Here is a 51,532-nt window from a genome sequence, read left to right as displayed (position 1 = left end):
GCCCATCAGGCGGCCGCTCGACGAGCTCACCTCAAAACTAAAATGCAACTGTAATGCTAGACAGCATCGGCGTTTGCCGGACGGCAAGACGAAAAAGAGGCGCATCGCGGGACGCACCTCTTTTTCCGATCAGATTGGCGGTTGCCGTATCAGCCGACGAATGCGCGCTCGATGACGAATTCAGCCGGCTTGTTGTTGGCGCCTTCGGTGAGACCGGCAGCCTCGAGGATTTCCTTAGTGTCCTTCAGCATGGCGGTGGAGCCGCAGATCATGCCGCGATCGATCGCCGGATCGAGCGGCGGCAGGCCGAGGTCGGCGAAGAACTTGCCGTTCGTCATCAGGTCGGTGATCCGGCCCTTGAACCCATAATCCTCGCGCGTCACGGTCGCGTAGTGGCGCAGCTTGTCGCCGACGATTTCATTGAGGAACTCGTGATTGCGGATTTCCTCGACGAGATCGAAGCCGTATTTCAACTCGGCCACGTCGCGGCAGGTATGCGTGACGATGACCTCCTCGAACTTCTCGTAAGTCTCCGGATCGCGCATCAGGCTCGCAAAGGGCGCGATGCCCGTGCCGGTCGAGAACATGTAGAGCCTGCGGCCGGGCACAAGCGCGTCAAGCACCAGCGTGCCCGTCGGCTTCTTGCGCATCAGCACCTGATCGCCCGGCCTGATCGCCTGCAGATGCGAGGTCAGCGGACCGTCAGGTACCTTGATCGAGAAGAACTCCAGTTCCTCGTCCCAGGCGGGGCTTGCGATCGAATAGGCGCGATAGACGGGCTTTTCGCCGACCATCAGGCCGATCATCGCGAACTCGCCGGAGCGGAAGCGAAACTCCTGCGGGCGCGTCATGCGGAAGCGGAAGAGCCGGTCCGTGTAATGTTCGACGCTCGTGACCGTTTCGACGAAGACACCCGCCGGTGCCTGTACCGCGAAATCTTCCTTTTTTGCCGGCGCATTCATCGTTGCTTCAGTCCTGTAATGGTGAGGCTTTTTATCAAGTACAAGCGGATATTCCAAGCCTTGGCAAATTGAAAGGAATTCCCTTCCAAATATAGTCGCTTTCGAGCATTTCGGCTTGCTTCACTCTGTCGCGGGCCGCGTTTTTTTCAGGAAACGCGGCGCCAACTGTAGGATTTGGCGTCGGTCGACGGTTTTGCCGTCGGCTGGTAGTGGTTGGCGATGCCCGGCAGGCGCCCTTCCGAGAGCCTTTTGATCGCCGTGGCATTGGTCACCGCAAAACTGTCGACCCCACAACGCAGCATCAACGGGATCTGGTCGATCAACACGTCGCCAACGGCACGTACCTCGCCTTCGAAGCCGAGGCGGCTGCGCAGCAGCGAAGCATGGCTGAAGGCGCGCCCGTCGTTGAAGGCCGGGAAGCCCAAGGCTACCAGAGCAATGCGGTCGAGATGCGGCGCCAGGCGCGTCACGTCGTCCGCAGGGGCGATCAGGACACCAAGGCCGGAAGCGCCGCCTGCTGCCTGCTCCAGGAAGGCGTCAAGGCCGAGGATTGCCTTCTCGTTCGAGCCGGCCTTAACCTCCTCGGTCTCGACGACCCACGGGTCATCATTCACGAAGCCGCTTTCTTTCCAGATTTTCGTCATCTTCCAAATCCTTATAGCGCTTCGTTCAGGCAGCTTCCTGGGCGCCACCGCCATAAAGGGCGTCCTTGAACGGCTGCGGTCCGACGCGTCGGTAGGCCTCGAGAAAGGTCTCCGACTTGTCGCGGCGGAGGCCAAGATAGGTGTCGACGATCGTCTCCACCGCATCCGTCACCTTCTCCGGCTCGAAGCCGCGGCCGATGATCTCGCCGATCGAGGTGTTCTCGTCACCGGAGCCGCCGAGGGTGATCTGATAGAGTTCCGCGCCCTTCTTCTCCACGCCGAGCAGGCCGATATGGCCGACATGGTGGTGACCGCAGGCGTTGATGCAGCCGGAAATCTTGATCTTGAGCTCGCCGATGTCGGCTTGGCGCTCAGGTGCGCCGAAACGGTTCGAAAGCTCTTGGGCGACGGGAATGGAGCGCGCATTGGCGAGTGCGCAATAGTCCAGCCCGGGACAGGCGATGATGTCGGTGATCAGCCCCGCATTGGCCGTTGCCAGGCCAGCGGCTACCAACGCACGATAGACCGGCTCCAGGTCGGCCAGCGCCACATGCGGCAGGATCAGATTCTGCTCATGGCTGACGCGGATCTCGTCGAAGGCGTATTCCTCGGCAATATCGGCCACGACATCCATCTGGGCGTCGCTCGCGTCGCCCGGAATCCCGCCGATCGGCTTCAGCGAGATCGTCACCATGCCGTAGTCGGGATGCTTGTGCGGCTGGACGTTCTGGTGGACCCACTGAGCGAAAGCCTCATCGGCCTTCTTCCAGCGGGCAAGGTTGCCCCAGCCTTCCGGACGGTTCGGCAGCGCCGGCGGCGCGAAGTAACTCGCGATCGCCTGGATGTCGGCGTCGGGAAGCTTCAGTTCCGTATCCTTCAGGCTGGCGAATTCGACCTCGACCTGACGCGCCAGTTCCTCCGCACCGGTCTCGTGGACGAGGATCTTGATGCGCGCCTTGTACTTGTTGTCGCGTCGGCCATGGAGATTGTAAACGCGCATGATCGCCGTCGTATAGGAAAGCAAGTCCTCTTCCGGCAGGAAATCGCGGATCTTCTTGGCGATCATCGGCGTGCGGCCCTGTCCACCGCCGACATAAACAGCAAAACCAATCTTGCCGTTGTCGCCCTTTTTCAGATGCAGGCCGATGTCGTGCACCTGGATGGCGGCGCGGTCGCGCTCGGCGCCGGTGACCGCGATCTTGAACTTGCGCGGCAGGAACGAGAATTCCGGATGGACGCTCGACCATTGCCTCAGGATCTCGGCATAAGGGCGCGGATCGGCGACCTCGTCGGCCGCCGCGCCGGCGAAATGGTCCGCCGTGACGTTGCGAATGCAATTGCCGGAGGTCTGCAGCGCGTGCATCTCGACACTCGCCAGGTCCTTCAGGATGTCCGGCGTGTCGGAAAGGCGCGGCCAATTGTACTGGATGTTCTGACGCGTGGTGAAATGGCCGTAGCCGCGGTCATATTTGCGGGCGATATCACCGAGCATGCGCATCTGGCGGCTCGACAGCGTGCCATAGGGAATGGCGACGCGGAGCATGTAGGCATGAAGCTGCAGGTAGACGCCGTTCATCAGGCGCAGCGGCTTGAAGGCATCCTCGGCCAGTTCCCCGGACAGCCGCCGCTGGACCTGATCGCGGAACTGCTCGACGCGTGCGGAAACAAAGGCGTGGTCGAATTCGTCGTAACGGTACATGGAAGCTCAGGTCCTCAGGCAGCAAAATTCTTGGGGCCGGCAAGGCCGTGATAACCGGGGGCATAGGCGATTGACGGACCTTCCGCCCGGATCCGTTCGCGCATGCGAAGCGGCCGGAGTATGCCGTCGACCTCTTCCACGTCAACGACGTTGACATCGACGACCTTGTTGTCGGCGAAGGCGGTCTTGCCGGTCGCCTCGAACGCGGCGACGGCCTCGGCATGGCGGGCAATCAAAGCGTCCTGCAGCGACTCCACCCAAGTGCCGGAGGCGTCGAGCCAGACGGAAATGCCGTCCGCCAACCGATTTGCCGTCAAAACCTTGCTCACCATCACGTCTTCCTCAATTCAAAATCTGTTCTGCGCGTTTCGCGTCAGAAGCATCGCTCGCGTCCGCATTGTGACGCCGGTCGGCAGCGAGTGGTTCCGACCGGGCGAAATTCGCGCCGGCGACCGCATCGCCGATGATCACCATGACCGGCCCGTCGAGCTCCGTCCGGTTCTCGAGATCCGGCAGTTCACGAAGGATCCCGTGCAGCAGACGCCGCTCGGCGCGGCTGGCATTCTCGATGACGGCAACTGTGGTCTCCGCCGGCAGCCCCGCCTGCATCAGCCGGCCTGCGACCGAAGCGGCCACCGTACGGCCCATATAGACGGCGATCGTCGCGCCGGAGACGGCCAGCCGCGCCCAATCGGGAAGGACATCGCCGGCAAGATCGTGGCCGGTCGTGAAGACCAGCGACGACGCGACACCGCGAAGCGTCAGCGGCAGCTCGAAATCCGCCGCTGCGGCAAAGGCCGAGGTGATGCCGGGGACGATCTCGTAGCTGATCCCGGCTTCGCGCATCGCGGCCATCTCTTCGCCGGCACGGCCGAAGACCAGTGGATCACCGGATTTCAGCCGCACGACGCGCTTGCCTTCCTTGGCGAGCTTCACCAGCAGCTGATTGATCTCGGCTTGCGACTTGGTGTGGCATCCCTTGCGCTTGCCGACCGAAAGCCGTTCGGCATCGCGGCGCCCCATGTCGACGATTGCCTGTGGCACCAGCGCGTCATAGACGATCGCATCCGCCTCCATCATCACCCGCTGCGCCCTGAGCGTCAGCAGGTCCTCAGCACCCGGACCCGCTCCAACCAGCCAGACGTGCCCGGAAATGCGGTCGGCCGCGTCCAGCAGCCTGGATGCTTCGCGGCGGGCGGAAGCAAGATCGCCGAGAGCGACATGATCCGCTACGCGCCCCGAGAAAAAGCGCCGCCAGAAGACGCGGCGCGCAACGCCGCGTGGGATAAGACGATCGACCGCCTCGCGGTAGCTCGCCGCCAAAGTCGCGACGATGCCGAGCGAGGGGGACAGAAGTTGATCGATCTGCGCGCGGATCATCTGCGCCAGAACCGGCCCCGACCCTTCCGTGCCGATCGCCACCGCGACAGGGGCGCGGTTGACGAGCGCCGGCGTCAGAAAATCGCAATAGTCCGGCTGGTCGACGGCGTTCGCGGGGATCTTGCGCTCGCGCGCCGCGCTCACGATCACCCTATCGGCAGCCGCATCGCCGGTCGCCGCAAAGACCAACACGGCGCCTTCGACCTGATGATCGGCAAAGGGCTCACGCACCGCCTCGATGCCTTTGTCCTTCAGGAAGGCCTCGAAGGCCGGTTCCGGCTGATCCGCATAGGCGAGGATGCGCGCCTCGGTGTTCAGCAGCAGACGTACCTTGGCGAAGGCTTCGTCCCCATTGCCGAACACCGCCACGCTCTTCTGCGCGACGCGAAAGAATGCCGGAAAAACGGACAGTTGCTGCGACATATCGAGGGGACGGCTCCTTCTACAGGCTGCGGCGAATATCCCTCATAGCCGCTGACAATTGAAGAAACAGAAATTTCTATGGCTTTCCGGCCACGTATTGTTTTGCTCGACAGCCAATCTTTTTGAGCAAATATCTCCGGAGGATGATCCTGAATCGCATCGACACCGCCATTGCGCCAACCGCCAAAGCTCCGTTAAATGCCGGCAAGCACGTGCGGGAGACTGCAGGATGAAGAAATCCGAATTGGCCGAGCGTCTGCTGACGGTCATCGAGAACGACATACTTTCCTTGACCGAGAAGGGCGTTGCGGCAGGAAACAAGGTGTTCGGTGCGGCGATCCTGCGCAAGACCGATCTCTCTCTCGTGCTGGCCGAGACCAACAACGAGTCCGAAAACCCGCTGTGGCACGGTGAGGTGCACACGCTCAAGCGCTTCTACGAGATGGCCGAGAAGCCCGACACGCGCGACTTGATCTTCCTGTCGACGCACGAGCCCTGCTCCATGTGTCTCTCCGCGATCACCTGGGCCGGTTTCGACAATTTCTACTTCCTCTTCAGCCACGCGGATTCGCGCGACAGCTTCTCGATCCCGCACGACCTGAGGATCCTCAAGGAAGTCTTCCGGCTTGAACCCGGCGGCTATGCCCCGGAAAATGCGTTCTGGAAGTCGGCCTCGATTGCTGCGCTAGCACAGGATGCCGATCCGGAGATGGCGAAGCGGCTTGCAGCACAGGATGCCCGTATCCGTAAGCGCTACGAACGCCTGTCGGAAGCCTATCAGGCAGGCAAGAACAACAACGCCATACCGCTGAATTGAACCGATGGAAACTTCTCGCGATATTCAACGCCTCATCGATATCATGGCAGCCCTTCGCGACCCGAAGACCGGCTGTCCCTGGGACATCGTCCAGACCTTCGAGACGATCAAGCCCTACACGATCGAGGAAGCCTACGAGGTCGCCGACGCCATCGAGCGCCATGACATGGACGATCTCTGCGACGAGCTCGGCGACCTGCTGCTTCAGGTCGTCTATCACGCGCAAATGGCGGAGGAAGCGGACGAATTCTCCTTCGGCGACGTCGTCGAAGCCGTCACCCGCAAGATGATCCGCCGCCACCCGCATGTCTTTGCCCGCTCCAATGCCGACACGCCCGAGGCGGTCAAACTGCAATGGGACGAGATCAAGCAGGCCGAGAAGGCCGACAGGCGAGCCCGCCGCATGCGACGCGGCCTGCCGCAGGAGGAGCATTCCGGCCATCTCGGTTCAGTGCAGCGTAGTTTTCCGGCGCTGGTCGAAGCGCTGAAGCTTCAGGAGCGCGCCGCCAAGGTGGGCTTCGACTGGTCGGAACCCGAACCGATCCTCGACAAGGTCGAGGAGGAAGTCGGCGAATTGCGGCAGGCGCTGAGAGATGGAGACCGGCGGAAGGTCGCCGACGAGCTCGGCGACCTGATCTTCGCGCTCGTCAATATCGGACGCCATATCGGCACCGACCCCGAAATGGCGTTGCGCGGCACCAATACGAAATTCCGGCGCCGGTTCAGCCATATCGAACAGGAACTCCATGCGGGCGGCGAGACGTTGGATGCCGCATCGCTGGAGCGCATGGAAGAGCTTTGGCAGGCGGCAAAGGCGATCGAAAGGCAATTGACGTAGCGGCATGCCGTTACGCAAGGCGCCTACCAATCCTCTGCCGCGGGTTTGGGCCCATTGCCCAACCGTCTTTCGAGCTCGGCCGCCTCGGCCTCGGTCAAGCGCAGGTCGAGGCTGATCCTTCCGTCGTCAAGATCATCGCGGCCGTCGACGATCGCGTGCTCATAGATCCAGGGCAGGAATTGCAGCTGGTCCACGGCCAACACGACGGTGCTCTCGGTCATCACGCCCGAAAGCCGCTGACCAATCTCGGCAAGCAGATCGTCAACGCCTTCGCCGGTGATCGCGGAAACGGCGACGGTGTTGTCGGCGCTCGCCGCCTTCTTCACCAGCGCCTCGCGCACCTCCGGCTCGAGCCTGTCGATCTTGTTCCACACCTCGACGATGCGTTCGGCGCCTTCCTTCTCGTCGATGCCGAGATCGGCAAGGATACGTAGCACATCACTCGCTTGTACCTGATTGTCCGGATCGGAGAGATCGCGCACATGCAATATCAGATCGGCTTCGAGCACCTCCTCCAGCGTGGCCCGGAAGGCCGCGACGAGGTGCGTCGGCAAATCGGAGATGAAACCGACCGTGTCCGACAGTATGACCATTCGGCCATGCGGCAGCTTCAGCCGCCGGAGCGTTGGATCGAGCGTCGCGAAGAGCATGTCCTCGGCCAAAACGCCCGCACCGGTCATCCGGTTGAAGAGCGTCGATTTGCCGGCGTTGGTGTAGCCGACCAGCGCGACGATCGGATGCGGCACCTTCTTGCGCTTCGAGCGATGCAGCTGGCGCGTACGCCGCACCTGCTCCAGTTCGCGCTCCAGCCGAACGATCCTCTCCTGCAGAAGGCGGCGGTCGGCTTCGATCTGCGTTTCGCCCGGGCCGCCCATGAAGCCGGCGCCGCCGCGCTGGCGCTCCAGGTGGGTCCAGCTTCGTACCAGGCGGCCCTTCTGATAGTTCAGGTGGGCGAGATCGACCTGAAGCGTGCCCTCCTTGGTGGAGGCGCGTCGGCCGAAAATCTCGAGAATAAGACCCGTCCGGTCGATGACCTTGGCGTTCCATTCCTTCTCGAGATTGCGCTGCTGCACCGGCGTCAGCGGATGATCGACGATGACCAGGCCCGCATCCTTCTCGTCCAGGATATGGCCGATCTCCTCGATCTTTCCGCTGCCGAGCAGCGTGCCTGGTTTCGGCTGCGCGACGGCAACGACCGTGCCGTGCACGACGTCGAGATCAATGGCAAGCGCAAGCCCGGTCGCCTCTTCAAGCCGGCTTTCATCGGAACGGGTGGTGGCCGTCGCCACCTCCGCCACTGGCTTGCCCGTCTTCTTCAAGACCGGCACGACAACGACCGCGCGCATGTCATCGCGGCGCTTCTCAAGCTCCGGAATGATCGACGACGGCGATTTCGAATTGCGTTTGGTAATGGTCCTCAGGTCCCGTCAGGATGCCGCTTCCTCATTCTCGAACATCTGCAGAGGCTGGCCCGGCATGATGGTCGAGATGGCATGCTTATAGACGAGCTGAGAATGGCCGTCACGGCGCAACAGGACACAGAAATTGTCAAACGATGTCACAACACCCGTCAGTTTCACGCCATTGATAAGGAAAATGGTCAATGATATTTTTTGCTTGCGAACCGTATTAAGGAAAAGATCCTGCAAGTTTTGAGAACGTTCCGCCATCGCGCCGCTTCTTTCTTATTTGCCGGCTTTGGCGCCGGTGCATTTTGTCATATTGCGATCCGAGGTATCACAGAAGCCTTCCCCCGACACCTCTTCAGGTTTGGTATCAAATCGCCGTCTTTTCCGCAACGTCGAAAAAGGCTTCACGAATATTCTGTGCTATGCTTCCGGGATGACCGTTGCCGATCGTCTTTCCATCGATGGAAACCACCGGAAAGCAGATGCTCGTTGCAGCGGTGACGAACACTTCCCGGGCGGCAAGCATTTCCTCTACAGAAAAGGCCTTTTCCTCGACCTTCAAGCGTAGTGGCTTCGCTACGTCCATCAGTGTCGTGCGCGTGATGCCCCGCAGGATGCCGTGCTCGGCCGGACGGGTGCGCAGCGTTCCCTCGCCATCGACGATCCAGACATTCGTCGCCGCCCCCTCTTTGACCAGGCCGTCGGCATCGACGAAGATCGCCTCTTGAGCGCCGAGTTCTTTCGCCTGCTGGCGGGCGAGAACGTTCGGCAAAAGACCGACGGTTTTGATATCGACCCGATCCCAGCGGTTCTCCAGCACCGTTATCGCCGAGATGCCTTCGGCATTCTTGCGGGCGATTGCGGCGGCATCGGTGCGCTTGGCTGTTACGACGACAGAGGGCGGCGTGTTCTTCGCCGGGAAAACGTGGTCTCGTCGCGCGACACCGCGCGTCACCTGAAGATAGAAAAGCCCGTTGCGGACGCGGTTCCGCCGCAGCACCTCGCGAATGACGTGGATCAGCGCGGCGCGGCTCATCGGCCAGTCCATCTTGAGTTCACCCAGCGACCAGTCAAGACGATCGAGATGGCGGCGGAGATCGACGATGAAGCCGTGCCGCACCTCGCAAACTTCGTAAACCCCATCGGCGAACTGATAGCCGCGATCCTCCACATGGACCGCGGCTTGCGAATGGCGCACATAGGCGCCGTTGACATAGGCAATTCTAGGCATCTGATCTTGCGGCCTTACTGGATCCTTTGCTGCGGCCGAAAGCCTTCGCATGCGTGCGGATCAGACACCCAGCGACTTCAGCTTGCGATGCAGCGCGGAACGCTCCATGCCGACGAATTCCGCAGTGCGCGAGATGTTTCCGCCGAAGCGATTGATCTGGGCGATCAGATAATCCCGTTCGAACATTTCGCGAGCCTCGCGCAGCGGCAGCGTCATGATGTGCTGGTCGCCCTTGGCGGAAATCTTCGGCAGCGTGTCGCCCACCTCGTTCGGCAGCATGTCGGCGCTGATCGGCGTATCCGGCCCGTCGGTGCGGGCGAGGATCATCAGGCGCTCGATGTTGTTGCGCAATTGCCGGATATTGCCCGGCCAGTCATGCGCCTGGAGCACCGCAAGCGCATCCTCGCCGATCTTGCGCGGGCGGATGCCGGCATGTTCGCTCACCTGGCGCATGAACATGTCGACCAGGAACGGGATATCTTCCCGCCGCTCCGCCAGCGCCGGAACCCGCACCGGGATGACGGCCAGGCGGTGATACAGATCCTCCCGGAAAAGGCCATCCGCGATCATGCTTTCGAGATTGTAGGCGGTCGAGGATATGATGCGGACATCCACCTTGACGCGCTTCGAGCCGCCGACCCGCTCGAACTGCTGGTCGACGAGCACCCGCAGGATCTTGTTCTGCGTCTCGCGCGGCATTTCGCCGACCTCGTCGAGATAGAGGATGCCGCCATGGGCTTCCTCCAGCGCACCAGTGCGGCGCGGCTGGCCGGCGGTGCCCTCGGTGCCGAAGAGAGCAATCTCCATGCGGTCCGGCGTGATGGCGGCCGCGTTCAAGGCCACGAAGGGACCGGTCGCACGGGTCGACTTGCGATGGATCATGCGCGCCACCAGCTCCTTGCCGGAGCCGGAGGGACCCTGGATCATGATCCGGCTGTTGGTCGGGGCCACCTTTTCAATCGTCTGGCGCAGTTGCGAGACCGCCACCGATGTGCCGATGAGCTCCACCGGGTCGCCGGACCTCTTCTTCAGCTCGAAGACCTCGCGCTTGAGCTTGGAGTTCTCCAGCGCCCGCTCGGCGATCAGGATCAGCCGATCGGCCTTGAACGGCTTCTCGATGAAGTCGTAAGCACCGCGCTTGATCGCCGAAACGGCCGTCTCGATGTTACCGTGGCCGGAGATCATCACCACCGGCAGATCGGGGTGACGGCCCTTAATCTCGTCAAGCAGCGCCAGCCCGTCCAGTCGGCTGCCCTGCATCCAGATATCGAGGAAGACAAGCCTGGGCACGCGATCGTTGATCGCCGCCAGCGCGCTGTCGCTGTCGAAAGCCGTTCGTGTCTCGTGACCTTCGTCCGAGAGGATACCCGAGACGATCTCACGGATATCTTCCTCATCGTCCACAACCAGAATGTCAGCCGCCATTGGTATTACCCTTATCCTTCACAGTCTCATCGCCCTCGGTTTCGCCGGCGGGCGGCAGGATCACGCGGATCATCGCTCCGACGCCGCCGTCGAAATCCGCCGGTGCGTCGTGCAATTCCAATTGTCCGCCATGGTCCTCGATGATCTTCTTGACGATAGCGAGACCCAGCCCCGTGCCTTTCTCGCGCATCGTCATGTACGGCTCCAGAATCCGGTGCCGGTTTTCGGTGGGCAGCCCCTTGCCATTGTCGATCACATCGACGACGAAGCGGCCGGTCACATCGTCGCGACGGGAGCGCACCAGAATCCTGGGTGCGCCGCGAACCGCCTCGGCCGGGACCGCCTCGATCGCCTCCACCGCATTCTTGACGATATTTCCAAAGGCCTGGCCGAGCATACGGCCGTCGAACTGCCCCTCGAGCGCTTCGTCGCCGAAATCGCGAACAAAGGTGATATGGCTGTTGCCCATCTCGCGCAGGAAGACCGCATCCTTCAGGATCGAGCGTAGGTCGGACTTTTCCTTCGTCGGCTTCGGCATGCGCGCAAAGGCCGAGAACTCGTCGACCATCCGGCCGATGTCTTCCACCTGGCGCACGATCGTATCCGTGCACTGGTCGAACACGGCCTTGTCTTCCTGGTCGATCTGCCTGCCATAGCGCCGCTTCAGGCGCTCGGCCGAAAGCTGGATCGGCGTCAGCGGGTTCTTGATCTCGTGCGCGATGCGCCGGGCCACGTCCGCCCACGCGGTCGAGCGCTGGGCGATGACCAGATCGGTGATGTCGTCGATGGTTATGACGTAGGAGCCCTGCGAACCTTCGCCCTCCTCCCGGGTCACCTGAACATTCAGGGTGCGCTCGGTTCCGCCACGCATGATGTTGATCTGTTTGCGGTAGTCGTTGCGGTAGCGACTTTCCGCCTCGACCAGAACCTGCTCGATCTCCGGCGCGACTTCGCGCAGGCTCGCACCGAGCAGTCCGGGAGCCGATTTTCGCAGGAATTCCTCCGACGAGGGGTTTGCGATCGTAATGCGGCGGTCACGGCCGACGCCGATCACCGCCGCCGTGACGCCGGAAAGCACCGCTTCGATGAAGCGGCGGCGCTGATCGACCTCGTCCTTCGCGACAAGAATCTGATCCTGCTGCGTCCTGATCTCGCTGACCATCTTGTTGAAGGTGCGTGACAGGTTGCCGACGTCGCCGTCGACGGCGCGCACCGGCACGACGACATCGAGATTGCCCGAGGCGACGCTGTCGGCCGCCCCGATCAGCTGCCGGATCGGACGGACGATGCGGTCGGCAACCGCTATGGCGGTCCAGATCGCCGCCAGTAGCACGATCAGCGCGAAGCCGATGTAAAGGACGCCAAAGGCGACCTGCAATGACGTGCGCCCCGCCTCGAGCGCCTTGTATTCGGCGGTGTTCTCCTCCATCAACCGCATGGAACGCATGACTTCGGGATCGACGTTGCGAAGCGTGTAGAGGTAGATCCCCGGGAAATTCTCGAGCGGTACGACCGCTCCGACGAGGTTGGTCACGCCCGGGGGAATGAGCGTCGGCTGGCCGGCAACCGTGCTTTTCAACGCGTCCTGCGGAATGGCCGGCAAGGGTCGCTCGGTCGAGATATTGGCCTGCAGGATGGCGCTGCCGTCGGCGCGAACGAGGAATGCACCAAGCATGCCGCGTCCCCTCGCCTGCCGCGTCATCAGTTCGGTGAAGCCGGTGCGGTCGAGGGCGTACAGCTGTCGGTTGCGTTCGAGGTCGTTGGCCATCGAAACCGTCTGCCCCTGGAGATAGCTCGCATTCTCCAGCACATAGGCCTGGGCGACGTTCAGCGAGGAGCGCACGATCGCCTGGGTGCGCAGCGAGAACCAGCGGTCGAGGCCTACGTCGAGGGTGATGCTGGCAAAAATGGCAACGAGGATGGCCGGCGTTATCGCGACGATCGAGAACAGGGCGACGATGCGCACATGCAGCCGCGCAGCCGCCCTTCCCTTGCTGCGGGCGCGAAGCAGCCTGATGATCTCGCGAGCGATGAGATAGATCAGTCCGACGACGAAGACGCCATTGATGCCGGCGCAGGCAATGACGATGTTTCGCTCCGGCCGAATGGGGGTGAGGCCAAGAAGGACGAGCAGCGACAGGGTGGCGCAGACCAGCGCACCGGTGGCCAGCATCAGGCCCGGGAGCGCGAAGGAGGCTCGCCGATCCTGGGCAGCCGCACCTCCCTCCTCCGTGCCCAATGGCAAGGCCATTCCATCCACCATGAAAAAAGCTTCCCCCAAAACCGGCGTCCCGAAGACACCGGCACCCGCCTGCAAGTCCGGACCAAGATATTGAACGTGCCTCGGCTCGGACGGCGCTGGCATGCGCCGCTTCACGAGCCGCCGTCGCCCAGGTGCAGAGCGAATCGACGCCCTACAAGCCCTTCAAGCAACGTATTGTGGCGAAAATGCAACGGTGTTGCAAAGCAGTCAAGCGGTGCGTGAGCTCCGATAGACCGAGACGCCCAGTTCCCGGATCTTCTTGCGGAGCGTATTGCGGTTCAGACCGAGCAGATCGGCAGCCTTGATCTGGTTGCCGCGCGTCGCCGTCAAGGCTGCCAGAATCAACGGATACTCCATTTCCGCAAGCACGCGCTCGTAAAGGCCGGTGGGCGGCAGGGCTTCGCCGAAACTCGCGAAATACTGCCGCATGTTCTCTTCAACCGCCTGCGAGATCGACATCGAGCCCGGACGCGCCGCCGCCTTGTCGATCGGGCTGTCCGGCACCTCCGAGCGCAGCTCGTTTTCGATGATCTCCCGGGTGATCACGTCCTGTGGATAAAGTGCGGTCAGGCGGCGCACGAGGTTCTCAAGCTCGCGAACGTTGCCGGGCCAGGGATGCGCCTTCATCAGTTCCAGCGCCTCCTGGTCGAAGCGCTTGACGTCGAGCCCCTCCTTTTCGGCCTGCTGGACGAAATGCCGAACCAGATCGGGAATATCCTCGGCGCGGTCCCTGAGCGGCGGCAGGCGCAGCGGCACGACGTTCAAGCGATAGTAGAGGTCCTCACGGAAAAGTCCCTGATTGATCGACTGTTTCAGGTCCTTGTTCGTCGCCGCGACGATGCGCACGTCGGAGCGGATCGGCGTGCGCCCGCCGACGGTCGTATACTCGCCCTGCTGGAGGACGCGCAGGAGCCGCGTCTGCGCATCCATCGGCATGTCGCCGATTTCGTCGAGGAACAGCGTTCCGCCCTCGGCCTGTTCGAAGCGGCCGGTGGAGCGCGTCTGGGCGCCCGTGAACGCCCCCTTCTCATGACCGAACAATTCCGACTCGATGAGGTCGCGCGGGATCGCCGCCATGTTGATCGCGACAAACGGACCATTTCTCCGTTTGCCGTAGTCGTGCAAAGCGCGTGCGACCAGTTCCTTGCCGGTCCCCGATTCGCCGGTGATCATGAGCGTCAGGTCAGTCTGCATCAGTCGGGCGAGCACCCGGTAGATTTCCTGCATGGCGGCGGAGCGGCCGACAAGCGGCATGCCGTCCTGCGAATCGTCGTCCAGCTTCGAAGGTCGCCGTTTCGGCTCGGCGAGCGCCCGCCCGATGATGCCGATCAGTTCGGTCAGGTCGAAGGGTTTCGGGAGATAATCATAGGCGCCCTTCTCCGACGCCTTGATGGCGGTCATGAAGGTGTTCTGGGCGCTCATCACCAGCACCGGCAGGTCGGGTCGCGCTTTCTTGATCCGCGGCAGGAGATCGAACGCGTTCTCATCCGGCATCACCACATCGGTGACGACCAGGTCGCCATCGCCGGCGGCGATCCAGCGCCACAGAGTCGCTGCATTGGATGTGATGCGCACATCGTATCCGGCACGACTGAGAGCCTGGTTGAGCACGGTGCGAATGGCTGCGTCGTCATCCGCGACGAGGATCGTAGCGCCCGTCATGCAATGGTTCCTTCTGTCATCGGTGTTACGTCATCTGCCGCCCGTCCCTTCGAGGCTGGCATCAGAACGCGAAAAGTCGTGCGGCTGTGCTGGCTGTCGCATTCGACGATGCCGCCGTGGCCGCCAATGATCTTGGCCACCAGCGCCAGCCCGAGACCGGAGCCGTTCGTCTTCGTGGTGATGAACGGATCGAAGAGATGCGGCAGCAGGTCGGACGGCACGCCCGGTCCGTTGTCGTGGACGCAGAACTCCAGCGGCAGCGAAATCTTTTCGCGGGTTCCCGCCACCGAGAGCCGGATGCCCGGACGGTAGGCCGTCGTCAGCATGATCTCGCCTTCGGGCCGATCGCCAATCGCCTCGGCGGCGTTCTTGACCAGGTTGAGGAATACCTGGACGAGCTGGTCGCGGTTGGCATAGACCGGCGGCAGCGAAGGGTCGTAGTTTTCGGAAATCTTGATGCCGCGGGCAAAGCCCGCCTTGGCGATTGCCTTCACATGGTCGAGAACCGAATGGATATTCAGCGGCACCCGATCGACCGGCCGCTCGTCGGAAAACACTTCCATGCGATCGACGAGAGAGACGATGCGGTCTGTCTCGTCGCAGATCAGCCGCGTGAGCGCCCGGTCTTCGTCATTGACCGATGTTTCGAGGAGCTGGGCCGCGCCCCTGATGCCGGATAGCGGGTTCTTGATCTCATGGGCCAGCATCGAGGCAAGGCCGGTCACCGAGCGCGCCGCGGCCCGATGGGTGAGCTGCCGATCGATCTTGTCGGCCATCGAGCGTTCCTGGAAGACGATCACGACGGATCCCGGCTGCGACAGCACCGGCGCCACGTAAAGGTCGACCAGCTTGTCGGCTCCGAGGCGTGGCGAGCTCAGATCGACGCGGTACTCGTTGACCGGGGCGCGCCTTTCGCGCACCTGTTCGATGAGCGTCAGGAGCGGGCTGCCAAACGGAATGAAGGCGCTGATATCGTGGCGGGCGAGATGGTTGGCGCTCGCCCCAAAGAAGGACTCCGCTTCCCAATTCGCGAAGGCGACGTGCCCGTTCTCGTCAACAAGTATGACCGGGTTCTGTATGGCGTTCAGCACGGCCATCGAGAGGTCGCTCGCGCCTTCCGCCGGTTCCGGAACTAGTGCCTTTTCGGTCATGCCGCCATCCCCTCCCTTGCCGGCTCCAGGCCGGAGCAAGCAATCGCGGTCGCAACCCGATCGCTCACCAGTTTCACGTCCTTCGACGTCAGGATCTCCGCCTTTTCCGCGGCGGCAATATCCGGCGCGAAACGCTCGAGATACCAGGCGACATGCTTGCGGGCATGACGAAGCCCGATCTCCGACCCATAGAATTCGAGCATCATCGCGTAGTGCTCGGCGAATATTGCCGCGATCGCCGCTGCATCCGGCTGACTTGCGGCACCGGCCAGCACGCCTGCATGCCACGGCCGCCCCTGGCAGGAGCGGCCCACCATGACGGCGTCGGCACCGGAGCGGCGCAGGATTTCCGTGGCATCGGCGACCGCGTCGACGTCGCCATTGGCGATCAGAGGAATGGAGATCGCGTCGCGAACCGCCTTGATCGCGTCCCAGTCGGCCTTGCCGCTATAGAATTGCATGCGCGTGCGGCCGTGAATGGTGATCGCCTGCACGCCCGCAGCTTCGGCCCGGCGCGCAATCAGCGGCGCATTGATTGAGTTCTCGTCCCAGCCGAGCCGCATCTTCAGCGTCACCGGGACGCGGACGGCCTTGACCGTCGCCTCGATCAGCGACAGGGCATGGTCCGGATCGCGCATAAGCGCCGAGCCGGAATAGCCGCCGGTGACCTTCTTTGCCGGGCAGCCCATATTGATGTCGACAATGTCCGCGCCGTTGGCTTCGACGATTTTGGCCGCCTCGGCCATCCAGTGGGCCTCGCGCCCGGCAAGCTGGACGATATGGGGATCAATCCCGGAATTCTTCAGCCGCGCCCATGATTCGGCGGCGTTGCAGACCAGTTCGCGGCTTGCCACCATTTCAGTCACGACGAATCCGGCGCCGAAGCGCCAGGCAAGCCTGCGGAAGGGCAAGTCGGTTACACCGGACATCGGCGCGAGCGCCACCCGATTGCGGATTTCAACATTCCCGATCCGGAGCGACGATGACAGGGCCGGCAGTGGCAAATGCATATCTTTCAGGCACATAATTATGATGCACTATTTTTAGCCATTGTTCTTCGGCTTGCCAAGCGATTTCCACGCGCCCGCCAAAATTCCTTTTGAGCGCGCAAGCGCGCCTCCCATCCTCCGTTCCATGCAGGTCGACACTCCCCAAAACCGCTCCACAGTTTTGGCGACATGCACAGATGGCTGGCAATGACGGAACCTTCGCGGTACATGACGGGGGAGATTTTCGAATTGCGGGACCCCATACAGAAGATGCAGCCGGAAGAACAGTTCTCCTGTGGCGTCGTCGTCGTCGCCGCCGGCCGCGGCGAGCGCGCCGGCCAATCTGCGGACGGGCCAAAGCAGTACCGCACGATCGGCGACCGTCCCGTTATCGCGCATACACTTGACATTTTCGCGACATGGCCGGGCACCGGCCCGATCGTCGTCGTCATCCATCCCGACGACGAGGCGCTTCTCGCCGCGGCACTCAAGCGGATGACCTGCCCGATCGCGGTGTCGGTCGTCCACGGCGGTGCAACGCGGCAGCTCTCGGTTCTTGCCGGCCTCGAAGCGCTCGACAAGGCCGGCGCCCGACACGCGATGATCCAGGACGCAGTGCGTCCGTTCACCGACCACGCCTTGCTCGACCGCTGCCGCGCAGCGCTCGAGGGCGGCGCCGAGGCGGCACTTCCGGCCATCGCTGTCGCCGATACGCTGAAACGGGCGACGGACGGCCGCGTTGTCGAGGAGACGGTGCCGCGGACCGGCCTCTACGCAGCCCAGACACCGCAATGCTTCCGCCTCGAGGCGATCCTTGCCGCCCACCGCGCCGCAAGCGCCAGCGGCCGGAGCGACTTCACCGACGACGCATCCATCGCCGAATGGGCCGGCATGCCGGTCGTCCTCGTCGAAGGTGCGGTCGAAAACGTCAAGCTCACCCTTCAGAGGGACCTATCGATGGCCGATGAAAGGCTGACCCGCCACGCAATTCCCGACGTGCGCACCGGCAACGGCTATGACGTGCACCAGCTCGTCGAGGGCGACGGCGTCACGCTTTGCGGCGTCTTCATACCGCATGACCGCAGGCTCTCCGGCCATTCCGATGCGGACGTCGCGTTGCATGCCTTGACCGACGCGCTGCTTGCCACCTGCGGCGCCGGCGACATCGGCGATCACTTTCCGCCCTCCGACCCGCAGTGGAAGGGCGCGCCGTCCCGCATCTTCCTGGAACACGCGGCACGCATCGTGCACGAACGCGGCGGCACGATCACCAATGCGGACGTTTCGCTGATCGCGGAGGCGCCGAAGGTCGGCCCCCACCGCCAGCAGATGCGCGAGAATCTTGCCGCCATGCTCGACATTGCGCTCGACCGCTGCTCGGTCAAGGCGACCACCAACGAGAAGCTCGGCTTCGTCGGGCGCGGGGAAGGCATCGCCGCCATCGCCACGGCAACGGTCTTCTATGCGCCAGGGACCAAAGCCTGATGTGGCCGGCCGACATCGAAGCGGCGGCGCGCGCCGTCATTGCCGACTTCACCGCGCGCGGGCAGAAAGTCGCCACCGCCGAATCCTGCACCGGCGGCCTGATCGCTGCGGCGCTGACCGAGATCGCCGGCTCGTCCATAGTCGTCGACCGCGGCTTCGTCACCTATTCCAACGCGGCGAAAATCGACATGCTCGGGGTTAAAGCCGCGACGCTCGCGGCTCACGGTGCCGTTTCCCGCGAGATTGCCGCGGAGATGGCGCGGGGCGCCGTGTCCCGCTCCGGTGCCGATCTAGCGGTCGCTGTCACAGGTATCGCAGGCCCGAGCGGCGGCTCGGCCGAGAAGCCGGTCGGGCTTGTCCACCTCGCTGCGGCGGGGCGGCAAGGCTCGTTCATTCACCGCGAGATGCGCTATGGCGATATCGGCCGCGACGCGGTGCGCCTGGCAACGGTCAGAACGGCGCTCGATCTCCTCAAGGAGATCGCTCAGGCGCCGTAGATCGCGTCGGCGCGTTTCTCGAAGGCTTCGGAAAACATGCGGAAGGCGCGGTCGAACATCGAGCCCATCAGGGCGCCGAGAATGCGGCTCTTGAACTCGTAGTCGATGTAAAAATGCACGATCGACTGGTTCTCGTTGAGCGGCTCGAAACGCCAGACGTTGTCGAGATACTTGAACGGCCCCTCGATGTAATTGACATCGATCATCCGCTCGGCCGGCTTGAGCAGCACCTGCGTCGTAAACGTCTCGCGGATCGCCTTGTAGCCCACCGTCATGTCGGCAAGCAGCAATGCCTTGCCGTCGCGTTCCTTGCGGGAGCGCACGCTCAGCGCCTCGCAAAGCGGCAAAAATTCCGGATAGCGCTCGACTTCGGCGACGAGATTGAACATCTGCTCGGCAGAATGCTTGACGACGTGGTTGGTTTCAAAATGCGGCATGATTTTTGAGTTAAGGCCGCAGCGCGAGAAGATCAAGAAGAAGGCGCACTTGTGCCTTCATAATTGCAACCACCCGAAGCGACAGTGCCACGCTTAGGTCTTGAAACGCGCCGCCTCCTCAGACCCGCGGGTCGCATCCCCCGCGCTGTAGGAGTGTGCGCCGGCGCCCGCCAGCTTGCCGCCTGCGACAATCAGATATTCCTCGCGGATCGGCCGGCCTTCGAACCAGCACTCCAGAATCTCTCGCGTACCGGCAGCATAGCGTGCCTGGGCGGATAGCGACGACCCCGAAATATGCGGGGTCATGCCGTGATGAGACATCGATCGCCACGGATGTTCCTTGGGCGGCGGCTGCGGGAACCACACGTCGCCGGCGTAGCCAGCGAGTTGGCCGCTCTCCAGCGCCCGCGCAACGGCATCGCGATTGCAGATCTTGCCGCGCGCCGTGTTGACCAGATAGGCGCCACGTTTCATCTCGGCGATCATCGCCTCGTCGAAGAGATTTTCCGTTTCCGGATGGAGCGGCGCGTTGATCGTGACGACATCGCAGACGGGCACCATTTCTGCTGCCGTCTGGTGGAAAGTAACGCCGAGTTCCTTTTCGACCGCGTCGGGGAGCCGGTGGCGGTCGGTGTAGTGCAGCTTGACGTCGAACGGCTTCAGCCGACGCAGCACCGCGCTGCCGATCCGCCCGGCGCCAACCGTGCCGATTTCCATACCCTCGATATCGTAGGAACGCGCGACGCAGTCGGCGATGTTCCAGCCGCCTCTCACGACCCACTGGTAGGAGGGGATATAGTTCCGCGCCAGGCTGAGGATCATCATGACCACATGTTCGGACACGCTGATCGAGTTGCAGTAGGTCACCTCGGCGACCGTCATGCCGCGGTCTATCGCGGCCTGAAGATCGACATGGTCCGAGCCGATGCCGGCGGTGATCGCGAGTTTCAGCTTGTTCGCCTTGGCGATCCGCTCGGCGGTCAGGTAGGCCGGCCAGAAAGGTTGCGATATCACGATGTCGGCGTCGACGAGCTCACGTTCGAAGACGCTGTCTGGACCATCCTTGTCCGACGTCACCACCAGGCTATGTCCCTGGCCTTCGAGGAACGTCCTCAAGCCGAGCTCTCCGGAGACGCTGCCGAGGAGCGTACCCGGCTGAAAATCAATGGCCTTCGGTGTGGGAAGCGTCTGGCCGCCGGAGTAGCTCTCAAGCTTCGGCAGCCCATCCCGCGCATAGGCGGTGGGATATCCCTCGACCGGATCGTCGTAGAGGACGCAAACGACCTTTGCCATTTCCATTTCCCTTCACTGGAAGCGAAGAGGAAGGCAGGTGACTCCTTCAAAGCCGGTCAATTCGGACGAACAGCAGGGCGATATGCTCGGTTGAATTATCTGTGGCCAGCAGGGTCGCTCCCGGCGCTCCCATCTTCTTCAATTCGTACCCACTCTTAAGAAGGTGGAGAAGCAGGACACGGTTTCAAGTAGCGCCAAATGTCGCATGGGACAGAAACTCCGGATAGGGCTCGACATCGAGGTCGACCATCTATTCGGCCGAATGTTTGACGATGTGGTTGGTTGCAAAATCCGAGTTAGGACTGCAGCCGAGAAAATCGAGGAGAAGTCGCATTTGTGCCCGGCTTCTTATCTGCAAGACGGGAACCCGGTGCTCCTTGAGGCCCGCGGCAATTATCGGCGCGTATCTGCGTTCGAACGTCCATATGTAACGCACGAACTCCCAGTTCACTCGTTCGGGGCAGCCGTCGGCCATTTCCGGCCGCGCTTGCCCACGCCATTGCAGCCAACGGCGTAAGGCTCCCGATAGGCAAAGCAGACGCGGCATCCGGACCCAAATGACAATTTCTGTGCGCGGCAGTCTCAGATCGAAGCTCGATGAATTGGTTCCGTCCATGATCCATTCCGGCTCGTCGACCCTGGCCGTGATCATTGCCCTTTGTTCGGCACGCGGCCTCGAAACCCAACCGGGTAGCCAGAAAAACTCTCGGTCCATCGAAACGAAAGGCAGATCAAATCGTGTGGAGAGCCTCCGCGCCAATGTGGTCTTGCCGCCGCCCGAGCAGCCGACGACCAGAATGCGCTTTGCACGGGAAAGGACGGACGCCGCCTCCGCAAGATCGGCGAGATAGTTCACCATTCCACCTCCAAGACAAAAGAGCCGCGGCGTCGAAACGCCGCGGCCTTTCCTTTGGCGATGGCCGGCGGACTATTCCGCTGCGGCCAGCAGCTTCTTCTCGCGCGCCGTCTTCAGCCGGGCGAAATCGTCGCCGGCATGGTGCGACGAGCGGGTCAGCGGGCTCGACGCAACCATCAGGAAGCCCTTGGTGTAGGCGACCGTCTCGTAGGACTTGAACTCCTCGGGGGTCACGAATTTCTCGACCTTGTGATGCTTGCGGGTCGGCTGCAGGTACTGGCCGATCGTCAGGAAGTCGACGTCGGCGGTGCGCAGGTCGTCCATCAGTTGCAGCACCTCGTTCCGTTCCTCGCCGAGGCCGACCATGATGCCGGACTTGGTGAACATCGTCGGATCGAGTTCCTTCACCCGCTGCAGCAGGCGGATCGAATGGAAATAGCGCGCCCCCGGACGCACGGTCAGATAATTGGAAGGAACGGTCTCGAGGTTGTGGTTGAAGACGTCCGGCTTGGCGGCGACGACCCGCTCCAGCGCGCCGGGCTTCCTCAAAAAGTCCGGCGTCAGGATTTCGATCGTCGTCGTGGGCGAGGCCTCGCGGATCGCAACGATCACCTTCTCGAAATGCTCCGCGCCGCCGTCCTCGAGGTCGTCGCGGTCGACCGAGGTGATGACGACGTGGCTGAGGCCCATCTGCTTGATCGCCTTGGCGACGTTGGCGGGCTCGTCAAGATCCAGCGCGTTCGGCTTGCCGGTCGAGACATTGCAGAAGGCGCAAGCGCGCGTGCAGATCTCGCCCATGATCATGAAGGTGGCGTGCTTCTTGTCCCAACATTCGCCGATGTTCGGGCAGCCGGCCTCCTCGCAGACAGTGACGAGCTTGTTGCCCTTCACGATCGAGCGGGTCTCCATATAGCCCTTTGAGGTCGGCGCCTTGACCCGGATCCAGTCCGGCTTGCGCAGCACCTCGGTATCCGGCCGGTGCGCCTTTTCCGGGTGGCGAACGCGTTCAGCCCGATCCGATACCGCATCGAAAACCGTTACCATCTGTCTTCCTTCATCGCATCGAGCAAGCGGCCGGAGGCCGTTGGTTTTTCGATCTATATAAACAGCCAGACATGAAAAGTCAGGCCGTCATTTGCATGGCAGCCTGACCGCAATTGGATGGCGGATATATTTCTACCCGCGGACGGCGCGCCCCGCGGCAATCAGCAGGCAGGCGCCAATGAAGCCGACGATCAGATAGGCGATCCAGCCGGTATAGGCCATGCCGAATGCCGCCAGGATGAAGTTCAAGACGACCGCGCCGATGATGCCGAGAATAATGTTCATGAACAGCCCCATTTGGCTGTTCATGAATCTCTCCGCCAGCCAGCCGGCCAGCCCACCGATGATGATCGCTGCCAAAATACCCACGCCGTTCACGCTCATGACGACCTCCGCCCACTGAAGATGCTACGCAATCAATGCGTGAGTATACCGTAAGTTCCGGACGGCCGCACGACATCAGGCGTTCAGCACTTTTCCGTAGGCGTCGAGTACGCTTTCCTTCATCATTTCCGAGAGTGTCGGATGCGGGAAGATCGTGTGCATCAGCTCTTCCTCGGTGGTCTCCAGGTTCATGGCGACAACGAAGCCCTGGATGAGTTCGGTGACTTCCGCACCGACCATATGAGCGCCGAGCAGTTCGCCGGTCTTCTTGTCGAAGATCGTCTTGATCAGGCCTTGGTCCTCACCGAGCGCGATCGCCTTGCCGTTGGCGCCGAAGCTGTAGCGGCCAACGCGGATGTCGCGGCCGAGTTCCTTGGCCATTGCCTCGGTAAGACCCACCGAAGCGACCTGCGGGTCGCAATAGGTGCAGCCCGGGACCTTGCTTTTGTCGAGCGCATGGACGCCCGGCACGCCGGCGATCTTCTCGACGCAGATCACGCCCTCATGCTCGGCCTTGTGCGCCAGCATCGGCGGACCGGCGACATCGCCGATCGCATAGATTCCGGCGACGTTCGTCTTGCCATAGCCGTCGGTGACGATGCAGCCGCGCTCGGTCTTCACGCCGAGCGCCTCGAGCCCGAGGTTCTCGATGTTGCCCTGAACACCGACGGCCGAGATCAGGCGGTCCGCCTTGATCGGCGTTACCTTGCCGTCCTTAGTCTCGACATGAGCCGTGACGTCGTTGGCACCCTTCTCGACCTTGGTGACCTTGGCGTCGGTGAAGATCTTCAGGCCGCGCTTCTCGAGCAGCTTGCGTGCAAGGGCGGAAATCTCGGCATCCTCGACCGGCATCACCTGCGGCAAGAGCTCGACGACCGTGACATCGACGCCCATGGAACGATAGAAGCTCGCGAATTCGATACCGATGGCGCCGGACCCCATCACCACCATCGACTTCGGCAGTTCCTCGGGCTTCATCGCCTCGAAATAGGTCCAGATCAGCTTGCCGTCCGGCTCGATACCAGGGAGAGCCCGCGGCCGCGCACCGGTCGCGATGATGATGTGCTTGGCCGTGTAGGTGCCCTCGCCCTTGACGCCCTTCGGCACCGGGTTCTGCGGCTGGACGGCCGGCTTCGACGGCGCGCCGACAACGATCTCGCCGGGCTTCGTCAGCTTGGCCTCGCCCCAGATCACGTCGATCTTGTTCTTCTTCATGAGGAAGGCGACGCCGCCGTTCAGGCGCGCCGAAACGCCGCGCGAGCGGGCCACGACATCCGTGACGTTGGCGGTCATTTTGCCTTCGAGTGTCAGGCCGTAGTTCTTGGCGTGATTGGCATGGTCGAGGATCTCGGCGGAGCGCAGCAGGGCCTTGGTGGGTATGCAGCCCCAATTGAGGCAGATGCCGCCCAGGTGCTCGCGCTCGACGATCGCCGTCTTCAAGCCCAGTTGCGCCGAGCGGATGGCGGTGACATAGCCGCCCGGGCCCGAACCGATAACGATGACGTCGTAATTCTCAGCCATGTGTTTCCTACCTTTGTTTCAAGCGACCTTGCGGGTGAAGAGCACCCAATCATGTTTCCTGCTGTCTTCGAAGAGCGGCACGGCTGCAGCGCGCGTCACCTCTTCGAAGCCGTTCCTCTTGTAAAGCGCCTGCGCCTTCTCATTGTGGCTCTCGGTGATCAGGCTCACCGGCGCCTCGCGAGCGCGGACAAATTCGTTTTCGAGCAGCGCCCGGCCGATCCCCTTGCCGCGATGCGCCCTGTAGACGCCGAGGCTGTCGATGAACCAGTGGCCGACAAGCTCTCTCTGGATCGCAAGCAGCGGCACGAGCACCGGGTGTTTCGGCTCGATATCCCGCACCGATGCATCGATCCCGTAAGATACCGAAACGCCGACAATCTCATCTTCGAGGACGGCGACGACCGCATCGCGCCAAGTGCCGAGCCCGCTATCCTGACGCATCCGGTTCCGGCCGTGTTCGAAAGCGGTATCCGACGATTTGCTCAACACGCCGCCGTACCACAGCCAGGAGGCAAAGCCGTGCGAGGCTACATCGACGAGGATCGCCAGTTCCGCCGCTTCGCTTCGCTGCGCAGGTCTCAGGGTCGCGCCAGCCACCATCGTCAAAGCCCGAGCATCATCCGCACGACCGGCTCCACGCCCCGGCCGATCGCGCGCGTATTCTCGGCGTCGAGATGAACCCCATCGAGCGGCGTCGTCCGGGCGACCGAGCCGGCATCGAAGAAGCCGCAATCGAGTTCGTCGGCAAGATCGCGATAGAGCGACGCCAGCATCGCCGACTGCTCGACGCCGCCGGCAAACATGGCGGCAAAGGCGCCGTTGGCGGTCTCGCAAAGCGGCGGCGGCGAGACGACGAGGATATCCGGCCCCTCCTCCGTCTGTACGGGCCAATCGTGCCGGCGGACCAGGCGAACAAGACGCTCGATGCCCTTGACGGCGCCGAAGGCCGTGCCGTGAATTATCGGCTTCATGTCGTTCGAGCCGAGCATGAAGATGATGAGGTCGAGCGGCGCGTGGCTGTGCAGCACGGTCGGCAGGACACGCGCGCCGTTGCGGTCGCAATCGGCGAGATGATCGTCATAGGCCGTGGTGCGGCCGTTCAGTCCTTCGGTAATGACGTTGACGCCGGCGCCGAGCGCCTTCTGAAGCAGTGTCGGCCAGCGATTTTCCAAAGCGTGCCGACCCGGACCCTCCGCGTCATAGCCCCAAGTCAGACTGTCACCGTAGCAAAGGACTGTCTTCATCTGCCTACTCGCATGTCAGGGAAGGGACGGACCGGCGTGACGCCGGTCCGGATCGCATCAGACAAGCATGCCCATCGGGTTTTCGATGTAGCGCTTGAATGCGCCGAGCAATTCGGCACCGAGCGCGCCATCGACGCAGCGATGGTCGGTCGACAGCGTCACGGTCATCATGTTGGCAATGACCATCTCCTTGTTCTTGACGATGACGCGCTCCTCGCCGGCACCGACCGCGAGGATCGTTGCATGCGGCGGGTTGACGACGGCGGCGAAGTCCTTGACGCCCATCATACCCATGTTGGAGACGGCCGTGGTGCCGCCCTGGTATTCCTCAGGCTTCAGCTTGCGCTCCTTGGCGCGCTTGCCGAGATCCTTCATCTCGTTTGAGATGGCCGAAAGGCTCTTCAGCTCCGCCTGGCGGATGATCGGCGTGATCAGCCCGCCCGGGATCGACACGGCAACGCCGACATCGGAATGCTTGTGCTTGACCATGTTGCTGTCGGTCCAGGAGACGTTCGCATCCGGAACGTCACGCAGCGCCAGCGCCAGCGCCTTGATCACCATGTCGTTGACCGAAAGCTTGTAGACCGGCTTGCCGTCCTTTTCGGGCGCAGCCGTATTGAGCTGGGCACGCAGCGCCAGCAGCGCATCGAGCTGGCAATCGAGGGAAACATAGAAATGCGGGATCGTCTGTTTCGATTCCTGCAGACGCTTGGCAATCGTCTTGCGCATGCCGTCATGCGGCACGAGTTCGTAGGAGCCCGGCTCGAACAGCTTGAGGACGGCGTCTTCCGACATGCCCTTGGCAAGCGGCGCGGCAGCCGGTGCTTGAGCGGCAGCCGGTGCCGCCGGCTTGGCGATGCCGCCCGACACGGCAGCTTCCACATCCTTCTTGACGACGCGGCCATAGGGACCGGAACCGGCAACGGCGGAGAGGTCGATGCCTGCTTCCTTGGCAAGACGCCGGGCCAGCGGCGACGAGAAGACGCGCTTGCCGTCACCGGCCGCTGCCGGAGCCGCCGATGCAGCCGGAGCAACGGGGGCTGCGGCCGGTACCGGAGCCGCGGCGGGCGCCGCCGGAGCAGGTGCTTCCGCCTTCGCGGCAGACGCCGGCGCGGCTGCGCCATTGCCGCCCTTGGCAGCCGTTGCGACATCTTCGCCGTCAGCAGCCAGGACAGCGATCAACGCATTGACCTTGACACCTTCGGTGCCGGCTGGAACGACAATCTTGGCGACAGTGCCTTCATCGACGGCTTCGACTTCCATCGTCGCCTTGTCGGTCTCGATCTCTGCGATGACGTCTCCGGACTTGACCTTGTCGCCTTCCTTGACCAGCCACTTGGCGAGATTGCCTTCTTCCATGGTCGGCGAGAGGGCAGGCATTGTGATGTTGATTGGCATCGAACGTCCCTCTCTTATTTGTAGCAGACGGCTTTCACCGCATCGACGACCTCGGCGACGTTCGGCAGAGCAAGCTTTTCAAGGTTGGCCGCATAGGGCATCGGCACGTCCTTGCCGGCGATCGTCAGGATCGGCGCATCGAGATAATCGAAGGCCTGCTGCATGACGCGGGTGGCGATCTCGGTGCCGACGGAGGACTGCGGGTAGCCTTCCTCGACGGTGACGAGGCGACCGGTCTTCTTGACGGATTCGATGACGGTCGGCAGGTCCATCGGGCGGATGGTGCGAAGGTCGATGACTTCGACATCGATGCCCTGTGACTCGAGCTCGGCTGCGGCCTTGACCGCATAGGTCATGCCGATGCCGAAGGAGACGACCGTCACGTCCTTGCCGACGCGATGAATACGCGCCTTGCCGATCGGCAGGACGAAATCGTTGAGTTTCGGCACTTCGAACGACTGGCCGTAGAGGATTTCGTTTTCGAGGAAGATGACGGGGTTCGGATCGCGGATCGCGGCCTTCAACAGGCCCTTCGCATCCGCCGCCGTGTAGGGCATGACGACCTTCAGGCCGGGAATGTGGCTGTACCAGGCGGCATAGCACTGCGAGTGCTGGGCGGCGACGCGGGCCGCAGCACCGCTCGGCCCGCGGAAGACGATCGGCGCGCCCATCTGGCCGCCGGACATATAGAGCGTCTTGGCGGCGGAGTTGATGATCTGGTCGATCGCCTGCATGGCGAAGTTGAACGTCATGAATTCGACGATCGGGCGCAGGCCCGTCATCGCCGCGCCGACGCCAACGCCGGCGAAGCCATGCTCGGTGATCGGCGTGTCGACGACCCGGCGCGGGCCGAACTCCTGCAGCAACCCTTGGGTGATCTTGTAGGCGCCCTGGTATTCGGCGACCTCCTCGCCCATGACGAAGACGTTGTCATCGGCGCGCATTTCTTCGGCCATGGCATCGCGGAGCGCTTCGCGGACCGTGATCGTGACCATTTCGGTTCCGGCCGGAATCGCCGGATCGGCGGGAATTTCGGCCTTCGGCTGAGCCGCGACGGGGGCAGCGGCCGGCGCCGGAGCCTCGACCGCTGCCGGCTTCGGCGCTTCCGTCTTGGCAGTGGCGATATCGCCGGCGGCCTCGCCGTCCTGGAGCAGCACGGCGATCGGCGTGTTGACCTTGACGCCTTCGGTGCCGGCGGCGATCAGCAGCTTGCCGATCGTCCCTTCGTCGACGGCTTCGACTTCCATCGTCGCCTTGTCGGTCTCGATCTCGGCGATGACGTCGCCGGAGGACACCTTGTCGCCCTCGTTCTTCAGCCACTTGGAAAGCGTGCCTTCCTCCATCGTCGGGGAAAGGGCAGGCATGAGAATTTCTACTGGCATATTCGTCCCTCCCCGGATCAAAGCAGGATGTCGGTGTAGAGCTCGGATACATCCGGCTCGGGATCAGACTGGGCAAAATCGGCGCTGTCCGCAACGATGTCGCGAACCTCCTTGTCGATCTGCTTCAGCTCGTCCTCGCTCGCCCAGCCCTTTTCGACAAGGCGGGCCTTCACCTGCTCGATTGGATCATGTTCCGAGCGCATCTTCTGCACTTCGTCCTTCGAGCGATATTTCGCCGGGTCGGACATCGAGTGGCCGCGGTAGCGGTAGGTCAGCATCTCGAGGATGATCGGCCCCTTGCCGGAGCGGCAATGTTCGACGGCCTCGTCGGCTGCCGCCTTGACGGCACGCACGTCCATGCCGTCGACCTGATAGCCGGGAATGCCGAAGGAAGCGCCGCGCTGCGAGAAATCGGTCTGCGCCGAAGCGCGCGACACGGAGGTGCCCATCGCATAACGATTGTTCTCGACGATGTAGATCACCGGCAGCTTCCAGAGCGCTGCCATGTTGAAGCTCTCATAGACCTGGCCCTGGTTGGCGGCACCGTCGCCGAAATAAGCGAGGCTGACATTGTCGTTGCCGCGATACCTGTTGGCGAAGGCCAGACCGGTGCCGAGCGAAACCTGGGCGCCGACGATGCCGTGACCACCGTAAAAGTGCTTCTCCTTGGAGAACATGTGCATCGAGCCGCCCTTCCCCTTGGAAAGGCCGCCACGGCGACCGGTAAGTTCGGCCATCACGCCGCGGGCGCTCATGCCGCAGGCGAGCATGTGGCCATGATCGCGGTAACCAGTGATGACCTGATCGCCTTCCTTCAGCGCCAGCTGCATGCCGACGACGACAGCTTCCTGGCCGATATAGAGGTGACAGAAGCCGCCGATGAAGCCCATGCCGTAAAGCTGGCCGGCCTTCTCCTCGAAACGCCGGATCAGCAGCATTTCGCGGTAGGCTTTGAGTTCAGCTTCTTTGGAGAATTCGGCGATCGTGCCGCCGGTGAAGTCCTTCTTAGCCGGCTTGGCAGCGGTCTTGCGGCCGGAGACGGACGCGGTTTTTCGCGGAGCCATTCATTCCTCCCAATGGTTAGCCTTTGGTGGGCTACCATAGGGAAAGAAGAGCGCCACAGCAATGACATATTTGCATGGCTATTATTCAGCTTAACTGAATGATTTTAAAGGGCTATTCTCCATTAACCGAATTTAAGTTAATTCGCCGATCGATGAAAAATGACGATCTCGTCGCTACGCGACATGTTGAGCGCGAGGCGAGCCTTCTCATCCAGCATGTCTCTTTCCAACGAACCGTCACTCATCAGCACGACCTCCTTTTCTAGGATTTGCCGCCTCTGAGTGAGCTCGTCGAGCCGTGCCTGCCGCTCGGCGATCTGGCGGTCGAACTCCTCCGTCGCCGTCAAGCCGTAACCGCCATGGATCGAATGATAGCCGAAGTAAGAAAGAAAGGCGACCGCGATCACCGGCACTACCAGCCGCCCCAGTCTCCGCTTCTTGTGATGCCGTGTCCACATCGTCAATGCCCTGCTACGCAATACCAAGGCAGGTTAACGTCGATTGATTAACCGACCGTTGACCATGAATGGCAAGGAAAAGGAAACCCGCCGGCCGGGAGGCTGGCGGGTTCGAAAATTGGCGCTGACGCCAGTGGTAGCGATCAACCGCGCAGGATCAAGCGGCCGGCGTACTCCGCCTGCAGGCCGAGCTGCTCCTCGATACGGATCAGCTGGTTGTACTTGGCGAGCCGGTCGGAACGGGCCAGCGAGCCGGTCTTGATCTGACCGCAATTGGTGGCAACCGCGAGATCGGCAATCGTCGAATCTTCGGTCTCGCCGGAACGGTGCGACATGACCGCGGTGTAGCGCGCCTTGTGCGCCGTCTCGACGGCATCGAGCGTTTCGGAGAGCGAACCGATCTGGTTGACCTTGACGAGGATCGAGTTGGCGACACCCATCTTGATACCGTCGCGCAGCCGCGCCGAGTTGGTGACGAACAGGTCGTCGCCGACGAGCTGGCACTTGTTGCCGATGAGATCGGTCAGGGCCTTCCAGCCGTCCCAGTCGTCTTCGGCCATGCCGTCTTCGATCGAGATGATCGGGTACTTTGCGGCAAGCTCGGCGAGGTATTCGGCCATTGCGCCCGGCTCGAGCGTCCGGCCTTCGCCTTCGAGCACGTATTTGCCGTCCTTGAAGAATTCCGTCGAGGCGCAGTCGAGCGCGACATACATGTCGTCGCCCGGCTTGTAGCCGGCTTTTTCAATCGACTTCATGATGAAGTCGAGCGCCGCCGGTGCCGAAGCGAGGCCCGGCGCGAAGCCGCCCTCGTCGCCGACATTGGTGTTGTGGCCTTCGGCGGCGAGCTGCTTCTTCAGCGTGTGGAAGACTTCCGAACCCATGCGGACGGCGTCCTTCAGGGTCTCGGCGCCGACCGGCATGATCATGAATTCCTGGAAGTCGATCGGGTTGTCGGCATGCGCCCCGCCGTTGATGATGTTCATCATCGGCACCGGCAGGAGATGCGCGTTCGGGCCGCCGACATAGCGGTAGAGCGGCAGGCCGGCAGCTTCCGCCGCGGCCTTGGCGACGGCGAGCGACACGCCGAGAATGGCATTGGCGCCGATGCGCGACTTGTTCGACGTGCCGTCGAGCTCGATCATCGTCTTGTCGATCTGGATCTGGTTCTCGGCATTGAGACCGCCGATCGCTTCGAAGATTTCGCCGTTGACCGCATCGACGGCGCGCTCGACGCCCTTGCCGAGGTAGCGGGTGCCGCCGTCGCGCAGTTCCACTGCTTCATGCGCGCCGGTCGAAGCGCCCGAGGGAACGGCGGCGCGGCCGAAACTGCCGTCTTCGAGATGGACATCGACCTCGACGGTCGGGTTGCCGCGGCTGTCGAGAATCTCGCGGCCGATGATGTCGATGATTGCAGTCATGATCTCTTCCCTGCTTGTGGACGATGATGATGGTGGGCCTGTCTTAATTCATGGCCCTGAAATTACAATGGCGCGCGGCGCCGGAAGCATGGCGAGCCATCGCCCTTCATGAAAATTTCACGCTGGGCGACACCGCGCCTCATTCAAGCCTTGGCGATCGCGTCGAAGGCGAGCAGCTTTTCAAGGAGCCGCGGCATGTCCCTGAGCGGCACCATGTTCGGGCCGTCGGAGGGGGCGTTGTCCGGATCCTCATGCGTCTCGATGAAGAGGCCGGCGATCCCCACTGCAACGGCTGCCCGCGCCAGAGTTTCGACGAATTCGCGCTGACCGCCGGTCGAGCCACCCTGCCCGCCCGGCTGCTGCACCGAATGGGTCGCGTCGAAGACCACCGGCGCTCCGAGCGCCGCCATGATCGGCAGCGAGCGCATGTCGGAAACGAGCGTGTTATAACCGAAGGAGGCGCCGCGCTCGCAGAGAAGGACGTTCGGGTTGCCGCTCATTGTAAACTTGGCGAGCACGTTCTTCATGTCCCAGGGCGCAAGAAACTGGCCCTTCTTGACGTTGATCGTCCTCCCGGTCTTGGCGGCAGCGACGAGCAGATCGGTCTGGCGCGACAGAAAGGCGGGGATCTGCAGAATATCGACGGTCTCGGCGACTTGCGAGCACTGTTCTTCGGTATGGATGTCGGCCAGCACCGGAAAGCCGAATTCGCGCTTGAGATCGGCAAAGATCTCCATCGCCTTTTCAAGGCCGATGCCGCGCTTGCCCGAAAGCGAGGTGCGGTTTGCCTTGTCGAAGGAGGATTTGTAGACGAGGCCGAGACCGAGCGACCTGCAGAGCTCGACAAGCTTGCCGGCCATCATGAAGGCGTGCTCGCGGCTTTCCATCTGGCAGGGGCCGGCGATCAGGGTCAGCCGCTCCTTCTGCGAGAACACCACCTGGCCGGTACCTTCGCCGACGACAACCCTTGATTTCGTTTCCATCATCACACTCCAAACGCGAAGATCACTCCCTGCCCCGGCGCTTCCGGGACAATGAGGCGTCCGCCCATTTCTGCAAATTCGATATCGTTCTGCGCGAACAGCGCGCGCGTCGCTTCCAGGTCGGCGACGCGGAACACCACGGCACGGCCGCGCAAGCCGCGTTCGGACGCGCTGACGGAGCGGCCGTAGAAGGCCTCCATGCCTGCCGGGTTCAGCACCGACAGCTTGGCGCTGCCGGCCTGGATGTCCATGCCGAAGGAATGGGCCGAGACTTCGCGCTCATCGACGGCTTCCTGCAGCAGATATTGGAAGTCTGTCGGATTGGGCTCCGAGAGAACCACTTCGGCGATACCGGTCACACCATTCTGGTGGTTGGCGAGCGCGCTGTCGATCGGCAGGGCGCGGATCCGCTGGCAACTGAACAGGAAGAAGTCGGGCGCGCGCAGGTCGGCGGCAAAAGCCAGCCTGAAAGAGCCGAGCCCTTCGCGTCCGTCCGGCAGACGCATGGGCCGCGAGAATTCCAGCATCTCGCCGCCGGAGATGCCGCAGGACCGATAGCGGATGTGATCAGCGGCGGCATCCGGCGTCCCGAGCACGATTGAGGATAGGCCTTCCGGACCCTGCCGGAAGCGGAACGCATGGTCGCGCGCGACAAAGGCATTGCCGGCAAGGGCGGCAGCCTCGCATTCTTCGCGGGAAGCGATGGCGAGTGGCTCCAGATAGGTGTTGTCGGAAAAGAAGACGCAGGCGTTCTCCGTGCCGAAGGGATGACGTGCGTCATCGGCAACGGTGAAGCCGAGATCGGAGAGGCGCTGCCTTGCCCGCCCGAGTTCCGCAACCGGCAGCACGAGATGATCGAGCGGGCGGGCGGTGCGCGTGGGCAGGCTCATGGCGGTTTCCCTGATGACCGGTTTGCCGCTGTTTGCAACTTTTGACCGTCGATTGCAAGCGGCAGGAGGACCGGAGTGCCAGCAGCCACTGGCAGTTATAAGTGCGGCCGGTCCCTGGGGAACCGGCCGCGAAAGGATCGGCATCATCCGAAAAGAGCGAGGCTACACCAGCCGCGATTGTTCGAGCGCCGCTTCGATGAAGCTCGCAAAGAGCGGGTGCGGTTCAAGAGGCCGGGACTTCAGTTCCGGATGGTACTGCACGCCGATGAACCACGGATGGTTATTGTACTCCACCGTTTCCGGCAACACACCGTCCGGCGACATGCCGGAGAAAACCAGGCCGCAGGACTCCAGGCGATCCTTGTAGTCGACATTGACCTCGTAGCGATGGCGATGGCGTTCGAAGATGTCTGTCGATCCGTAGATTTCGGCAATCTTCGTGTTCTGCTTGAGGGTCGCACGATAGGCGCCGAGCCGCATGGTGCCGCCGAGATCGCCGGAGGCCGAGCGTTTCTCGAGAGCGTTGCCCTTCACCCACTCGGTCATCAGGCCGACGACCGGCTCCTTGGCGGGGCCGAATTCGGTCGACGACGCCTTTTCGATGCCGGCAAGATTGCGTGCGGCTTCGACCACCGCCATCTGCATGCCGAAGCAGATGCCGAAATAGGGCACCTTGCGTTCGCGGGCAAAGCGCGCCGCGTTGATCTTGCCTTCCGAACCGCGCTCGCCGAAACCGCCGGGAACGAGAATGCCGTGGACCTTCTCGAGATAGGGCGCCGGATCCTCCTTTTCGAAGACCTCCGATTCGATCCATTCGAGCTTGACCTTGACGCGGTTGGCGATGCCGCCGTGATAGAGCGCCTCGATCAACGACTTATAGGCGTCCTTCAGGCCGGTATATTTGCCGACGATCGCGATCGTGACTTCGCCTTCCGGGGTGCGGATCCGGTGCGCCACATTCTCCCAGGCTTCCATACGCGGCTTCGGTGCCGGCTCGATGCCGAAGGCGGCGAGCACTTCGTTGTCCAGCCCCTCCTTATGATAGGCGATCGGCACGTCGTAGATCGACGCCACATCGAGGGCCTGGATCACGGCCGATTGCCGCACATTGCAGAAGAGCGACAGCTTGCGGCGCTCCGCTTCCGGAATCTCGCGATCGGCGCGCACGAGCAGAATGTCGGGATGAATGCCGAGCGCCTGCAATTCCTTGACCGAATGCTGGGTCGGCTTGGTCTTCAGTTCACCCGCCGCCGGAATGTAAGGCATCAGCGTCAGGTGGACGTAGACGGCGGTGCCGCGCGGCAGGTCGTTACCGAGCTGGCGGATCGCCTCCATGAAGGGCATCGCCTCGATATCACCGACGGTGCCGCCGATCTCGCAGATGACGAAATCGTAATCCTCATTGCCCTCGGTGACGAAGTTCTTGATTTCGTTGGTGACGTGCGGGATCACTTGGACCGTCGCGCCGAGATAGTCGCCGCGCCGCTCCTTGTCGATGATGTTCTTGTAGATCCGCCCCGTGGTGATGTTGTCGGTCTTCGTCGCCGAACGGCCGGTGAAGCGTTCGTAGTGGCCGAGATCGAGGTCGGTTTCCGCCCCGTCATCGGTGACGAACACTTCGCCATGCTGCGTCGGGCTCATGGTGCCCGGATCGACGTTGAGATAGGGGTCGAGCTTGCGCAGCCTCACGCGGTAGCCACGCGCCTGCAGCAGAGCTCCGAGAGCAGCCGCAGCGATGCCTTTTCCGAGGGAGGAGACCACGCCGCCAGTGATGAATACATATCGCGCCATGGGAGTCACCGGATACCTTTTCACAAACGATTCCGCCACCGAAAAAACTCGTCTTCCCGAATTTTTCCGTTTTTCGCCGCGGCAGATTTCACACAAAACAAAACCGGCGGATGAAACATCCGCCGGCGGTTCTTCTGAATTTCGACCTTACTGGCCGCTCGGAACTTGCGATCCGGTATTGCCGTTGGCACCGGGGGCCGGGGCCGGGGCGGTCGGCTGAGCAGCCGGAGCTTGAGCGGGCTGAGCCGCGCCGTCTGCCGGAACCGTGCTGCCTGCACCGTTACCGGTCGCGGGGGCCGTCGTGTTCCCACCGGCCGGCGCCGTCTGGCCGCCGCCGAGCGAATCAAGCACGCCGCCGCTTGAGCTCGTGCCCGGAATACGCTCGAGAATGTCGGTTGCCTGCGGCTCGTAACGCGCCAGGATACCCATCCCAAGTGCAAGGCCGAAGAACAGGAAGGCGAGAATCGCCGTCGTGCGGGTCAGTGCATTGGCCGTGCCACGGGCGGACATGAAGCCCGAACCGCCGCCGATACCGAGACCGCCACCTTCGGAACGCTGAATGAGGACGACGCCGATCAGGGCAACGACGACCATGAGATAGATGACGAGGAGTACGGTCTGCATCAGCTTCCAGTCCTGCCCTCTTCGGGGCATTCGAATCGAACGATCGCGGCCACGTAGCGGGCCGCGTCCAAATTTCGCGCCTCTTTATACCAAGCAGGCGGCTATTCCAAGCCCCTGCCAGCCCGACGCGGCGATCACGCAGTCAATTCTTCATAGGCCCGGTAGATGGCGAGGAAGTCTTCCGCTTTCAAGCTGGCGCCGCCGATCAGCGCACCGTCCACATTGGCGACGCCCATCAGTTCCTTGGCATTTGATGGCTTGACGGAGCCGCCGTAGAGGATGCGCATCTTGCCGCCCTCGGCGCCGAAGCGCGAGACAAGTTCACTGCGCATGAAGGCATGCGCCTCTTCCACATCTCCCACCGTCGGCGTCAGGCCCGTGCCGATCGCCCAGACCGGCTCATAGGCGATCACGGTATTCTCCGCTGTCGCGCCATCCGGCAGGCTGCCGGCGAGCTGGCGCCTCAGGACGTCGAGCGTCTTGCCGCTCTTGCGTTCTTCTTCGGTCTCGCCGATGCAGACGATAGCGACGAGTTCCGCCACGTAGGCGGCTTCGGTCTTCGCCCTTACCAGCGCATCGGTCTCGGCATGATCGGTGCGGCGTTCGGAGTGGCCGACGATGACATGCGTGCCGAAGCAATCGGCGATCATCTCAGCGGAAATCTCGCCCGTGTGGGCGCCCGACTGCTTCTGGTGGCAGTTCTGAGCGCCGATCATCAGCGGACTGTCGTCGCAAAGTGCGGTTGCAACATAAAGCAGCGTCGCCGGCGGGCAGATCAGCGTCTCCACTTTGGCGGAAAGTTCGCCCTTGACGCCCTCGGCCATTGCCTTGATCTGGTCCAGCGAAGCACGCGTACCATTCATCTTCCAGTTGCCGGCAACCAGCGGGCGGATATCGGGCGTCATGAAACTTCCTCCGGGATCAGGCCTCTTGGGCAAGCGGCCTAGCAAATCGGTCGGGCAATTGAAAGCACCTGGCACGCAAATTCCGGTCCGACCAACGGCCAGCAGTACGGGTGACGCGCTAGTGACGCCCGATGCCGGGGCGAATTTGGACAGCAACGTTTTCGAATAAAACCGCGGCTTCGAGCGTCTCACGTCAGCGGAAACAGCCCACCGGCACTCCCAGGCGAGTTGGCTAAGTCGTCCAATGCTGCGCAATAGCGAGAGTGGTTTTGGAACGGTAACGATCGTCCTGCACTGGACGATCGCGCTGCTCATCCTCGGCCTGATGCTGATCGGCTTCGTCATGCGGCGCACCGAGATCGATCCGGCGCTGCAGTTCTCGCTCTATCAGTGGCACAAGTCGTTCGGCTTCACCGCGTTCGGGCTCGCGCTCCTGAGAACAATCTGGTGGCTGGCGGAACGAACCCCGCCGCCGGTCCCAGGGCTCCGCCCGCTTGAACATGCCGCGGCGCGCGAAACGCACAGGATGCTGATCATCCTCGGCTTGCTGACGCCGCTGGCCGGCTGGGCTGTCGCCTCCGCCTCGACATTGAACATCCCGAGCTTCTACTTCGACATCCTCGTCATTCCGCACCTGCCGCTGCCGCAATCGGAGAGCTCGGAAGCTTTTTGGGCCTTCGCCCACGCACTGCTTGCCTATGTCATGCTCGCTCTGGTGGCCATCCACGCTGCGGCGGCGCTCTACCACCAGTTCGTCCGAGGCGACGCGGTATTGATCCGCATGCTGCGCTCCGGCTTACGGTCGAGCAATGCGGGCGCAGCCGATGATGGTCGAGAAACCCATGAAGCCGTTGCTGGAAGGAAATGATCCATGATCGCTCCACGCAACCTTGCACTGAAGGCGACCTTCGCACTGATCACTGTCGCTCTGCCGGCTCGCGCGCAGGCCCCGTCCCTTGCGGACGCGGCTGGCAGCTACAGCATCACCAGTTCCTCGCGCATCCAGTTCACTGTCGGGCAGACGGGCGGCGGCGGCATCGCCGGCAACTTTGCGAAGTTTTCAGGCAGATTCCGGATAGACGGCGGCAATGTCGGGCGGTCGTCGGTCGAGTTCACGCTCTATCCGGAGAGTGTCAGGGCGAGAGAGCGCCGCATCGAGAATTTTTTGCGGTCCAGCGCCGTCTTCGACACAGCCAACTATCAGACGGTGACCTTCCGCTCCACCAGCGTGACACAGACCGGACCCGATAGGGCGACCGTCGAGGGTACGCTGACGGCGCGCGGCAAGACGCGGAAGGAACGCTTCGCCGTCACCCTGACCGACTGGGACAAACGCTCGATCTCCTTCACCATCCGCGGCAGCATCCGCCGTGCGCCCTATGGCATGGACGTCGGCACACCCATTTATTCCAACGTCGTCGAGTTCGACATGGACATACGGGGACTGAGGCGTTGACCGTTCTCAGTTGTTGAGTGCGAGCGCGGTGCGTCTCCAGAAATCGGAGGCTATTGCCGGATCGCGCAATGCTTCGAGCTTTCGCCACGACGGAAAAGATGCCTCGAAGGCTGTGGGACTCATGCGAAAATCCTTGCTCGGGTTCACCGCGCCGCCGACCTCGATGACGATCCGGTCGAGCGCGTCGAGCAATCTGACGGTCGCTTCGCCCTGATTGGCGAAGTCCATGGTGAGGGAAAAGCCCGGCCGGGGGAAGGAGAGAATTCCTCGCCCTGCCGCGTCTCCGAAACGGTGCAGAGCGGTCAGGAAGGATGCGTGGCCGTGCCTGCGCGCGGTCTCCAAGAGGCGGATCGTGGTCTGCTTCGCATTCTCGGCCGGATAGACGCTCTGGTGCTGACAAGGCCCTTGGCGCCCGTAAAGCCGGTGCCAGGCACCGAGCCGGTCGATCGTATGGAAGTAGGACGTCCATGTCTCTGTCGAAACCGTTTCCCCTGGCCTTTCCCGGCGAAAGCGGAATTCGTTGAGCGCCTTCAGCATCACGGAATTCAACGGGTTGAACGGTGGAGACAAGGGAAACGCGAGCTTCGGTCCCTTGGGTATGTCCGGATATTCGCAAGATGCGTCGGCATGGTCGGCAGCCCAGAGCACACCCCTGCCCGCCCGGCGACCGGTCGCAAGCTGATCGATCCAGGCGACGGAATATTCGTGCTCCTCACCGACGCGATCGATGAGGGTGAAATAATCGGCGAAATTTTCGAAGCGAATCGCATGCTGCTGGACGTGCGGCGACGGAACTTTCATCAGCCGCAGCTCGACGTCGAGGATCAGCCCCGTCAGTCCCATTCCGCCGATCGTGGCAGTGAAGAGCTCGGCGTTTTCCTCGGCGGAGCAAGTCAGGCGTTCGCCGTCCGAACGTAGCAGCGTCAGCCGCCGGACGTGATTGCCGAAAGAGCCCCGGGCATGATGGTTCCTGCCGTGGATGTCGCTGGCGACGGCGCCACCGGCCGTGACGAGACCCGTTCCCGGCGTCACGGGCAGGAAGAAGCGATGCGGTATCGCCTTGACGAGAATGTCGCTGAGTGTAGCGCCGGCCTCGCAGGTGATCACCCCGGTTCCCGGGTCGAAGGCCAGTATGCGGCCGTGCTTGGCGCTGTCGATCAGCGTGCCGCGATCATTGCGCCAGACGTCGCCGTAGCTAAGGCCATTGCCAAAGGGCAGGTACGCCATCGGCGCGATGGTGCCCAGCCGATCCTCATAGTCGTCGGGCGAGATCGCGCCGCGGGGCCGCTTCTCCGTCCGCCACCAGTGTTCGAATTTGTCGATGCTCATTCCAGGGTTCCAACGACGACCGCGAGAGCTCAACGCTCGAGAATCCAGTTCAGCGCATCCCGCCAGTCGGTCATGCGCACCGGCGTGCCGTGCGAACCGGTCTCGAACAACACGAAGCGAGCGGGATAGTCCTTGTTCCTCAGGGAGCGATAGAGCGCAACCTGTGCCTCGGCGGGATAGACGCTGTCATTGCTGCCATGGCTGAAGAAGACCGGCAGCCTTGCCTTGTAAGCGGCACTCTCTTCAAACGCCGGGTCGGCGACGCCGCCCATCACCATCATGCCGCCGAGCATCGCCGCTGCCTGTTGGTCGCGCGAGATACCCCAACAGATGAAACTGCCCATGGACGCGCAGGACAGCACCACCGGCCGGCCGCCGGATCGCTCGGCGGCAAAACGAATCAGCGCGGCAATGTCGGCCACGCCCGCCGCATCGAAGGAGCGCACGCTCGGCGCATAGTAAGTACCGCCATTGCCGACCGCCAGATTCTTCAGTCGGTTGAAATTACCACCGAAGGAGAAGTCGTTGGCACCGAGGCGCCGGTCACCGCCGCGCCCATGGATGAAGATGACCGTAAACGCGGCGCCGCGATCCGGACCAACGCGCGTGACGTCGAGAGAACGACCGCCGAGATCGAGATCCAGCGTCTCGTCCGCCTGCGAACTCTTCACGCCAAGCGACACATAGGACCGCTTGACGCGTCGCTCCGGAATCTGATCGCGCCCGTTGATATCCCTGAGTTCCTGATAATCGACGACACGGAAACCGCCGCCATCCTCCTCCCGCAGAACTCCGGGGTAGCCGAACAACGCATCCTTGTAGGGCCGTAACGGCTCGGCTTCGGCGGAAGCGGTAATGCCTGAAAAAAGCACCGCGGCAAGCAGGCACCCGACAGAGAAAACAATCGTGGACATAGACACCCAAGGGCTCCCTGCTTCGGCCCATGCCTTGCCACTCGCACCTCCGCTACGCAACACTGAAGCCGCAATTCACCGCGTTATCGGCTTCGAGCATCCGAAAATTCGCCTTTTGTTCGCGCTTTCCCCAAGACTCTGGCAGAATCTCGATGATTCGCCCGGCAAGGGATAGCGACGGCGCCGCGGTCTTGCTATGCCCTTGCCGACACAGACGACAGGAATGATCTAACCAACCCATGGACGACAGCAGCGATCTCTTTTCCGCCATGCCTTTGCAGCCGAAGCCGGCCGATGCCGCCGCGCCGCGCAAGCCGGCCGCGCCTGCCGCCGGCAACGATGCGTCGCGGCCGGCGCCCCGCGACGGCAGCGACTACGACGCGTCAGCGATCGAGGTCCTCGAGGGGCTGGAACCGGTGCGTCGCCGGCCGGGCATGTATATCGGCGGAACGGACGAGAAGGCGCTGCACCATCTCTTTGCCGAGGTGATCGACAACTCGATGGACGAGGCCGTCGCCGGCCACGCGAACTTCATCGAAGTGAACCTCGACGCCGACGGCTTCCTGACGGTGACCGACAACGGCCGCGGCATTCCGGTTGAAAATCACCCGAAGTTCCCCAACAAGTCGAGCCTCGAAGTGGTGATGACGATCCTGCATGCCGGCGGCAAGTTCGACGGCAAGGCGTACGAGACCTCGGGCGGCCTGCATGGCGTCGGCGTCTCCGTCGTCAACGCGCTGTCGGACTCGCTCGAGGTCGAGGTGGCGCGAAACCGCAAACTCTACCGCCAGCGCTTCTCCCGCGGCATTCCGCAGAGTGAACTTGAAGAACTCGGCGAGGTGCATAATCGCCGTGGTACGAGGGTCCGCTTCCATCCGGACCCGCAAATCTTCGGTCCGCATGCCCGCTTCGAGCCGGCGCGGCTCTTCCGCATGGCCCGCTCCAAGGCCTATCTTTTCGGCGGTGTCGAAATCCGCTGGTCCTGCGATACGGCATTGCTGCCGGAAGGTTCGGAGACTCCGGACAAGGCCGTGTTCCATTTCCCCGGCGGCCTCAAGGACTACCTAGCCGCGACGCTCGGCAAGGAATTCACCGTCACCCGCGAGATCTTCGCCGGCAAATCGGAAAAGGCCGGCGGCCACGGCTCGCTCGAATGGGCGGTCACTTGGTATGGCGGCGATCAGCAGATCCACTCCTATTGCAACACGATCCCGACGCCGGAAGGCGGCACGCACGAGGCCGGACTGCGCATCGCGCTGACCAAGGGCCTGAAGAACTACGCGGAGCTCACCCAGAACAAGCGGGCCGCAATCGTGACCACCGACGACGTGATGATCTCGGCGGCAGGCATGCTCTCGGTCTTCATTCGCGAACCGGAATTCGTCGGCCAGACGAAAGACAAGCTGGCGACGGTCGAGGCGCAGCGCATCGTCGAAAACGCGCTTCGAGACCCCTTCGACCATTACCTCGCCGACAATCCGGCCGAAGCCGCAAAACTTCTCGACTGGGTCGTCGAGCGCGCCGAAGAGCGCGTCCGCCGGCGCAAGGAAAAGGAAGTCAACCGCAAGACTGCGGTGCGCAAACTGCGCCTGCCAGGCAAGCTAGCCGACTGTGCGCAGAACACGGCGGAAGGCGCGGAGCTTTTCATCGTCGAGGGCGATTCGGCAGGCGGCTCGGCCAAGCAGGCGCGCAACCGCGCCAATCAGGCGATCCTGCCCCTGCGAGGCAAGATCCTGAACGTCGCCAGCGCCGGCCGCGAGAAGCTCGGCGCCAACCAGCAGATCGCCGATCTCGTCCAGGCGCTCGGCTGCGGCACGCGGTCGAAGTACCGCGAGGAGGATCTCCGCTATGAGCGCGTCGTCATCATGACCGACGCGGACGTCGACGGCGCACATATCGCCTCACTGCTGATCACCTTCTTCTATCAGGAGATGCCGGAACTCATTCGCGGCGGCCACCTCTATCTCGCCGTGCCGCCGCTTTACCGGTTGAGCCAAGGATCAAAGACGCTTTATGCCCGCGACGACGCGCATCGCGAAGAGCTGATGCGCACCGAGTTCAACGGCCGCGGCAAGGTTGAGATCGGTCGGTTCAAGGGTCTCGGCGAGATGCTGCCCGCTCAGCTCAAGGAAACGACCATGGATCCGGCCAACCGGACCCTGCTCAAGGTGGAGATCGACGACGTCGATTTCGAGGGCACGCGCGAGGCCGTTGACAACCTGATGGGAACGAAGGCCGATGCCCGGTTCCGCTTCATCCAGGAGCGCGCCGTCTTTGCGGACAATCTGGATATCTGACAGGCTGTAACGCGCTTAGACGGTCTGCCCGAGCGCCTTCTCCAGGAACAGACTCAGCGGATCGGGCAGATAGCCGCCGAAGGGCGGACGCTCGACATAACCGGACGATCTGTAAAGACCGATCGCTTCCGGCTGGTAAATGCCGGTTTCGAGGCGGATCGCGGTCAGGCCCAACCTTTCCGCCTTGGCTTCCAGCACAGCAAGAAGCTGTTTGCCGACTTTCAGTCCCCTCGCCTGCGGATCGACGAACATCCGCTTGATCTCCGCCGTCCCGTCGCCGGCGTCCACCAGCGCGCAGCAGCCGACGATCTCGCCGTTCCCTCGCGCGACGAAGAAGGACACTCCGGGCCGCTCCAGAGTCGAGAGATCGACCATATGGTTGCTCTCAGCCGGATAAAGCGATGCCGCATAGGCGTCTGAGAGTTCGAGCAGGCGGAGGATGGCCGGCTGGCGCGGCGGTTCCTCGGCGATAGAGATTTCGGTCATTCCATGCCTCGACGCAAATCATGTCGTTAGAGAGATCAACGGGAGGAAAACTAACTTCGATGACGAACGGTGCCAATACGTCAAACGGCGCAGGAGAGTTGCAATCAATCCGAGTGACGGGTCGAAACAATTTGTTTCACGATGCGAAACTTTGCCCTACTTCGGAAACAATCGAAGCTCCATAACATAGGGGCAACAGTCTTCTGAACGGACCCAAGACATGAAAGCCGCCCTGATCGTCATGACCATTCTCGGTTGCGATGACAATGTCACGAAATGCCACTACATCTCGACCGTGAACGGCACCTGGCCGTCGATCGCCCTGTGCGACACGGAATCGCAAAAGGAACTGCCGAAGTTCTCCAACAAGAACTACCCGGTGGTCGTCGCCGTTTGCGAAACGTCCGGGACCGGCATGATGGCGTCCGCCGAACCTGCGCCGGCTCCCAAGATCGCGCCGGAGCCCAACACACCGGCGCCGCAAGCGGCAACGCCCCCGGCAATGCACGAGGAAAAGCCGGGCCTGCCGAAGCGAGCTCTGGCATGGCTCGGCGGCGCGGTGCCGGACCGCCAGAAATTGCAAGCGATCGTCAGTGCCCCGGTGCATTACATGGAAGACGGCTATTCCTGGGTGGCGCGCCGGTTCGGCAACTGAGTTGCCGATCAGGCTGCCTGGCGCCAGGCAATGAGGGCATAGTTCCGCGCGACTTGCCGTTGTTCGGCAAAGCCCAGTCGTTCCACCAATTCGGCGACGGAGGCCGACGTCGAGGAAGGCCTCCGGCGAAGGCGTTCGAGGAGAGCGGCGAGCGACGCGGGCGCGCCCTCGCCCGCCTGAGCCTGCCAATACAGGACAGCTTCTGCGAATGCTTCGCTGACATCGCGCGCGAGGCCGGCACTCTCAAAGAGAGCGCGAATCGAGTGGAGGCGGCCCCCGGACAGGATCGAGCGCACGCGCTTCTCCGACAGGCCCGAAAGATCGACGATCGCCAGGAGAAAGAATTCCGTCGCACCGCTGCAAAGCGCGCTCATCAGGAAGGCGGGAGTCAAGCGTCCGGTCTCGCGCAAATGGGCGACCATCCGGGACAAGTCGTTCGGCGAGCCGGCTGCCGTCATGGCCAAGGCGGTTGCATCGCATGCCTCTCTCATGACGCGCGCCACGCGAGCCGAGCCGATCACCGCCTGGACGAGCCCGGAAGCCGAGAGCGCCGCACCGATCTTTTCGGCAAGCGCATGCCGCGCGTCGCTCGGCAGGTCGGCGCGCGCCAGCAGCCGGTCACGCACCGCCGCAGCATGCCCGAGGCGGCAGGCGATCCTCCTGAGTGAACCCTGCAAGAGCAAGGCGCCGGTGTTTTCGAGGAGAATGGAAACTTCCTCCTCGTCGCCGATCTCGGCGATCGCAGCGGCGACGGAGCAAGAAACAGTGCCCCGCGCCGCGATTAGCGCACGCGTCTCGGCCGTGCCGCGCGCTGCGAGGTCGACGAGATCCGCATCGGTAAGCACCGGCGAACGGGCGATTGCCGCGAAAGCGATTTCGGGCTGGTCCTCTGCGAGCGCCCTGACGATCGCTCGCGGCGCCGTCGGACTATCGGCCAGGGCTTCGCTGAGCGCAAGGCGGACCTTTGGCGAGGGATCGTCCAGCAGGAAGGTCATCGCCATTTCGGCGGCATGCCGATCGAGGCCGTTCATCTCGGCCTGGGCATAGGCTCGGCCCAGCGCACTGGCGGCGCGCGCGCGATCGCCGGTTCTCGCCGTTTCGACCCAGCGAAGAAATGCTTGTATGATCACCTATGCCCCACTAGACACCCATCAGCCCCAATGTCCGAATATTAGCGGTCAAAGGTTTAAGATTGGTTCACCATGTCCGTTAACCGCGCGCAAACTATGAAGCCTCTTCTGTATCTTGCAGCAGGCGAGCAGCTTCCGGCGGCGATGATGCTGGAGGCCGTTCAAGGGATCGTTGTCGATGCGACGACGCCTCAAACGCGGTCAAGCCTGCGATGGCCCGGCAAGAAAGCAGCCTGCCTCGTTCTCGCGCGGATCGGGCCGGCCGAAACAATCGATGAAGACGGCCTCTTAGCGCTCCTCACCGAGATGGACGGCGTCGTGCTGACAGCGTGCCGGGGACCGGCCGATATCCAGAAGCTCGACGTAATGCTGAAAGTCGCCGAGGCGGCCGCAGGCATCCGCCAGGGCCGAACGGCCTTGCTGGCGGAATATGCCACGGTTGCCGAAAGCGTGCTCTCGCCGCACTCGATGGCTGGCGTTTCCCCGCGCCTCTCCGCATTGCTATTCGACGCCTCGGCCCTCGCGGAAGCCTGCGGTTGCCACCGCGTCACCGGGACGGGCGATGTGCCGGCCGTCGTCCGCGCCGGTCGCGCCGCGGCGGTGCTCCGGGCGCGCGAGGCCGGCATTGCGGCTTACGATATGCTGCCCGCCGATGCCGTCGACGAGGCAGCGGTGCTACGGATTTGGACAAACAGCCTCGAGAACGGCTTCTCGGCCGTGGCCACCCGCTCGCCAGAGCAGATCGATCTTCTCGCCGCAGCAGGGGCGCTGCCCAAATCCTAGGGCCTAGCGAACCGGCCGCACCATCTGGAAGACATCGCCGCCATCGCAGTAATCCATATAGCCGAGGCGGGCGAGCGGCTTGACGGCCGTCACGTCGAAGCGTCCGTCGCGAATGGCCTCGTCGCGGATATGGATGCCGACGACCGCGCCAATGACGACATAGCTGTCGGATGCCTCGCCATCGAGGCCCTTCGGCCGGAACATCTCCGTCATCCGGCACTCGAGCGCGGCGAAGGCCTCGCCGACGAAAGGCGCCTTGACGAGCGTTCCCTCGACCGGCGTCAGTCCGGCGATCTCGAACTCGCTCTCGCCGTGCCGCGCCGCCACCGAGCTCGTGTTTACGGCCTCGCTCAAGTTGCGGCTGGCGAAGCTTGCGGTGAACTCACCGGTCGCCTCGATGTTACGCACGGAATCCTTGTAGCCGCTCGATGAAAACATCACGAGCTTCGGCCGGTCGCTGATCGCATTGAAGAAGGAATAGGGCGCGAGGTTCAACGAACCGTCCGTGGCGCGCGTGCCGATCCAGCCGATCGGCCTCGGCGACACGATCGCCTTGAACGGATCGTGCGGCAAGCCGTGCCGATTGGTAGCCGTTTCGTAGAACATCAGGCGTCTTCCCCGACCCAGGTGACGATCTCGGCCAGTTCCGGCCGCGGGCGCTCGGTCGGCGGCACCATGGCCGTGCCGATGTGAATGAAGCCGGCAATCCTTTCGCCGGGCGCCACGCCCAGCAGCGGATAAGCTTTTTCGTCGAAGGCGTACCATTCGGTCAGCCAGTTGGAAGCATAGCCGAGCGCGTTTGCTGCCATCAACAGATTGAGGCACACGGCACCGGCCGACATCATCTGCTCCCATTCGGGAATCTTGAAATGCGGTGCAGCCCTGCTGACGACCGCGACGACGACGGGGGCACGCGTCAGCCGCGTTTCCTCCACCTTGATCAGTTCCTCGGAGAGATCCGGCTTGGCGGCAAGTGCCATCTTCTTCAACTCGCCGCTGATCCGCGCCCTCTCCTCGCCGCGATAGACGATGAAGCGCCAGGGCGCCAGTTTTCCATGGTCCGGCACGCGGGAGGCGAGCCGCAGCATCTCCTCTACCTCGGCCTTGCCGGGTCCCGGCGGCCCCATCTGGAAAGCCGGAATCGACCTGCGGGAAGTGAGATAGTCAACGAGCTTAATTTCGGTTTTCATATCGAGCGAATTCCACTACCTTGCCGCCGGATCGACAGCCACGAAAATGCCATACCGGCGTCTCAAGTGGAGTCACCCAGTCAGGAAGTCAACTGCACTCATGCGCATCCGCACTCGTATTTTGCTCAGAGCCGCCTTGGCGATCACGCTCGCCGGTTCCGGTGCGCAGCGAGCCGCGGCGGAAGACGCGACCGACGCCTTCGAGAGCTTTCCGTCGATCTCCGGCAGTCGAAAGATGCCAAAACTCACGAGCTTCAATCCACTCGTCAGCGACCCTACACAGAACGGCGAACTGAAGGATGTGAAGCTCGAAGCGCTGCTGACCACAAAGGGCCAGCCGGTGGAGTCGGGCCTGACTTGGCGCGTCTTCAGTCCCATTCCCGGCGGCGACGGCAAGCTTCCGCTGCTGGCTACCTCCGAAGGCGGCTCCACGGCCTTCAATCTCGTGCCCGGCGAATATTTCGTCAATGTCGCCTTCGGTCGCGCGGCAGCCACACGCAAGATTCGTGTGCCCGATCAAGGCGAGCTGGACAAACAGGTTCTGGTGCTGGACGCCGGCGGGGTCATGCTGAACGCCGTCTCCGGCAGCGACGTGCGCATTCCACCGGCCGAACTCAGCTTTTCGATCTTCTCATCCGATGTGAAGGAAGATGGCGAGCGCGCCCTGATCGTCGCCGACGTGAAGCCCAGCACGGTGGTCCGGCTCGGCGCCGGCACTTATCACGTCGTCTCCGACTACGGCTCCGTCAATGCGGTGATCCGCGCCGACATCCAGGTGGAAGCCGGCAAGCTGACCGAAGCAACGATCCAACATCGCGCCGCGAAGCTCACACTGAAGCTCGTCTCGGAACCCGGCGGCGAGGCGATCGCCGATACCGCCTGGTCGATCCTGACCTCCTCGGGCGACGTCGTCAGCGAAAGCGTCGGGGCCTTTCCGACGCTCGTCCTCGCGGAGGGCAGCTACACGGCCGTGGCACGCAACAAGGACAAGATCTACCAGCGCGACTTTGCCGTGAAGGCAGGCATCAACACGGATGTGGAAGTACTGCTCAACGGCAATGATGCGCTCGACGAGACCGCGAACGCCCACGCTCAGGACTGACTGGATTGCGGTTAGCTTGACGCAGCGTCAGGCAATCACCGTGGGGAAGGCCGTTGATTTCTAGCGGGCCTGATGACGCACGTCCGATCTGTCGCGCGCCATCACACTTCAGAAGCTCGAACGACCCGGAGCCTCAGGCAGCCCTGACGCTCCGTTCCGCCTTGCGTTTGAGATCCGGCGCCATCGCTTCGCTCGACAGCGTAGCGACCGCCTCCTCCAGCGTCATCGCCGTTTGCGCCTGCGAGCCGAGCCGACGGATATTGACCGAACGCTCCTCCGCCTCGCGCTTGCCGCAGACGACGATCACCGGAACCTTCGTCACCGAATGCTCGCGGACTTTGTAGTTGATCTTCTCGTTGCGGAAGTCGGTTTCGACGGTAAGCCCGGCCTCACGCAGACGCGCCGCGACCTCGCGGCCGTAATCGTCCGCGTCCGAGGTGATCGTTGCGACCACCACCTGCAGAGGCGAGATCCACAGCGGCATATGGCCGGCATAGTTTTCCAGCAGAATGCCTAGGAAACGCTCCATCGAACCGCAGATGGCGCGATGGATCATCACCGGCTGGCGTTTCTCGGAATCCTTGTCGATGTAGAAGGCCCCGAACCGTTCCGGCAGGTTGAAATCGACCTGAGTCGTTCCGCACTGCCATTCGCGGCCGATCGCATCCCTCAGCGTGTATTCGAACTTAGGCCCATAGAAGGCGCCCTCGCCCGGCAGGATGCCGGTCTTGATGCGGCCCTCGGATTGCGACTCGATGGTGTTCAGCACATCCGTCATCACCGCTTCGGCGCGATCCCAGAGCGCGTCGGAGCCGACCCGCTTGTCCGGCCGCGTCGAAAGCTTGACGACGATTTCCTTGAAACCGAAGTCATCGTAGACGGAGAGGATCAGATCGTTGATCTTCAGGCATTCGGCGGCCATCTGCTCGTCAGTGCAGAAGATGTGCGCGTCATCCTGCGTGAAGCCCCGCACACGCATCAGACCATGAAGCGCGCCGGACGGCTCATAGCGGTGCACTGCTCCGAATTCGGCCATCCGCACAGGCAGTTCCCGGTAAGACTTCAGACCATGCTTGAAGATCTGGATGTGTCCGGGGCAGTTCATCGGCTTCAGCGCGAAGACCCGGTCGTCATCCGTCTCGTCGCCGGCAACCGTCACCTTGAACATGTTGTCGCGGTACCAGCCCCAGTGACCGGAGGTCTCCCAGAGCGACTTGTCGAGGACCTGGGGTGCGTTGACCTCCTGATAGTCGACTTCGAGCCTGCGCCGCATATAGGCGACGAGGCTCTGGAATATGCGCCAGCCCTTGCCATGCCAGAAGACGACGCCCGGACCTTCTTCCTGGAAATGGAAGAGGTCCATCTCACGGCCGAGACGGCGATGGTCGCGCTTCTCCGCTTCGGCGAGCACGTGCAGATATTGATCGAGCTCCTCCTGCGTATGCCAGGCAGTGCCGTAGATGCGGGTCAGCATCGGATTGTTGCTGTCGCCGCGCCAATAGGCGCCAGCCACCTTCATCAGCTTGAAGGCCGTGCCGATCTGGCCCGTCGAGGCCATGTGCGGCCCACGGCAGAGGTCGAACCAATCGCCCTGGTAGTAGATCTTCAGGTCCTGGCCTTCGGGAATCGCATCGACGAGCTCGACCTTGTAGCTCTCGCCCTTGGCGGCAAAGACCTCCTTCGCCTTGTCGCGCGACCAGATCTCCTTGGTGAAGGGCTGGTTGCGCGCGATGATCTCCTTCATCTTCTTCTCAATGACGGGCAGGTCATCGGGCGTGAAGGGCTCGTTCTTGGCGAAGTCGTAGTAGAAGCCATTGTCGATGACGGGACCGATTGTCACCTGCGTTCCCGGCCACAATTCCTGCACGGCTTCGGCCATCACATGGGCCGCGTCGTGGCGGATAAGCTCCAGCGCGCGCTTGTCTTCGCGCGTGACGATCTCGATCTTGCCGCCGGCTACCGGATCGGAAAGGTCGCGCAGCTCGCCGTCGAGAGCGATTGCCACAGCCTTCTTGGCCAGCGACTTCGAGATCGACTCGGCCACATAGCGGCCGGTCGTGCCGGCGGCGAACTCGCGGACGGAGCCATCAGGGAATGTAAGGGAAACGAAATGCGACATCATGATCTCCTATCCAGTCCCGCCAACGAATGCGGGTGGTATGGTTGCCGACCGGGCCGGTGAATTGACGCGGGCCTGATAAAGGTTTTTGGCTGACGAGTAAAGGCGCGCCGGCCTCTCAACCGCCAAGCATTGCGCGTAAACCCTTGACCGTGTTCCAGTTGCGCCACGTCCCGATGCCCAGCCGTTTCGTCGTCACAGCGCCGAGCAGTTTAGACTCGCTCGCCTTGCCGCCGAAATCCGCCCAGAGATCGCCGCCGACGATCGCGACGCGTTCGCCTCTCGAACAGTAGCTCCGGAGTCCATCGAGCACGTCCGGCGCAAGCGGCGAACGCATTACGCGAATGTGAACGCTGGTCGGGTCCTCCTCGCCTGTTGCCAGAAACGGATTGTCGGCGGCGAGTTTCAGCCAGCCGTCGGCGGAGCGGACAATGATGTCCACATGCCGGCCGAACGTCTCCAAAAATGCCTCCTCGAGCGACGATTCAATGTCTGCAAGCGGCTGTACCGGCGCCTCGAAGATAAGATTGCCGGTGGCGACAAGGGTACGCGGAGAGCGATAGCCGAGCCGCTCCGCCATCTGGCGAAGATCCGCCATTACGACACGCCGGCCCTCCCCCAATATGATGCTATAGAGCAGCGCGACGTAGCTCTTCATTCCCCCTCCGAAATTACGCCCGCCAGAAATCCACGGCGCCCTGCGGAAGCCGCGAAAGCACGCGATCCAGCCTCACTTCATCGACGTTCCGCCGGAGCGCCGCGGCGACGTCGGCAATGGCCGAATCCGGCGACACATTGTGATTGCCGCGAAACACCTGAACCTCCCGGGTCATCGCAACGCGGCCCGAGAAAGGCACCGTCGGCTCCTCGAGATCCCAATCCGCGACGAAGATCGCCCGCAGCACCGGCGGCAATACGCTGGCGAAGAGCAGCGCTTCGGAAATGTCCAGGCGGCGTCGAAAGGTCTCAAGCACCGCCTGCATCATCGTATAGGCCTGATTGGTCGTCTGTAGACCGGCTGTGTCGCGCGCATCGAGGATGAAGCGGTCAAAGTCGGCAGACGCCTGCCGATATTCCATCGGGATCGTCATGACGCTCACGCATCCTTTCGCCGACGCTGCCAAAAGCGCCATGGCGCATACCAGAGCTGGCGCGGCGCAACCATCTCCGGTACCGGATCGAATCCATGCGTCCCGCCGGGTCCGCAGCGCACGACGCGAAACAGCGTCAGCCACCCCCCGGCCCAGAGACCATGCCGGGCGATCGCCTCGAAGCCATATTCCGAGCAGGTGGGCAGGTGCCGACACGAATTGCCGATGAAACTCGACAGCGTCAGCTGGTAGGCGCGGATGGCGGCCATGCCAAAAAGCCGGCCAGGCGTCTTGCGGAACGGCCCGGACCAATTGCGGCCGCTGCCGGCGATGTCGGTCCGGCTACGTCCAAGAACCTGGTCAGACTGCGGCTTTCCGCACATATTTCACACTGCCGTTGCGAGGCGCTTCGT

Annotated in this window: 52 protein-coding genes (1 of these 52 cut by a window edge); 10 read left to right on the top strand and 42 right to left on the bottom strand. The window is 62.7% G+C overall.

Annotated features, from left to right (window positions below):
* Positions 1–149: 149 nt before the first annotated feature.
* The 5 genes from CO676_RS25095 to cysG all read right to left on the bottom strand — a co-directional run bounded on the left by CO676_RS25095 (position 150) and on the right by cysG (position 5,108).
* On the bottom strand, positions 150–962 hold the full coding sequence (locus CO676_RS25095) for a ferredoxin--NADP reductase (protein ID WP_097523059.1): 813 nt from the start codon (positions 960–962) through the stop codon (positions 150–152).
* 146 nt (positions 963–1,108) lie between these two features.
* Positions 1,109–1,606, bottom strand: a complete 498-nt coding sequence (locus CO676_RS25090; protein ID WP_097523058.1) for a DUF934 domain-containing protein — start codon at positions 1,604–1,606, stop codon at positions 1,109–1,111.
* A 25-nt stretch (positions 1,607–1,631) separates the two neighbouring features.
* On the bottom strand, positions 1,632–3,305 hold the full coding sequence (locus CO676_RS25085) for a nitrite/sulfite reductase (protein ID WP_097523057.1): 1,674 nt from the start codon (positions 3,303–3,305) through the stop codon (positions 1,632–1,634).
* A 14-nt stretch (positions 3,306–3,319) separates the two neighbouring features.
* Positions 3,320–3,637, bottom strand: coding sequence for a DUF2849 domain-containing protein (locus CO676_RS25080; protein WP_097523056.1), 318 nt, complete (start codon positions 3,635–3,637; stop codon positions 3,320–3,322).
* Between the two features lie 10 nt (positions 3,638–3,647).
* Positions 3,648–5,108 carry a siroheme synthase CysG gene (cysG, locus tag CO676_RS25075; RefSeq protein WP_097523055.1) on the bottom strand — a complete coding sequence of 487 codons (1,461 nt, stop codon included), beginning with the start codon at positions 5,106–5,108 and terminating at the stop codon, positions 3,648–3,650.
* A 229-nt stretch (positions 5,109–5,337) separates the two neighbouring features.
* On the opposite strand from cysG, the gene CO676_RS25070 reads away from it, so the two are divergent.
* Positions 5,338–5,925 carry a nucleoside deaminase gene (locus CO676_RS25070; protein WP_097523054.1) on the top strand — a complete coding sequence of 196 codons (588 nt, stop codon included), beginning with the start codon at positions 5,338–5,340 and terminating at the stop codon, positions 5,923–5,925.
* A 4-nt stretch (positions 5,926–5,929) separates the two neighbouring features.
* A complete protein-coding gene (gene mazG, locus CO676_RS25065; RefSeq protein ID WP_097523053.1) occupies positions 5,930–6,763 on the top strand; it encodes a nucleoside triphosphate pyrophosphohydrolase in 834 nt (277 codons plus the stop codon).
* A gap of 23 nt (positions 6,764–6,786) precedes the next feature.
* On the opposite strand, the gene hflX is transcribed toward mazG, so the two are convergent.
* The 8 genes from hflX to dusB all read right to left on the bottom strand — a co-directional run bounded on the left by hflX (position 6,787) and on the right by dusB (position 16,929).
* A complete protein-coding gene (gene hflX, locus CO676_RS25060) occupies positions 6,787–8,109 on the bottom strand; it encodes a GTPase HflX (RefSeq protein ID WP_179875635.1) in 1,323 nt (440 codons plus the stop codon).
* 81 nt (positions 8,110–8,190) lie between these two features.
* Entirely contained in the window at positions 8,191–8,433 is a 243-nt protein-coding gene (gene hfq, locus CO676_RS25055) for an RNA chaperone Hfq (protein ID WP_003535434.1), read from the bottom strand.
* 106 nt (positions 8,434–8,539) lie between these two features.
* Positions 8,540–9,403 carry a D-amino-acid transaminase gene (locus tag CO676_RS25050; RefSeq protein ID WP_097523051.1) on the bottom strand — a complete coding sequence of 288 codons (864 nt, stop codon included), beginning with the start codon at positions 9,401–9,403 and terminating at the stop codon, positions 8,540–8,542.
* Between the two features lie 60 nt (positions 9,404–9,463).
* Positions 9,464–10,828 (bottom strand): two-component system response regulator NtrX, encoded by a 1,365-nt coding sequence (gene ntrX, locus CO676_RS25045; protein ID WP_097523050.1) that lies wholly within the window; start codon positions 10,826–10,828, stop codon positions 9,464–9,466.
* Complete coding sequence (locus CO676_RS25040) at positions 10,818–13,091, bottom strand: PAS domain-containing sensor histidine kinase (RefSeq protein WP_097523064.1); 2,274 nt, start codon at positions 13,089–13,091, stop codon at positions 10,818–10,820. Before CO676_RS25040 ends, ntrX begins: the two co-directional genes overlap by 11 nt.
* A 207-nt stretch (positions 13,092–13,298) precedes the next feature.
* Positions 13,299–14,753, bottom strand: a complete 1,455-nt coding sequence (gene ntrC / locus CO676_RS25035) for a nitrogen regulation protein NR(I) (protein WP_014764197.1) — start codon at positions 14,751–14,753, stop codon at positions 13,299–13,301.
* Positions 14,750–15,904, bottom strand: coding sequence for a nitrogen regulation protein NR(II) (locus CO676_RS25030; protein WP_097523049.1), 1,155 nt, complete (start codon positions 15,902–15,904; stop codon positions 14,750–14,752). The genes ntrC and CO676_RS25030 overlap by 4 nt, the downstream gene beginning before the upstream one ends.
* The gene (gene dusB / locus CO676_RS25025) at positions 15,901–16,929 is read right to left on the bottom strand and encodes a tRNA dihydrouridine synthase DusB (protein ID WP_097523048.1); all 1,029 of its coding nucleotides are present in this window, start codon (positions 16,927–16,929) and stop codon (positions 15,901–15,903) included. Before dusB ends, CO676_RS25030 begins: the two co-directional genes overlap by 4 nt.
* A 234-nt stretch (positions 16,930–17,163) precedes the next feature.
* On the opposite strand from dusB, the gene CO676_RS25020 reads away from it, so the two are divergent.
* Positions 17,164–18,378: a bifunctional 2-C-methyl-D-erythritol 4-phosphate cytidylyltransferase/2-C-methyl-D-erythritol 2,4-cyclodiphosphate synthase gene (locus tag CO676_RS25020; RefSeq protein WP_179875637.1), complete on the top strand. Its 1,215-nt coding sequence runs from the start codon at positions 17,164–17,166 to the stop codon at positions 18,376–18,378.
* Positions 18,378–18,875, top strand: coding sequence for a CinA family protein (locus CO676_RS25015; RefSeq protein ID WP_014764192.1), 498 nt, complete (start codon positions 18,378–18,380; stop codon positions 18,873–18,875). Before CO676_RS25020 ends, CO676_RS25015 begins: the two co-directional genes overlap by 1 nt.
* Here CO676_RS25015 and CO676_RS25010 read toward each other — a convergent pair.
* From CO676_RS25010 to tpiA, 18 genes are all read right to left on the bottom strand, one after another.
* The gene (locus tag CO676_RS25010) at positions 18,863–19,312 is read right to left on the bottom strand and encodes a type II toxin-antitoxin system RatA family toxin (protein ID WP_014764191.1); all 450 of its coding nucleotides are present in this window, start codon (positions 19,310–19,312) and stop codon (positions 18,863–18,865) included. The two genes, CO676_RS25015 and CO676_RS25010, sit on opposite strands and share 13 nt — an antisense overlap.
* A 93-nt stretch (positions 19,313–19,405) precedes the next feature.
* Positions 19,406–20,605, bottom strand: coding sequence for an NAD-dependent formate dehydrogenase (locus tag CO676_RS25005; protein ID WP_179875634.1), 1,200 nt, complete (start codon positions 20,603–20,605; stop codon positions 19,406–19,408).
* Positions 20,606–20,855: 250 nt separating this feature from the next.
* Positions 20,856–21,464 carry an AAA family ATPase gene (locus tag CO676_RS25000; protein ID WP_097523046.1) on the bottom strand — a complete coding sequence of 203 codons (609 nt, stop codon included), beginning with the start codon at positions 21,462–21,464 and terminating at the stop codon, positions 20,856–20,858.
* A gap of 69 nt (positions 21,465–21,533) precedes the next feature.
* Entirely contained in the window at positions 21,534–22,505 is a 972-nt protein-coding gene (lipA, locus tag CO676_RS24995) for a lipoyl synthase (RefSeq protein WP_097523045.1), read from the bottom strand.
* Between the two features lie 132 nt (positions 22,506–22,637).
* Complete coding sequence (locus CO676_RS24990; RefSeq protein WP_014764187.1) at positions 22,638–22,889, bottom strand: GlsB/YeaQ/YmgE family stress response membrane protein; 252 nt, start codon at positions 22,887–22,889, stop codon at positions 22,638–22,640.
* A 75-nt stretch (positions 22,890–22,964) separates the two neighbouring features.
* Positions 22,965–24,410 (bottom strand): dihydrolipoyl dehydrogenase, encoded by a 1,446-nt coding sequence (lpdA, locus tag CO676_RS24985; protein WP_097523044.1) that lies wholly within the window; start codon positions 24,408–24,410, stop codon positions 22,965–22,967.
* Between the two features lie 18 nt (positions 24,411–24,428).
* Complete coding sequence (locus tag CO676_RS24980) at positions 24,429–25,010, bottom strand: GNAT family N-acetyltransferase (RefSeq protein ID WP_097523043.1); 582 nt, start codon at positions 25,008–25,010, stop codon at positions 24,429–24,431.
* 2 nt (positions 25,011–25,012) lie between these two features.
* Positions 25,013–25,654, bottom strand: coding sequence for an SGNH/GDSL hydrolase family protein (locus CO676_RS24975; protein WP_014764184.1), 642 nt, complete (start codon positions 25,652–25,654; stop codon positions 25,013–25,015).
* Positions 25,655–25,711: 57 nt separating this feature from the next.
* Positions 25,712–27,052, bottom strand: a complete 1,341-nt coding sequence (locus tag CO676_RS24970; protein ID WP_097523042.1) for a pyruvate dehydrogenase complex dihydrolipoamide acetyltransferase — start codon at positions 27,050–27,052, stop codon at positions 25,712–25,714.
* Positions 27,053–27,066: 14 nt separating this feature from the next.
* Positions 27,067–28,434, bottom strand: a complete 1,368-nt coding sequence (locus CO676_RS24965) for a pyruvate dehydrogenase complex E1 component subunit beta (RefSeq protein ID WP_014764182.1) — start codon at positions 28,432–28,434, stop codon at positions 27,067–27,069.
* A 17-nt stretch (positions 28,435–28,451) separates the two neighbouring features.
* The gene (pdhA, locus tag CO676_RS24960; protein WP_097523041.1) at positions 28,452–29,498 is read right to left on the bottom strand and encodes a pyruvate dehydrogenase (acetyl-transferring) E1 component subunit alpha; all 1,047 of its coding nucleotides are present in this window, start codon (positions 29,496–29,498) and stop codon (positions 28,452–28,454) included.
* Positions 29,499–29,635: 137 nt separating this feature from the next.
* On the bottom strand, positions 29,636–29,956 hold the full coding sequence (locus CO676_RS24955) for a septum formation initiator family protein (protein ID WP_097523040.1): 321 nt from the start codon (positions 29,954–29,956) through the stop codon (positions 29,636–29,638).
* A 143-nt stretch (positions 29,957–30,099) separates the two neighbouring features.
* Entirely contained in the window at positions 30,100–31,374 is a 1,275-nt protein-coding gene (gene eno, locus CO676_RS24950) for a phosphopyruvate hydratase (RefSeq protein ID WP_097523039.1), read from the bottom strand.
* A gap of 143 nt (positions 31,375–31,517) precedes the next feature.
* Entirely contained in the window at positions 31,518–32,360 is an 843-nt protein-coding gene (gene kdsA, locus CO676_RS24945; protein WP_179875633.1) for a 3-deoxy-8-phosphooctulonate synthase, read from the bottom strand.
* Complete coding sequence (locus tag CO676_RS24940) at positions 32,360–33,247, bottom strand: VOC family protein (protein WP_014764177.1); 888 nt, start codon at positions 33,245–33,247, stop codon at positions 32,360–32,362. The genes kdsA and CO676_RS24940 overlap by 1 nt, the downstream gene beginning before the upstream one ends.
* 162 nt (positions 33,248–33,409) lie before the next feature.
* Positions 33,410–35,047: a CTP synthase gene (locus CO676_RS24935; RefSeq protein ID WP_280952047.1), complete on the bottom strand. Its 1,638-nt coding sequence runs from the start codon at positions 35,045–35,047 to the stop codon at positions 33,410–33,412.
* A 138-nt stretch (positions 35,048–35,185) separates the two neighbouring features.
* Complete coding sequence (secG, locus tag CO676_RS24930) at positions 35,186–35,662, bottom strand: preprotein translocase subunit SecG (RefSeq protein ID WP_097523036.1); 477 nt, start codon at positions 35,660–35,662, stop codon at positions 35,186–35,188.
* A 134-nt stretch (positions 35,663–35,796) separates the two neighbouring features.
* The gene (gene tpiA, locus CO676_RS24925; protein WP_014764174.1) at positions 35,797–36,567 is read right to left on the bottom strand and encodes a triose-phosphate isomerase; all 771 of its coding nucleotides are present in this window, start codon (positions 36,565–36,567) and stop codon (positions 35,797–35,799) included.
* A 244-nt stretch (positions 36,568–36,811) separates the two neighbouring features.
* On the opposite strand from tpiA, the gene CO676_RS24920 reads away from it, so the two are divergent.
* Positions 36,812–37,435, top strand: coding sequence for a cytochrome b (locus CO676_RS24920; RefSeq protein WP_097523035.1), 624 nt, complete (start codon positions 36,812–36,814; stop codon positions 37,433–37,435).
* Positions 37,436–37,438: 3 nt separating this feature from the next.
* Complete coding sequence (locus CO676_RS24915; RefSeq protein ID WP_014764172.1) at positions 37,439–38,023, top strand: YceI family protein; 585 nt, start codon at positions 37,439–37,441, stop codon at positions 38,021–38,023.
* A 6-nt stretch (positions 38,024–38,029) separates the two neighbouring features.
* Here CO676_RS24915 and CO676_RS24910 read toward each other — a convergent pair whose 3' ends face one another.
* Both CO676_RS24910 and CO676_RS24905 read right to left on the bottom strand, forming a co-directional pair.
* Entirely contained in the window at positions 38,030–39,352 is a 1,323-nt protein-coding gene (locus CO676_RS24910) for an FAD-binding oxidoreductase (protein ID WP_179875632.1), read from the bottom strand.
* 29 nt (positions 39,353–39,381) lie between these two features.
* Complete coding sequence (locus tag CO676_RS24905) at positions 39,382–40,266, bottom strand: lysophospholipase (protein ID WP_245424442.1); 885 nt, start codon at positions 40,264–40,266, stop codon at positions 39,382–39,384.
* A gap of 239 nt (positions 40,267–40,505) precedes the next feature.
* On the opposite strand from CO676_RS24905, the gene parE reads away from it, so the two are divergent.
* Complete coding sequence (gene parE, locus CO676_RS24900; RefSeq protein ID WP_097523033.1) at positions 40,506–42,563, top strand: DNA topoisomerase IV subunit B; 2,058 nt, start codon at positions 40,506–40,508, stop codon at positions 42,561–42,563.
* 15 nt (positions 42,564–42,578) lie between these two features.
* Here the strand turns inward: parE and CO676_RS24895 are convergent, their stop codons facing one another.
* Positions 42,579–43,049, bottom strand: coding sequence for a GNAT family N-acetyltransferase (locus CO676_RS24895; RefSeq protein ID WP_097523032.1), 471 nt, complete (start codon positions 43,047–43,049; stop codon positions 42,579–42,581).
* Between the two features lie 220 nt (positions 43,050–43,269).
* Between CO676_RS24895 and CO676_RS24890 the strand changes: the two genes are divergently transcribed.
* A complete protein-coding gene (locus CO676_RS24890; RefSeq protein ID WP_097523031.1) occupies positions 43,270–43,704 on the top strand; it encodes a hypothetical protein in 435 nt (144 codons plus the stop codon).
* Between the two features lie 8 nt (positions 43,705–43,712).
* Here CO676_RS24890 and CO676_RS24885 read toward each other — a convergent pair whose 3' ends face one another.
* Complete coding sequence (locus CO676_RS24885) at positions 43,713–44,834, bottom strand: DUF2336 domain-containing protein (RefSeq protein WP_097523030.1); 1,122 nt, start codon at positions 44,832–44,834, stop codon at positions 43,713–43,715.
* Between the two features lie 72 nt (positions 44,835–44,906).
* On the opposite strand from CO676_RS24885, the gene CO676_RS24880 reads away from it, so the two are divergent.
* Entirely contained in the window at positions 44,907–45,617 is a 711-nt protein-coding gene (locus CO676_RS24880) for an aldolase/citrate lyase family protein (protein WP_097523029.1), read from the top strand.
* A 3-nt stretch (positions 45,618–45,620) separates the two neighbouring features.
* Here CO676_RS24880 and CO676_RS24875 read toward each other — a convergent pair whose 3' ends face one another.
* Entirely contained in the window at positions 45,621–46,223 is a 603-nt protein-coding gene (locus CO676_RS24875; RefSeq protein WP_097523028.1) for a flavin reductase family protein, read from the bottom strand.
* Entirely contained in the window at positions 46,223–46,807 is a 585-nt protein-coding gene (locus CO676_RS24870) for a nitroreductase (RefSeq protein ID WP_014764162.1), read from the bottom strand. Before CO676_RS24870 ends, CO676_RS24875 begins: the two co-directional genes overlap by 1 nt.
* A 100-nt stretch (positions 46,808–46,907) precedes the next feature.
* Here CO676_RS24870 and CO676_RS24865 point away from each other — a divergent pair, with 100 nt between their 5' ends.
* A complete protein-coding gene (locus tag CO676_RS24865) occupies positions 46,908–47,909 on the top strand; it encodes a hypothetical protein (RefSeq protein ID WP_097523027.1) in 1,002 nt (333 codons plus the stop codon).
* 133 nt (positions 47,910–48,042) lie between these two features.
* On the opposite strand, the gene thrS is transcribed toward CO676_RS24865, so the two are convergent.
* From thrS to CO676_RS24840, 5 genes are all read right to left on the bottom strand, one after another.
* Positions 48,043–50,028: a threonine--tRNA ligase gene (gene thrS, locus CO676_RS24860; protein ID WP_097523026.1), complete on the bottom strand. Its 1,986-nt coding sequence runs from the start codon at positions 50,026–50,028 to the stop codon at positions 48,043–48,045.
* 118 nt (positions 50,029–50,146) lie between these two features.
* Positions 50,147–50,686, bottom strand: a complete 540-nt coding sequence (locus CO676_RS24855; RefSeq protein ID WP_014764159.1) for a DUF1697 domain-containing protein — start codon at positions 50,684–50,686, stop codon at positions 50,147–50,149.
* A 13-nt stretch (positions 50,687–50,699) separates the two neighbouring features.
* Positions 50,700–51,128: a DUF2267 domain-containing protein gene (locus tag CO676_RS24850; protein WP_245424440.1), complete on the bottom strand. Its 429-nt coding sequence runs from the start codon at positions 51,126–51,128 to the stop codon at positions 50,700–50,702.
* Complete coding sequence (gene yidD / locus CO676_RS24845) at positions 51,125–51,502, bottom strand: membrane protein insertion efficiency factor YidD (protein ID WP_014764157.1); 378 nt, start codon at positions 51,500–51,502, stop codon at positions 51,125–51,127. Before yidD ends, CO676_RS24850 begins: the two co-directional genes overlap by 4 nt.
* A gap of 3 nt (positions 51,503–51,505) precedes the next feature.
* Positions 51,506–51,532 carry the end of an iron-sulfur cluster assembly scaffold protein gene (locus CO676_RS24840; RefSeq protein WP_014764156.1) on the bottom strand. Its footprint extends 420 nt past the window's final position, so 27 of the gene's 447 nt are visible here — the last part of the coding sequence; the start codon falls outside the window, past its right edge; the stop codon is at positions 51,506–51,508.

It is taken from the genome of Sinorhizobium sp. BJ1 (assembly GCF_002531555.1).
Taxonomy (GTDB): domain Bacteria; phylum Pseudomonadota; class Alphaproteobacteria; order Rhizobiales; family Rhizobiaceae; genus Sinorhizobium; species Sinorhizobium fredii_B.
The sequence above is the reverse complement of the archived record's forward strand: the minus strand, read 5'-3'. Positions and strand labels throughout refer to the sequence as shown.

Coding starts and splice junctions, on each gene's coding strand:
- CO676_RS25040 (WP_097523064.1), bottom strand. CDS start 13,091: ATGGTGGATGGAATGGCCTTGCCATTGGGCACGGAGGAGGGAGGTGCG.
- CO676_RS24865 (WP_097523027.1), top strand. CDS start 46,908: ATGCGCATCCGCACTCGTATTTTGCTCAGAGCCGCCTTGGCGATCACG.
- CO676_RS24940 (WP_014764177.1), bottom strand. CDS start 33,247: ATGAGCCTGCCCACGCGCACCGCCCGCCCGCTCGATCATCTCGTGCTG.
- CO676_RS25095 (WP_097523059.1), bottom strand. CDS start 962: ATGAATGCGCCGGCAAAAAAGGAAGATTTCGCGGTACAGGCACCGGCG.
- CO676_RS24910 (WP_179875632.1), bottom strand. CDS start 39,352: ATGAGCATCGACAAATTCGAACACTGGTGGCGGACGGAGAAGCGGCCC.
- pdhA (WP_097523041.1), bottom strand. CDS start 29,498: ATGGCTCCGCGAAAAACCGCGTCCGTCTCCGGCCGCAAGACCGCTGCC.
- CO676_RS25005 (WP_179875634.1), bottom strand. CDS start 20,605: ATGGCAAAGGTCGTTTGCGTCCTCTACGACGATCCGGTCGAGGGATAT.
- CO676_RS24965 (WP_014764182.1), bottom strand. CDS start 28,434: ATGCCAGTAGAAATTCTCATGCCTGCCCTTTCCCCGACGATGGAGGAA.
- CO676_RS24895 (WP_097523032.1), bottom strand. CDS start 43,049: ATGACCGAAATCTCTATCGCCGAGGAACCGCCGCGCCAGCCGGCCATC.
- lpdA (WP_097523044.1), bottom strand. CDS start 24,410: ATGGCTGAGAATTACGACGTCATCGTTATCGGTTCGGGCCCGGGCGGC.
- parE (WP_097523033.1), top strand. CDS start 40,506: ATGGACGACAGCAGCGATCTCTTTTCCGCCATGCCTTTGCAGCCGAAG.
- hflX (WP_179875635.1), bottom strand. CDS start 8,109: ATGCGCGCGGTCGTTGTCGTGCCGGTCTTGAAGAAGACGGGCAAGCCA.
- CO676_RS24980 (WP_097523043.1), bottom strand. CDS start 25,010: ATGGTGGCTGGCGCGACCCTGAGACCTGCGCAGCGAAGCGAAGCGGCG.
- CO676_RS24855 (WP_014764159.1), bottom strand. CDS start 50,686: ATGAAGAGCTACGTCGCGCTGCTCTATAGCATCATATTGGGGGAGGGC.
- CO676_RS25010 (WP_014764191.1), bottom strand. CDS start 19,312: ATGCCGCATTTTGAAACCAACCACGTCGTCAAGCATTCTGCCGAGCAG.
- CO676_RS24915 (WP_014764172.1), top strand. CDS start 37,439: ATGATCGCTCCACGCAACCTTGCACTGAAGGCGACCTTCGCACTGATC.
- cysG (WP_097523055.1), bottom strand. CDS start 5,108: ATGTCGCAGCAACTGTCCGTTTTTCCGGCATTCTTTCGCGTCGCGCAG.
- CO676_RS25020 (WP_179875637.1), top strand. CDS start 17,164: ATGCAGCCGGAAGAACAGTTCTCCTGTGGCGTCGTCGTCGTCGCCGCC.
- ntrX (WP_097523050.1), bottom strand. CDS start 10,828: ATGGCGGCTGACATTCTGGTTGTGGACGATGAGGAAGATATCCGTGAG.
- yidD (WP_014764157.1), bottom strand. CDS start 51,502: ATGTGCGGAAAGCCGCAGTCTGACCAGGTTCTTGGACGTAGCCGGACC.
- lipA (WP_097523045.1), bottom strand. CDS start 22,505: ATGGTAACGGTTTTCGATGCGGTATCGGATCGGGCTGAACGCGTTCGC.
- CO676_RS25080 (WP_097523056.1), bottom strand. CDS start 3,637: ATGGTGAGCAAGGTTTTGACGGCAAATCGGTTGGCGGACGGCATTTCC.
- CO676_RS24975 (WP_014764184.1), bottom strand. CDS start 25,654: ATGAAGACAGTCCTTTGCTACGGTGACAGTCTGACTTGGGGCTATGAC.
- CO676_RS25000 (WP_097523046.1), bottom strand. CDS start 21,464: ATGGTGAACTATCTCGCCGATCTTGCGGAGGCGGCGTCCGTCCTTTCC.
- CO676_RS24920 (WP_097523035.1), top strand. CDS start 36,812: ATGCTGCGCAATAGCGAGAGTGGTTTTGGAACGGTAACGATCGTCCTG.
- CO676_RS24870 (WP_014764162.1), bottom strand. CDS start 46,807: ATGAAAACCGAAATTAAGCTCGTTGACTATCTCACTTCCCGCAGGTCG.
- tpiA (WP_014764174.1), bottom strand. CDS start 36,567: ATGACGCCCGATATCCGCCCGCTGGTTGCCGGCAACTGGAAGATGAAT.
- CO676_RS25085 (WP_097523057.1), bottom strand. CDS start 3,305: ATGTACCGTTACGACGAATTCGACCACGCCTTTGTTTCCGCACGCGTC.
- CO676_RS24955 (WP_097523040.1), bottom strand. CDS start 29,956: ATGTGGACACGGCATCACAAGAAGCGGAGACTGGGGCGGCTGGTAGTG.
- ntrC (WP_014764197.1), bottom strand. CDS start 14,753: ATGACGGGCGCTACGATCCTCGTCGCGGATGACGACGCAGCCATTCGC.
- CO676_RS24970 (WP_097523042.1), bottom strand. CDS start 27,052: ATGCCAATCAACATCACAATGCCTGCCCTCTCGCCGACCATGGAAGAA.
- CO676_RS24905 (WP_245424442.1), bottom strand. CDS start 40,266: ATGTCCACGATTGTTTTCTCTGTCGGGTGCCTGCTTGCCGCGGTGCTT.
- eno (WP_097523039.1), bottom strand. CDS start 31,374: ATGACTGCAATCATCGACATCATCGGCCGCGAGATTCTCGACAGCCGC.
- CO676_RS24880 (WP_097523029.1), top strand. CDS start 44,907: ATGTCCGTTAACCGCGCGCAAACTATGAAGCCTCTTCTGTATCTTGCA.
- CO676_RS24875 (WP_097523028.1), bottom strand. CDS start 46,223: ATGTTCTACGAAACGGCTACCAATCGGCACGGCTTGCCGCACGATCCG.
- CO676_RS24890 (WP_097523031.1), top strand. CDS start 43,270: ATGAAAGCCGCCCTGATCGTCATGACCATTCTCGGTTGCGATGACAAT.
- mazG (WP_097523053.1), top strand. CDS start 5,930: ATGGAAACTTCTCGCGATATTCAACGCCTCATCGATATCATGGCAGCC.
- secG (WP_097523036.1), bottom strand. CDS start 35,662: ATGCAGACCGTACTCCTCGTCATCTATCTCATGGTCGTCGTTGCCCTG.
- CO676_RS25030 (WP_097523049.1), bottom strand. CDS start 15,904: ATGACCGAAAAGGCACTAGTTCCGGAACCGGCGGAAGGCGCGAGCGAC.
- CO676_RS25015 (WP_014764192.1), top strand. CDS start 18,378: ATGTGGCCGGCCGACATCGAAGCGGCGGCGCGCGCCGTCATTGCCGAC.
- hfq (WP_003535434.1), bottom strand. CDS start 8,433: ATGGCGGAACGTTCTCAAAACTTGCAGGATCTTTTCCTTAATACGGTT.
- CO676_RS25070 (WP_097523054.1), top strand. CDS start 5,338: ATGAAGAAATCCGAATTGGCCGAGCGTCTGCTGACGGTCATCGAGAAC.
- thrS (WP_097523026.1), bottom strand. CDS start 50,028: ATGTCGCATTTCGTTTCCCTTACATTCCCTGATGGCTCCGTCCGCGAG.
- CO676_RS25090 (WP_097523058.1), bottom strand. CDS start 1,606: ATGACGAAAATCTGGAAAGAAAGCGGCTTCGTGAATGATGACCCGTGG.
- dusB (WP_097523048.1), bottom strand. CDS start 16,929: ATGTGCCTGAAAGATATGCATTTGCCACTGCCGGCCCTGTCATCGTCG.
- CO676_RS24990 (WP_014764187.1), bottom strand. CDS start 22,889: ATGAGCGTGAACGGCGTGGGTATTTTGGCAGCGATCATCATCGGTGGG.
- CO676_RS25050 (WP_097523051.1), bottom strand. CDS start 9,403: ATGCCTAGAATTGCCTATGTCAACGGCGCCTATGTGCGCCATTCGCAA.
- kdsA (WP_179875633.1), bottom strand. CDS start 32,360: ATGATGGAAACGAAATCAAGGGTTGTCGTCGGCGAAGGTACCGGCCAG.